The following is a 42,393-nucleotide window of genomic DNA, read 5'->3' on the forward strand; positions in this document are numbered from 1 at the left end:
TTGCTGCAATAGGCCTAAGACCAACAATGGTCAAACATGCAATCGCAAATGCCCCAGCAAATACAGTATTAGATATTACTTCCATTAAATATCCCTGTTGTGTTCTAAACATATGTTGAGTGAATATACATTACGAAGCAACGTATATTGTTATCGTTGTATTATAACAACTTCTTAAAGCAAAACTGCAACAATTTCCGCTTCTTTGATATTTCCCTAAATCTGTAGGCACTTTTAGTCAGAAACCGAAGTAAGGTAAAAGGTATTACGAGTAAAAATATCCCGATGAATTTAAACAAAAAGCAGTTCGCCAAGTGGTTGAAAAAGACTATTCCGTACCTGATATTTCTAAGCGTTTAGGTATATCCGATAAGTCTCATTATTATGTTGAGCTTGCCTCGTGTCTTATTGCTGAAGATAAACAGCGCATCGCTTAAGTAACGTCCAGACAGCCATTATGAGTGATAAGCACTATGTCCATCATTTTCGCTAGCTTTGGTATTACAGGTACATATTGGGACTTTCCTGAATGGGTAATGTTAAGTCTTTTTACTGTGTGTTTTGTCGGATATTCATATGCGTTATAACATGTTTGGCGACTTACTACGTTTAATAAAATAGAGCACTGTTAAAAATGGTTTAAAAATCTAACAAACCAACCGTAACTATTCGACAGCTGTTTTTACAGCTGTTAAAATCGGTTCAAACTAATCACATTCAAGATATTATGCGTAAAAACACTGGTTTCACGATGATCGAATTACTCATCGTTATCGTCATTTTGGGATTAATGGCATCATTGGTAGCACCGAAGTTTTTTGATCAATTAGGCACGGCAGAGCGTGGCATAGCATCAGCACAAATGCATGCATTTGAAACCGCACTTGATACTTACCGATTAGACATGGGTTCTTACCCCGCCAACTTAGAAGAACTGCGTAAAAGCGATAAACCCCGATGGGACGGACCTTATTTACCTAAAGCCGTACCCATGGATCCTTGGGGAAATACTTATATTTATTCTATTCCAGGGGAAAACAACTCCCCATACAAAGTAATGTCTTTCGGCGCAGACGGTCAAGCAGGCGGTACTGAAAATAATGCAGACATAGTGCACAAATAATGCAATTAAGTCAGTTATTACTCGAAAAATTCAATATATCGCCTGATGATTTAAAACGAGCTGAAAGTTATCAAAGTCGTTTCGGTGGTCGCCTTGATCAGGTGCTAGTTAATATGGGCAGCTTGCCTGACGACCAGGTGTCTGTGCTATACAGTAAATATCTCGATTTACCGTTGCTCGATGTTACTCATTGGCAAGACGTTGAACCAGTAGATATTGAAGCTAGTACATTAACTATGCTACTTGAACAACAATGGGTTCCGCTGGCTGTGAGTGGAAATTCATGGACCTTTACTTGTCGTTTTCCTCTAGATTTAACGGTTAATGAATGGCTGACCCAGCACAACATTACGGCTGAAATATTTATTGCTGACGAATCTGCTATTCAAATACTCAGTAGTAAATTTGAACAGCAAGATTCACTGGTAAACGAACAAGAATTTCTTGGCGATGAAGAAGAACGCTTAAGAGAATTAGCCACCGAAGCCCCCACCGTTAACTTACTCAACTCATTAATCTCACGAGCCTTAAGGCAAGGGGCTTCAGACATGCATCTGGAACCCTATAACGGTCGTTATCGCGCACGTTTTCGTGTTGACGGCGTGTTGCATGAAGCAGAAATGCTTTCCCCACGCATGCAACTGCCCTTAGTGACCCGGATAAAAATATTATCAGGCATGGACATCGCAGAAAAACGTCGTCCCCAAGACGGCAAAATAGAATTAAAAATTGCCAATCAAGAACTTGATATTCGTGTGTCAGCATTACCTCTGAATAATGGGGAATCAATGGTCATGCGTTTTCTACGTAAAGACAATGTGCAGTACAACATGTCAGTGCTGGGTTTATCTAGCGATATTGAAGCAATGATCCGTAAAGACATTAAAACCACTGCAGGTGTTGTTTTACTAACGGGACCTACGGGATCAGGTAAAACCACCACGCTCTACACTTTTCTTAATGCGCTTAATAACGACGACGTAAAAATAATTACTCTAGAGGACCCCGTTGAATACCAATTACCCGGTATTAACCAAGTGCAGGTTAACAGCGAAATTGGTTTTGGATTCTCTGCAGGTTTACGCAGTATTGTGCGCCAAGATCCCGATATAATCATGCTGGGTGAAATACGAGATAAAGAAACTGCACAAATTGCCTTACAATCAGCCTTAACAGGTCACTTAGTTTTTTCCACAGTACATACCAACGACGCAGCGAGTGCTTACACGCGTTTGTTAGACTTAGGGGTAGAAGAGTTTTTACTTAACGCTGCACTTGTTTCAATTGTTGCCCAGCGTTTGGCTCGCAAAATTTGTAGTGAATGTGCCCAGCCACACCCCAACGCAGATGAATTAATTGAAAAGTATCAGTTAAAAACATTAGCAGATAAATTCCAATTACCCCAAATCAATCTTATACAGGGCAAAGGTTGCGATCATTGCTCACATTCAGGTTACAAAGGACGTATGGCGGTTATTGAATATTTACGTTGTGATGATGATATTAAAGCGATGCCCAAAGATGCTGATTTTATTCCCAAGGCAAAAGAGCATAATGCCAACTTACAAAGACGAACGTTATTAGAAGATGGTTTTTATAAAGCGATTTGTGGCTTAACCACCATTGATGAAGTGATCAGAGTAGCAGGCTAATGGCATTATTTACCTACAAAGCTTACGATAAATCGGGTGCTAAACTAGACGGTCAGCTTGAAGCAAGTGACAAAACACGTGCAATATTAGACTTAAAGCAGCAAGGTTTATTACCAACCGAAGTCAAAGAATTTATTGAGGCCGGGAAAAGTGTATTTAGTTTTAGTCAAAAAATATCCTTATCAGATCTCGAGTTTTTAACGGCTGAATTAAGTTTGTTACTAGAGTCAGGTGTCCGTATTGACCGAGGGATAGATATCATCAAACGGACTAAAGCTAAACCCGCTTTAGCTAAGCTATTAACTGACATCAGTGCCAACTTAAAAAAGGGTGGGAGTCTTTCTGAAGCGTTTAAAGCCCACGATGATATTTTTGACCCACTGTATTGTAATTTAATTGAACTGGGTGAAGCGTCGGGAAACCTAAGTGAAATATTTGACGGTCTGGCAAAAGACTTAAAGTTTCGTCGACAATTACAACGAAAAATTATCAGCTCACTTGCTTATCCTACCGTCATATTCTTTGTTTGTATTTTGAGTGTCTTTTTTATTTTTAATTTTATTATTCCCAAAATGTCAGCAATGTTTAGCGAAGTTGACTCGTTACCTTGGTATACCAGCGCAATGCTTGCTACCAGTGAATGGATGCTCCAATACCAAGGATTATTATTTATCGGGATCATAGCCAGCATTTTTGGTTTAGTCGCCGCGAGTAAACAACCTGCCTTTATACAATGGTGGCAAACGTTCAGTTTAAAATTACCTATCATAAAAAAAGCCGTGATCACCGTGGAACGCATTCGCTTTAATAGTGGTCTTGCCATGATGATTAAAGCAGGGGTACAAATTGACCGAGCCATTGGTCTTTCCGCCGGTAATATCAAAAACCAAGTGTTGAAACGTGAATTAGACATAGCCAAAACGAAAGTAAAAAATGGGAGTTTGTTAACACCCGCCTTAAAACAAACGTCACTTTATCCTGACTTTTATATTTCATTGCTAGAAGTTGGGGAAGAGTCGGGCAACCTAGAACGTGTTTTTGACGAAATAGCTAACCGCTCACGTCAAGAATTTGAAAGCTGGACCGAACGTATGACCACATTATTAGAACCTTTGATGATCTTGTTTATGGGAGGTTTTGTTGGTGGTGTGGTAGTGGTTATGTTGATGAGTATGGTTTCCATTAACGAAATGGGAATTTAAGCTACCTTCATGAAAAATCTATCGTCGAAAGCCACGGGCTTCACCCTTATTGAACTCATGATCGTGATGTCGATTGTCGCTATTTTAATGGGGCTAGTAGGGCCATTAGCCATCAATAGTTTAGAGAAAGCCCAGGCCAAACAAGAAATGCTCACAGTAAAAAATTGGCTTCGCAAAGTGAGTTACCGCGCTTTTTCTACAGGGCAACACCATATTGTTAAATTCTCAGGCAAAAACATTACGCTTTTCATCAAAAATCAAGAAGATAACCTGATTGAAAATAAAAACTTAGAGTCGTTATTCTTTCAACCGCAACAGCTAGTGTATAATATCAAAGGTTTTGTTTCTCCTACTTTGCTCGAAGGAACCTATAGAGGAAAGCCTCTCACGGTGGATCTAAAGAAATGGGTGAATCATGAAGACGATATTAAGGGCAGTTCTCTCATTAAATAGTACCGTTATCTTTCGAAACATAGCCTAAACTATTGAGTGCTTACACGCAGAAAATCAAGCTAAAGTAAAAGTTGAAAATAAAATTAAAAAACGCTCCTTACAACAAAAAATAAATTATCAAGGCTTCACGCTGATCGAAGTATTGGTGGCTGCCGTCATCCTTTTTTCCTCTATAGCAACGGTATCTATGATTTATAGTGGCGCTTTTCTCAGTAGTGAAAAAGCCAATAAACATATAAAAATAGCGGCGGTATTACCCTCAGTGTTAGCCGCGGTTAAGTCTGAAATTCAACAACAAGGTAATGGTAACGAATTAGCCTTGAGTCAAACCAATAATGCGTGGGACGTTACCTATGAATGGCAGGCATCATTGTTAAAACATAAAGCAGCACAGCCAATATTTGATACCGACACAGGGAAAATGACTGACCCCCCTCAGAAATTTAAGCTTTGGATGGTTGAATTAACACTAGAATACAGTGGATTAACTAAAAATTATCACTTTAACGAATTAAGTTGGAATGATGATTAATTTACCTTTTAAAAATCAAAGAGCTAATCAAAAAAAACAACTATCGAAATATACTAGAGGCTTTACCCTAATAGAACTGATGATATCGATCACTATTTTGTCTTTATTACTTTTTACAGGGAGCTATAGTTATAGTTTAATGTCGGAACGTTGGAGTCAAGAATTAGGCCAATTTGCCAGCTCAGCTCATACAGCCAAAAACTTAGAAAATTTTCAACGCTTACTCGAAGGAGTTCATTCTTTTGTGGTGGTTGATGACAATAAAAAACCCTCTTTCTTTTTTATTGGTAGCCCAGACAGCCTGCTAGCGGTTAGTCGAAATGGCTTATTTAGCCATGGTTTCCCGGAAATATTTCGTTTAACAACCCGAAAAAAAGCTAACGACTTAGTGGATTTAGTTTATCAATCAACCTCAACAGAACAGTTATTATTGACAGGTACCCAGCAAGAAATTAATTTCACCCATGAACTGACTTTATTTATGGATTTAGACCAAGTGCAATTTCAATATTTTGGCTGGCAATCTCTTCCCTATAAGCGAAATGATGCTGATCTTGCTATCGTACAACAATGGTATAGTGACTATTCAGGCATTGATAAACAACTTATGCCTCAGCAAATAGAAGTGGTGTTAACGAAAGAAAATAAAAAATTAAGCTTTCCCATCCATCTTGAGCAAAGGCCTGAAAAATGGTTAGGTTATTATACCAAGGATATTCAATGAAGCAGCACCAAGGGATAGCGTTAATTCAAGTATTACTGATCACCGCTATTTTATCAGTATTTGCCTTGTATTTAACACAAACAGCTAAAGAGCAAGTCACCATTGCTCAATGGGGAGATGAAAAAGCATTAGCCCTAGTCGCCTTACATAGTGCAGAAGCAGAGCTGTTATTTACCTTATTAACTGAACAAAAAAAATATCCTATTGAAAATAGTTCTCAAGACAATGAAATTGTTAAAACATGGAATTTTCACAATCAAGCTTTTTCTATGCAGGATCAAGTAACTGTTAAAATGCAAGATCAGTCAGGTTTGATGTATGCCTACCAACCAGATAACAAACTACTGACAACAATGTTAACCACCATAGGTGCAACCACTGACGAAGCTAACAACCTAGTGGCCCGCTTGATAGATTGGCAAGATCTTGATAATATCCCTCGCCTCAATGGAAGTGAGTCGGCCGGTCAAAACATGCCTCCCCGAAATGCTAAAGTCGCTGACATACATGAGTTTTCTTTTATTGAGGGAATAACGTCTGAGCAATTAAACTTATTATTAGCAACCACATCATTATATAAACAAGCGAGTTTCAACCCCATGGTTGCGCCCGAAAGTATTTTAGCCGCATTGTTTGCTCAGTTAGCGCTAGGTAGTGACACACTGAACCAAGTGATTGAACTGCGGAAAAAAGGACAGTTATCAACCGAACTGTTTGAGCAGCTTACTGAGATATCAGAAAATAATGAACAAGAAATACTTTTTTATATAACCAATAATACTCACATAAAACTGACCAGTACCGTGGGCGAGTCGAGTGTTAGTAAAAGCATAATCTTAAATGTAAACCCTTACGCCACTAGAAATATTCATCCTATCAATCTTTATTCAAATCGTGGTTAATGCGAAGTGGGAAATCAGCAGTTGCAAACAAAAACAACCCTATTAAAACTTAAGGCGTTAAAAAAATTACTGGTAAAGTTTGGTGGTTATTTTGACGGCAATATGTATCGTTTCCTATTAGATGAAAAGGGGCAGTTGTCGTTATCCACTACCGCAGAAAAAGCGTCTTTAATAAATGACGAAGCTGATGTTACCTCAAATGGTTTTTCTCCGAGCATTATTATTGTTGCGCGCAAGCATTATCAAGAAAAAGTCAGCAGTTATCCCGTAGAGAATAAAAGAGAGTTAACTAAATTATTAACTTTACAATATAATGAACAAGAGAATGTTTATTATCACATTAACCCAACAGCTGAGGGTAAAAGTACTGTAAATAGTTGGCATTTTGAACATCAGGTGCCTAGTGCTTATATTATTATTCCTGAAACCGTTTTATTAACAGCGGATAGCGAAAATAACCAAATTGTTATTTTATCCCGAGAAAAGCGATTGTTTGCGGTACGCTCCAATGGATTAGTGCAATCGTCACAACAAACCGCGGTTATTAACGCGAGTCAACGATTTGCCGAATCGACAGGTTTGCCTTTTAATCATGCTAAAATAATTAAAGACAAAATCATTAAACCCGATGATTTTGTCTCACAATTGTTAATAGGCACACAGCAACTAGCGTTCACACGATTAATCGCATGTTTTCGACCGCTAAAAATTAAGCAGCCATCGCTGTTGGCTAAAAAAATAATGATCCCATTTTTTAGTTTGACAACTCTTTATATAGTGCTGTCGAGTAGTTATTTGTTATACCAAGATAATACGTTACAAAGTCAATTGGCCGCGCAAAAATCACAAGTGAGTGAGTCGCTTAATCAACAACAACTATTTGATAATAACATTGAGTATTATTTAGCCTTAACTGACTTTCTAAAAGAAAAACAGAGTCGAAGCCCTATTTGGCTAGTCTTAATGGATATTTTCCCACAAGCGCAGTTTACCAATATTCAATTACAAAAAAATCGTTACATATTAAGGGGGAAAACCGCAAAAGCTACTGACTTGCTGGAAACTATCAGTAATAATGTCAATGTTGTGGAAGCTAAATTTGACAGTCCAAGCCGCTCAACAAAAGACCATGATCTTTTTGTTATTAGTTTTTTATTAACCCCTGACTTGAGCTTCCCAGATACAAACACCAACAAAAAGCAATCCCAAGCCAACGAGTTATCTGTTATAAAAAAACAAAATAATACTCCGCAGGATAAAAAGTCATGAATGAATTAAAACAACATGCGCTTTTATTGTCTGTGGTTGCCCTGTTAGTGATTATAAAATTCATTTATTTACCTATTTCCGACTGGCAAAGTGCCTTATATATGGAAATACAACAGCAGCAAAAGAAATTATCCCAAGTGGGTGTCGTCTTAAGTGAAAACGATGAATTATTATCACAAAAGGTCAAATTAACGCAAGCCTTGACCGTCGCAGAACAAGTGTTCTTTCCTTATCAAGTCGAAGCTGATTTTCAACTGAAACAACAAATAATGCTGGAGAAAATACTAGAACAGCATAAACTGAAGTTAACGCGATTTGGCTGGGAAAACAGCCGCAATTTACCTGCTTTATCGGTAACACATTATCAACTACAAGTGTTTTTAAGTGGTAATACCCTTAATTTTATCAAATTGATGACGGCCTTAGAATTACAGTCACCTTATATTGAAGTAGGTGATTTTATCTTAAAGGTGCAACGGCAAAAAGCACAAGATTTAGGCCAAGTCAGTGGTAATTTAACCTTGCATTTATATGCTAATAATAAAATTGAACGGTAAAGAGGTTGGCAACAGTCAGTGATTTTAATACCAAAAAAAAACAGGCTTCATTATTTTTCCAGTAAATTAGGACTGATGGTAAGCATAATAACCCTACTATTTATCGTGAGCGATATCGGTGTTCGTTTTGCAGAAAAAGCGGGTAAAATAAATAAAACGACTCCCCAGTTTGTGATTGAACCTTTAGCAATGCCGCAAATAGCACAATCAACAATCAGTCAACTCCAAGATAGTTACCAAAAATATCAAACTCCAGAAAAACCAGCGGCTGAAATTAATAACAATGTAATCAGCGCTGAAGCACAAGCTAAGCAACAAGGCAGATTACAAAAATTTTATATTAATGATCATAGCTTGCAATTGAAATCAATCATTAAAAATGATGAAAAACAAGCCATCGCATTGATTTTAGTCACTAATGTTAAAAGTAATTCCACAAAACTAGAAAAATTTGAAAATAATCAGCCTGCGTATGGGTATAGATTAACAATTGCTAATAACACTCAAGTAAAGTTGACTCAATTGGCAATAGCGCCATTGCCAACGCAGCCACAAACGTTAAATCAAACCTTGCAGCAAGTCACTTTAACTATGTATAAATAAAAACATACCCAATTAATGTAGACCCCATAAATAAGTTTAGCTATTACGGCTAAGTGAGTATAAATAAAAGTGTGTCAATCCATGAAAAAAAAAGATGTAAGAAGTAAAGTAAATAATTTTAACCTGAGTTTATTTATCGTTATCACACTGAGTGCTTGTAGCAGTGCGCTAAAACCTAAAAATGCGGTTAATGATTCATATCTAAATAAGAGTGATAACAGCGCTGTAACCAGTAATGACACCCGAGATCAGAAGCAGCAAGCAGAGAGTCTGCTCGATAATAGTATGCAATACTTATCGGCTTATGAAGAAGAGCAAGAAAGTGATAAACCCACTACAGATCTTACCAAACAGTTTAGCACCAGTAAAATGGTTGCAATCACAACGGATGAATTACCGTTAGAAGACTACCTACATTATGTGTTTGGCGAATTATTAGCGGTTAATTATATTTTGGGTGACAAAGTTAAGTCAAACAGTCAAAAAATCACCTTGAATTTACAAGAAAAAATAAGTCAGCAAAAATTGTTTACCATCACTGAAACCTTGTTAGCAGAGCGGGGTTATATTATTCGTTTTAATGAAGGTATTTATTATATTCATGACAGCGAAAGCCAAGGCACTAAAGCTGATATGGTTTATGGCTATGGTAATAAGCTTGAAGATGTACCTAATAGTTCATTAGAAATAATGCAAATGATACCCTTTGATTATGGGGTACAAACCCAATTAACGCTTATTTTAAAAAGTTTAGCCAAGGTCAATGTTATTTCCGCAGCTAAGAAAAATGCCTTGTTAGTGCAAGGCAAACGACCAGAAATTATAAAAGCACTCGAATTTATTCAATTAATGGACCAACCCGCCTATCGAAATAGAGAAATAGGGTTATATAAAGCCACCTTTGTTTCGCTTATCGACCTTAAACTTAAGTTAGGTGAACTACTAGAACAAGAAGGGTTAACTGTTGCTGGCGAAAACCAAATTGACAAAGCCATTTCTATCATTTCATTAGATCGTACCGGCAGGTTAGTATTTTTTGTGCCTAATAAGAAAATATTACAACGGATAAATTTCTGGTTAACGCAAATAGATCAACCGTTAAGTGGTGACGTTTTACAGTATTTTCTTTATTCTCCCCAATTTTCACGCGCCACTGATTTAGGGGAGAGTTTAAAAAACTTAATTAGCGGAGGAACGGCTAATATATCTTCGTCAACGTCTGCTAATAGTCAAAATGATCAAAATAAACAAACAAATAAAAATAGTAGCAGTAAGAGTCTTAATGCCAGTAATGAAAATATGAAAATGGTAGTAGACCAACGGGCCAATGCGCTAATTTTTCATACCACGGGTGAGCACTATAGGCAATTGATGCCTTTGATAAAACAACTTGATGTGTTGCCCAAGCAAGTGTTACTTGAAGTGGTTATTGCGGAGGTGACTTTATCTGACAGTTTTCAAAGTGGTGTTGATTTTACCCTAACGAATCAAGGGGTGGCCTCTTCGCAAGGCGGTTTTAATTTAGGTAGTGGGGCTGCTGGACTAAGTTATGCCCTTACTGGCGCCCAAGGTAATTTAAATATTACGCTATTTCAGCAAAACGATCATGTTGAGGTGTTGTCTCGACCGTCATTATTAGTACGAGATGGGGTGTCAGCCACCATTACTGTGGGTAATGACATTCCCACCATAGGGGATACCATAGTAGATGATGGGGTAGTCACCTCGTCGGTAGTCTACCGAAAAACAGGGGTAGACTTAACGGTAAAGCCCACTATTAATGCGCGTGGTATTATTATTATGGAAATCAAACAAAAAATCAGTAATCAGCCTTCAGGCGGTGATGCCGTAGAAGGTGCGCCCATTATTTTTGAACGTAGCATCGAAACCGAAGTGATTGCGGGCAGTGGCCAGACAATTATTTTAGGTGGCCTTATCAGTGAAAATACTGATTTTTCAGATACTCAAGTGCCATTTTTTTCCAGTATCCCCCTGATAGGTCACTTATTTAATAGCAGAAATGACGCGACCGTAAAAACTGAATTAGTGGTGCTAGTGACACCTCGCATTATCGAGTCAACTGATGAGTGGGATGAAATAAAAGCCAAATTTTCAAATAAATTAACCGAGCTAAGCCTTAAATAGTCTCCCCCGACCATGATGAAATGACCGCGGGCATGTGGGTGATTTTCGGTGTTTGGGCGTAAGTGTTGGATCTAACTTTTGTGGGCATTTTCATTTGAATTTTTTTATATTTTTTATAGGGTTAGATGTGATCTTTAGGGTGCACTTTTACTTTTTATTTGCTTTTTAGGAAACAAGTTTGTTAGAGTCAAATGGCTAACCTGCAAGTTAAAGAGGGAAGCTGGCAAGTTAAAGAGGGAAGCTGGCAAGTTAAAGAAGAAGAAGAAGGAAGGTTTTTTTACTATTTTTGAATGAAAATCAACCAAGTGTTTGTTTGAATTTAAATAATTTAAAACTTAGTCTACTCAGTTACACATACAACGCTTGACAAGATAAATTCACTGGGTAGACTTATCCATGTTAAAAGTCGCTTTGGCGACGGCCTAAGTGTTATTATTTTAACTTAATACTAAATTTGAGTTGTACTACACAAATAGTGAGATAACTCTGTTTCATGAAACAAAGGAAATTAAAAAATGTTTAAAAAAAGTTTATTAACTTTAGCTCTAGCCGCAGCTGCAACAAATGTAATGGCTGCTTCAGTAATCATATCTGGTGGCGCTGGTACAATTGCTAACCCAGAAGCATATACAATGTCTTCGGAAGGTTCTGCAAATGATACTGCAGTGGATCCAGGTGGGGTTTCTTTTGACTTAGATACCGCCGAAGCTGCTAACTATGTTGGTCTTCAATCCGTAACTATTGATATTACTGGTGCTACTTTAACGCCTGCTACATCAGGCGTTATTGCTTTAACAGGTAATGCTTCGGATGATGTTTCTGCATATACAGTAACTTATCCTACAACGACTCAGGCTGTGTTTACCTTTACTACACCAGCGGGTGATAACAATGATGCTGGCGTTGATGGTTTAACATTAGCAGGTACTCCTCAGCTTGATATCACTGGTTTAGTTCTTGAATATGCTGCTAGTGCGGTAGGTTCTACTGTTTCTTATACTATTACTACACGTTCAGATGTTGGTGGCGCATTAATTGAAACTGCATCTGCAGTTATTTTAGAATCTGTAACACAATTTTCTACTGCTACCAGTAATTTTGGTTTAGTAGGCCTAATTGATGTGAACGATGGTCGTTTAAATTTTGTTGATGATTCATCTTCAGAAACTGCTACAGTGACTATTTCTAGTGCTTCTGCAGATCTTTTAAATGCAGTACCTGTAGCGACTCCTGTTGAAGTAACGTTGAATGGTCAATTTTCTTTCTTGGATACTGATGCTGATGGCGCTGTGGATGCTGGTTTTACATTGTCAGGTACTAATGCTACAGATTTAACCAGTACAGTTGTTACTGGTGTTGCTGCAGGTGCTCCTGCAAGTTTCACAGTCGCAACTGATGGTACTATTGTCTTGAAAGATCAAGCATATGATTATGTTGCTACTCTTGAATACAATACTGCTTCTGCAGGTGCTTCAACAAGTTCTTATAGCAGTGCGGCTAGTTTAGGTTCTTGGGCGTTAAATGGTTCAAGTTTTACTGTTCCTTATATGCCTTTCGGCCCAAATACTTTCCCAATTCTATCTGTAACTCATGAAGGTACAGTTGCCGGGGCGATTTTTGTTGAATACATGCTTGAAGGCAAAGCTACAGCAACTACACTTGATATGAACGGTTTAATGGTTCAACCAGGTATAACAGATCTTAGAGCTGTTGTGATGGACGCTATTGCGGCTGATGTTTTAGCTGACTCTGGTGATACTTTTGGTAAAGTTTCTGTAGATATTACGATTAACGCACCTGAAGACCAAATCTCAGCATTTGCTGGTTTCAAGGTTAAGCACCCAACTACTTTGTCTGAAAGCCGTGTTGCTATTGGTACATTCGGTGCAAATGGTGACTTGAAATTAACTGATAATTAATTTAGTAATTACCTATTAGTTAAAAAACGAGCTTCGGCTCGTTTTTTTTGTTTAAAAAATAATGATTCTTTTTGATAAACAAATAATTAAAGTACGCTAGGTGTGAAGCAATTTCTGTAGTTGGGCGCTAATGATGATTAATGTGCAGGTTTACTGGCTGTTACGCGAGTGTTATTTGTAAGCTTATATTTTAAGTCTTAATATAAAGTGTATTTTTTACAGCTTATGTAGTGTTGTCAAATAGTCAGAGTCATTGAAATATAACTAGTAGAGGTACTTAAACCATTAATCATGAAACTTGCATTTTTTGTTAGTCAATTCCCTATTCGCTCACAAACCTTTGTATTAAATCAAATAACGGGGTTAATTGATGCGGGTATTGATGTCAGCATTATCTCGCTAAGTGTAGGTGATAAAATGTTATTTACGCAAGGAGATCACCTTGCTTACCAGTTAGCTGATCGAACTCATTATTTAACCCCCCCTGCCCTTATGGCCCCTTTGGTTAAGTTTAAGCATAGGCTGATAAAGACCCTATTTGGGTTGGTCCATCCTAAAACAAGTAAAAGAACCGTTAAGGCTTTAACTACCAAGGCGTTGGGTAAACCAGCTCAAAGGTTATTGTTAGCGGCTATTGCGGCACAAACAAAAAATACCTATCAGTTTGATGTGATCTTGGCTCACTTTGGCGATAACGGTATTACCGCCAATAACCTACGCACGTTAAACGTACTACAAGGCAAACTAGTCACTGTGTTTCATGGTTACGAGCTGTCAGTGAAGCAAACCTTGTTGGCTAATAGAGCAAATTATCAGCGTTTATTTGCGCAAGGCGAATTAATGCTACCTATTAGTGAGATATGGCAAGAAAAATTAATCAAAATAGGCTGTTCAAGCGATAAAGTGCGGGTGCACCGTATGGGTGTCGATTTAACACACTTTCCTTATCAGCGTGCTCTTGACACCGTGCTTAGGTCAATTGAATTAACAAAAACACCGCCAGTATTGACGCTTTTTACCGTGGCGCGTTTCACCCAAAAGAAAGGCATAATATACGCGTTAGAGGCATTGGCTTTGGTGCTGGGTTTAACAAAAACAAAGGCTAAAACACAGCAATTCCCCCTAAATAGCCCACAAAAAGCTGATTCAGCTGAACAGCCCATCCTATGCCATTACCGTTTAGCGGGTTTTGGTGAAGAGTTAGGGGCGATTAAACAGGCTATTGATGACTTAGGCTTAAGCCCTTTTGTCACCTTATTAGGCCCATTAAATTCTGCACAGGTACAAGAAGAATTAATTCATGCCGATGTTTTTTTGCAACCTAGCATAACTGCAAATAATGGAGACATGGAAGGCATACCGGTATCCATTATGGAAGCGATGGCCGTAGGCACGGTCGTGTTATCAACTTACCACAGTGGTATACCTGAGTTGATAACCCACGGTGAACAGGGCTTGCTGGCACCAGAAAAATCAAGTCTTAGTTTAGCTGACAATATTCGTTTGCTTTATCACGATATTCCTTTACGTGAAAAGCTAACCGCCAACGCGCGTCAAAAAATTGCACAAGTAGGTGATGTTAAAACCCTTAACAAGCAACTCCTTGATATACTTAACGTGGTGCTTTCTCAGACAGATAAAAAGCACTGATGCTCGTCATGTAGATGACTCGTTATTTAAATAACAACACCCTGAAATATCTATTTAAAGGCTAAAGAGTGTCAACTTTGCTCAGAGAGTACATTAGGCTTAAATTCTGGGGGTTAAGCATGAGGAATAGTTATTTAGAACAGGGGCCAGCTAGATTCTCAGCCATAAAACTATTATGTTAGCACCTCATTTACTACTAAGCTTGGTCGTTTTTATATGATTTCTCATCCCGATAAATGTATATTTGTGCATATTCCCAAAGCGGCAGGTCAAAGCATTGAAGCAGTTTTTGTTCAGCGTATGGGATTAACTTGGTCTCAACGAGAAGCTTTACTTCTCAGGCCGAATAATCAACCTGAGTTGGGGCCACCAAGGCTAGCGCATTTATTGGCCAGAGAATATGTAGATAAGGGCTATATTACCCCGGGATTATTCGAGCAATATTTTAAATTTACCTTTGTCCGTAATCCTTGGTCACGGTTAGTTTCTGAGTACAACTACAGGCGTTCTTTAGGCGCAAAAAATTATCAAAAAAGCTTTCGGCATTTTGTGTTAACACATTTTCCAACGCCACAAGACGATGATCATTGTCAAGCCAAAGATTTTTACCGTCATGTTGTCCCACAAAGCCAATTTTTATATGATGAAAAGGGCAAGTGTTTAGTTGATTTTGTTGGTAAATTTGAGCATTTACAAGAGGATTTTAACACGGTTTGCCAGCAGTTAGCGATAAACACCATCACCTTGACACATAAAAATAAAACGCCACAAAAAAATCGTTTATTCGCTCTATTGCCGTTATTATTACAACCCAAGGTAGTTAAACACAAACATTACAGTGAGTATTATGACGATGATACTTATGCTTTGGTTGAACGCTTTTACCAAGAGGATATTGATAATTTTCATTATCAATTTGATCAAGCTTAAGTGGGTATTTACCGGCACTAAAGAGGAAATAAAGCCAGGTGTTTAAAAAGTTACTGAAAAGTATTAAATATTATTTTGCTATGTATAAAAGGTTTGCAGATGAAAATAATGTATTAATTTATCAAATGGGTAAGGTGGGTTCCACCTCGCTAGAGCATGCTATTGAGAATGCTATTCATATTCATACTTTATATTTAGATAACCACACTTGCAAACCCAGGCAGGCGGCTTTGTTTGGCTGCGGATTTCGCTATTATTATCATAAATTGAAACAAGCTTTTATTAACCATTTACGCCGAAAAGCCATTAAAAGTAGAGACGATATTAAGGTGGTGACTTTAGTCAGAAAACCAATGAAACGTAATATATCTATGTATTTTCATGATTTAGACGCTTATATTTTTAATAGTCAGAGTGATTTATTATCACTTTCTCCGGCGTTGATGACACGTCTTCCCAGTGAAAATTTATTAATCACTTTGTTTGAACAACAATTTGATCATCATTATCCCCTTACTTGGTTTGATAAAGAAATTAAACGTTTTTTGGGTATTGATGTGTATAAAGCCCATTTTGATAAAAATCGGGGTTATATGAATATTAAACACAAAAATATCCAAATACTGTGTATTGATGCAGAGCGTTTAACTGAACACTTGCCCATAGTTGAAGATTTTATAGGCAAAAAAATTATTTTATGCAATAAAAACAAAGCTGAAAATAAATGGTATGCCCCCTTGTATCAACAATTTAATACCACCTATCAACCGAGTGATAATCTAGTTAACTTATTGGAAAATAGTAAATTTAATGAATTCTTTTTTGTGGATAACAGGCAGTAATTAACATGGCTAATGATGATTGGTTGGCGCCTAAAAAGATTAAAATACCTGATTTTATTATTTGTGGGGCAATGAAGTCTGGCACCACGACGCTGCATGGCATGTTGAATCAACATCCTGATGTATTTATTCCTGAAAAAGAACTCCACTTTTTTGACCGTGATAATATTATTCAGCATCCTGATTTTAATCAGTTTTCGGGGGGGCAATGGTCTAGTCATCAACCAAAAGACTATTGGGCTTGGTATAACCAACAATTCTCTTTAGCAAACCCTCAACAGCTAGTAGGGGAAGACTCTACTACTTACTTGGCTTCGCCTTTGGCGGCTAAACGCATTGCTTTGCAACACAAAGCCATAAAACTGGTTATTATGTTAAGGCAACCTAGCAGAAGAGCCTTTTCACAATATTGGCATTTGGTACGGAGTAATCGTATGCCATATCGTTTTGAAGACTGCATTAAGCTCAATCCTCATAGTGTATTAAATCGCAGCTTATATACCCTGCAAATACAGCAATACTTAAAATATATTCCGAGGGAAAATATTCATTTCGTCATTTTTGAAGAGTTTATCGCTGATAAAGCGAAAGTCCTTAAAGGTGTTTGTGAACATATTGGTGTTGATGATAAAAAGCTACCCGCTACTGCTATTAACTTACATGAAAATGCGACCACTTATCCTAAATTTTATGCCTTACAATTATTAAAAAACAGTCTGTTTCCCCAAGCAGGCAATATCAACTATGATCAGCATTTTGAACACTCTCTAAGTCATAAAATAAAATTTCGTAATACTATTTATCGGCTTATTAATGGGGTACATCGAAAAATAAACCCTCTAGTAACAAAGAAGCCAAAAGAAATGGAGGTGGCGACTAAAGAGTTTTTAGATAAATATTTTATTAATGAATTAGAAGGGCTCAACGAGTTAATTGGTCGTGATGTACTGTCACTCTGGTTTGACTGATCCCATGTTAACCTCTGCTATTGCGCCACATCAGTTATTAAAAAAAAGTGCGTTTTTGTTAGTTGTAAAAGTATTGGCGTCATTGTTGGCGTTAATTTTTCATTATTTGCTAGCAAAACAACTTTCACCATCACAATTTGGTTTATTTTCTTTGGCAATGACCTGTTTAATGTTTAGTTCGGTATTTGCTAAACAAGGATTAGATCAAGTTATGCTGCGATTTATGGCAAAAAGCACTGTTGATGAAATGGGCAAACTCTATTGGATTATTGTAATCTATGCGTTGTTAAGTGCATGTGTGGTTGCCTTATTAATAGTGTTTGGTTTTACCTTTATGCGGGACTATAGCCCCCCCGATGAACAGTTGGCCTTATTAGTACCGTTGATTGCGGTGTTAACCATTATACAAACTTTCTTAGGCATCAACAGCAGCGCATTAAATGGTAAAGAGCACGCCATAAGTGCGCTCTTGTTTAGTGGTTTAATTACCTTTGTGGTGGCCATTTTTTTACTCTGGTATGCTCCCGTAAATTCAGCGTATCAAGCGCTAATGTATTTTACGTATGCAGCTGTAATCGCTGTGGTGTTGAGTTTTATTTTTGTGTCCGCTAAATTGTCGCCTGAAATATGGCAAATTAAAAATGGTGATCGCTACGACATTGGCAAAAATTTTTTCCAAATATTTACGGTGAGTCGTCAGGTACTAATCATATCGTTAGCGGCATTAGCAACACAGCAATTAAGTATTTTGATCTTAGCTAATTATGTTTCTTTGGCAGAATTAGCCGTTTTTAGTTTAGCGCTGAAATTGTCATTGTTAATGAGTTACCCTTTAATGGTGATTAATATGATAACAGCACCAAAGTATGCCAAGCTTTATCACAATAAAAAATATAATGAATTTAACCATCTGGCGAAAAGTTCCACTCAGTTACTATTTTTAATCGCTAGTTTAGGTGTCTTTTTACTGTATTTAACCTTGGATGACATTTTAAGTTATTTTGGTCCTGTGTACCTTGGATCCGCAGTGTTAGTGAAAATATTATTGATTGGGCAATGGTTTAATTTGGCCACCGGCTCTAGCGTCTCAATCTTGCTTATGTCGGGCCATGAAAAACTTCACCGCCGTAATACCTTGTATTTAACGAGCGTAAATATAATGGCCTTATTTATTTTTATTCCTGTTTATGGCCTTATGGCCGCAGCCATTATCACTATGGTGGCAATGGCGATCAAAAATTTGGTTTCGTTATATTTTGTGAACAAATTAATTTATTCAAAAACAGAATGCTTAGAATGCGTTAATAAATAAATTTTAAGAATAGCGGGTCTATGTGTACCTTATACAATATTTTGGAGAGAGTAGATGTGTGGAATTGCTGGAATTATTAACCTTAACGGGGGGGCAATTCAAGCTTCAACTTTGCAAACAATGTCTGCATTATTAGCTCATAGAGGCCCTGATGATTCTGGTATATACCTAGATGAAAATATGGGTTTTTTGCATACCCGTTTAAGCATTCAAGATTTATCTTTAGCGGCGCATCAACCTATGCAGGATGAATATTCAAAAAGTTGTTTGGTATTCAATGGCGAAATATATAACTTTAAACAATTAAAGGGAGAGTTAGAAACTCAAGGAGTGCACTTTACCTCAACGGGTGATACCGAAGTTTTACTTAAATGTTGTTTACACTATGGTGTTGAAAAAACCTTAACTAAGCTCAACGGCATGTTTAGTTTTCTTTTTTGGGACGGCGCTAAAAAAGAGTTATGGTTAGCCCGTGATCGAATGGGCATTAAACCGCTATATTATTGTAAGGTTGGCGATTTATTGTATTTTGCCTCTGAAATTAAGGCATTGTTGCCTTTTATTGGCAAAGTTGAGGTAAATAATATCGCTTTGTTAAATACGCTTTGTGGTGGGGCAACTTATGAGCCTAATACTTTATTTAAAGGAATACATGCTTTAAACCCCGGTCATTTTGCTGTTATCACACCTTCGAGTAAACAGTGTATTGCACAAGTTTATTTTTCTTGTTTATCTTGTGTTGACGAGTCACTTTATCGTAGTTATGAAAAAACATCGATGACTGAGATGACAAAAGAATTTAGTCGTTTAATGACTAATAGTGTCGATTTACATTCTATTTCAGATGCGCCAATTGCGTCATTATTAAGTGGCGGAATAGATTCATCGTTAATTTCTGCATTAGCACAAAAAAACACCCCTGATCTTGCGCTATACCATGCGGATGTTATAGGCAGTCGTAGTGAAAAAACACACGCCCTAGCGGTAGCAAAACATTTAAACTTACCTTTTGTGAGTGAAGCTATTGATAAAGTTGCGTATGCTGAAAACTTAGTGTCGACCACTTATTACCATGAATTTCCCTCTTCTTATCATGCTAACGATGTGCCTTTTCAACTAATAGCCAAACGGGCCAGTGAAGATGGCATCAAAGTATTATTAACTGGGGAAGGGGCTGATGAGCTGTTTTTAGGCTATGGCAAAATATCAAAAGATATTTTTGTTGATCGTTTAGCCTCTAGTTTAGAGAGAATGCCGGGGGTGAAACGCTTTAAAAGTAAATTTGATAACATATTTGCTGCCAATTTTGAAAGTACTGTATTGAAGAGTTTAGCAACCGGTGGTGATGTGAATGCTTTACGTCTTAAGGCTGAGCAGGCCTACGACTTTGTTCAAGATCCGGTGGAAAAAAATGCCTTGGTACAAAGCCAAGTATATTTGAAAGCACATCTTAATTCGTTATTACAACGAAATGATCGTATGGGCATGATGCATGGCTTAGAAAGTCGCATTCCTTTTCTTGAAAACGAACTGGTCAATTTTGCTTTAAATTTACCCGTGAAATTTAAACGTCCTCACTCATTATTTCAGCTATTAAAAAGTGATCGCCAGCGTAACAATAAACTGGTAGTGCGCAATGCGGCTTATGGGCGGGTACCTAAACATATTATTACCAGAAAAAAAGTAGGTTTTCCGGTATCGCCAAGCACTTATATTGATTTACCTGCTGAGTTTTTTAAAAATGGATTTTTGCAACAACAACTGGACTTGTCCTTGAATGAAATAGAGTCTATTTTAAGTGGCTTGCCAGCCAAACTGCGCTGGAATTTCTTTTCTACTGAGTTATTTGGACGAATTTTTTTCTTAGGTGAATCGCAACAACAATTGAATGCTAAAATTTATTCTTATTTAAAGTAACCTGTTTTATTTCACTTTACTTTATTTTTTTATGTTGATGCGCAAACCGTCAAGTTGGTTTTATTGTAGGGCGGCTGAACCTTGTCATTTTAAGTCGCATATTAAGAAAACCGCTACCGCCAATCAAACGTTTTGTTTAGGCCTGCAAAGAGCGCTTGATTGGGAATACGGTAGTACTGACTTAATTGCTGATAAACTTCCGCGGAAACATTACTCACTTTGTCGCCGACATTTTTAACGCTTAGATCACTGATGTTGTGATTTTCATCTACTTCTAAAAACTCAAAAACTTGTTTTAATGTTTGAGCCGTATCATTAAAAAAATCATCGCTGTTAATGAATAACAGTTGTTCCTCGCTAAAATAGTGTAAATAATTTTTAATCTGTTGCCAATATAACCCTCTGGCTTGATAAGAATGCACGCGATAGGCCCGTTCTTTATAATCTTTATTAGCAAGTGCATTTTTAAGGCGTTCACCTTCTTTTGCCAATGCAACTTCTATGGGCAAATTTTCCTGCCCCATTTTCTTACTATGAAAATAATGCGAAATGGCTCTGTCGACAGGGTCTCTTAGTAAGATGATTATCTTACAGTTTGGGTTACACCGATAGATTCGGCCTGCTGCCAACGGATTAAATAAGTAAAGTGGCGTGGCATCAACACAAATATCATTTTCTTTTAGGTTTCTTGTCAATGGAAAATGCGCTCGATACCAAATATCTCCCTTGGCATAGGTATCTAAATTTTCAATAATACTGCCGGTAAAATAGTGAAGTTCTTTACCAAACGTTGGTTTAACTTGGGGATGCTGGTTTAAATAATAATATAAGCTTGAGCTACCCGCTTTTTGTGCGCCAACTATTGCACAATTAGCTATTCCTCTAAAGCGAGCGGTACTATGGCGGAATAACCACTCGGACATAAATACAGGGAGGTGTTTACTTTGTGCGCGCGCGTTGAGTTGTAACCATTTAAATTCAGCTATTATTTTGTTATATCTGTTTATGCTTAGCATTTAATTGTCTCTACAAGTAAAGAGGAGCAAACATTCGTTTTGATCACTTGAGTCGAGTTGCAATGACATTACGAAGATATTTTATTTTGGGAAATCTATTATATAGCCAATAGTCTTCACTGCCATTAAAAAGTAAGTTGAGTAAATTTTTGTCATTTATTTTAATAATACTTTTGGTTAAATTATGTGGAGGCAAACGATCTTTCATGTTTACAGCTAAAGAAATCTCCATATATTCGCGATTATTCATGGGGGGTATTTGCTCTAATACCCCTTCTCGAAAAGTTAAGCCGCAAGAAGCCCAAATACCAAGACGGTGCTCCCAATAGAGTAAATCAAGAATTTCATACGGGAGATTAACGGGCAGGTTATTTAACCAGCGACTAAATCCTTCTTCAGCATAAGGATTGCCTTTAAAACCGGCATATTTTGCAATACGTTTTCCGGTAGGCTTTAATAGTTTTAGGCCATAAGGATAATAATAGCACCGAGCAATTTCTGAAACAGAGCCGGGTAAATGGGTGTTTTCTTTGATAGCCGCTGAAAATGCAAAAATGTTTGGCATTGAACGATCATAATACATGTCACCGACGTTTTTGGATAAAATATCGAGGCTATTCTGCTCTGGATTATTATCAATATTACGTTGGGTAAATTGATGATTTAAGTTATAACGTTTACTTAATTTTTCTGGGGTTTTTTGGTCGTATTCCGGCGTAAAATTTGAAATTGTAGTGAAAAAATTTATTTTATCTGAATCGTTAAGAGCGCACGAAAATAGCATTCGAGAGTCGTAACCGCCCGTTAGCGACATAGTGCAGTTATTTCTTAAGGTGAGTGCTTTTATTGACCCTTGTAATATTGTTGATAATTTTTTTGCTGCCACATTGACATCAGTAATACTTAATTTCGATTTTGGCCAATATCGACTAGTTTCACGCGTGTTGAGATCTAAATAATGATTCGGGATTAATTGTTTTACATTGGTATAAGGAATGATCCCCAACGGCCAACTTTTGGAGTTTCGATATCTTTTAAAATCATTAAAAACGTCCTCTTGTTTATGACATACCCCTATTGCTTCCAATAAAGCAGGCTGTGAGGCTATGTTAATGTTTTTATCTTTGTCATAACTAAAAAATACGGGTTTTAAACCTGCAGCATCATGATAAATGCGTTTACCGTCTTTTGAATTTACAATTAATACCCAACGGCCACCCATGCTATAAATGGATTTTTCAAAAGTGTCAAAATAAGCAGTATTCTCAAGTATCTTATCTAAGATATTTTTATTTGTATCCGTTGGTATATAAGGATTTATAATATGACCAAGGCAAACAATATGCGTATTTTTATTTTCAACTTTTGTGACTTCAAGTGCCGGATGACTATAGAGAACTGAATCGCTTTTAAGTGGGGATTTACACCATTGACTAAACAACAGAGGGAGTTCTTGTTTTTTAGTTATGAAAAATTGTTTTGCAAATTGATATTGAAAGGAATGCATTGGTTGGCAAACTAAGCTGAGATTTTACATTAAATTATCATACTTGAAGTCATTGCTTCAGGTATACCCTTTATGTTTATAAATTCATAAATTAATTTGAAGCAATATCACACAAAAGGCATCTACCTGAGAGGGTCTTTAAAATTATTTATAATGTTTGTAGCCTCGTAAAAACCCTTTAATTAAAGACATTCCATACCCTAAGTTTTTGTGAAGAATACTAAAGCGAAAAAACCAGCGACATAATAATAAAACGCCTAGAAAGTTAAACCTTGATGCTGTAGCACCCTTAATTTCGAAGATTTTATCACTCGCTAATATTCGGTCGTCAAAAATACAAGTATGACGAATTAATACTTTATCTACGAAAGTAAATTTTGCACCTGAATCCCAGGCATCAATTAAAAAATTATTTTCTTCATTACATGGGTATACAGTACCCAACCCCATGTTTTCATTAAATAATAATTGTGTTTTTTTTACGTAATCTAAATTGGCAATAATTTCTATGGAACTAACTTGTAATAAATTTATTTTTCTAACTTTTTCTAACTTTTTATATTTCTTAAAAAGTTTATTTTTCCATTCAATACAACCAACTTTTACTCGATAAAACTCTGTAACACCGGTTTGAATAATATTTAATACATCATCTATATCTTTGTTTTCCAATGCTACATCATCATCTAAAAACCAAATGTAATTTGTGTTTGCATGTCTGATAGCAGTATTTCGGCTTCGGCTGAGTCCTATATTATCTAAATATACTAAGTCTATTTTTTTAGATTGTTGTTCAGGTTGTTTAGCCTCCCATTTTTGCACAATAACTAATATTTTTAAGTTTTCTCTAGCTGTTATTAATTCTAAATTATTTAATAACGAAGTTAAGGTATTGCCAAGACATGAAAATGCTAAGGTTAGCGATATATTTTTATTCACAAGCTTATCTCAAAATATTAATAACGGGTATTTGTAATGACTGCAAATATAAGTAATTTTTCAACTTATATTTTATTTGTGACAATAATCTGAGTATATTAACAATGGATCATTATATTACTCTTTTATAACTTTTGAATTTTTACATAAACTTTCAAGCAGAGTGCTGTAATACAATGTCGCTAACGGTAAGACCATTAGTATTAAAGGAAACCTATGCCTAACAGCGCCTCCAATATAAAATTCCCACATAGAAAATAGAGTGATAGAAAAAACAAACATTTTTATATACATAAGGCTTACGCGTAACTTAATCGATAATACGCCAAACAATACAAAGATAACAAAAATCAAATCGAGTACTAGTGTGAACATACTGAAAGGGTTTACTGAATGAAGAATAGGTAATGGTGATAATAAAAATTGTAGAGCTAATTGTGGCAAATCTAATAATATGTCTAAATAGGTTTCCCATTCAACGGCACCATAGGTCATGCCAGAGTCGCCGAAATTTTTTACGCCTGCGTTTCTAAGGTAGGCAAACCAAGAGACTCTAAATTTAAAGCCAACCAATTGAAATAAAAGTAAAGTTAAGGGAAATATAATAACACTATACATCAATAATTTTAAGACGTTTTTTTGTTTGGCAACCAGTATTAAAAATGGATAAAATATAATCATTTGAGGTCTAACAAAAATGGTAATTACGGCACCAATTATCATCCATGAAATTTGCCCTTTATTAATATAAAGAGCCAGACCATATAAAAAAATAGAGAATCCGAAAATTTGAAAAAATTCTCGCAAAGGAATTGTTATAAATAATAATGTTGAAGGATATAAAACAGCTAATATGATAAAAATCTCATATAATCCGGATTTTATTTTCTGGTGGACACAGTGAATGAGCCAACTTTTCCAAAGGAATATCATGGCTAATATAAAAATAAATTGTTGGAATAATAAGTAAACTTCAAGCTGGTATGCACTAAGAAACATGAAAGGTAGGCCAATTAAATAATATAATATAACCCCTTTCGATTGTGAGTCATGTACCCCATTTTCAACAATTTCAGCGAATAGATTGGTATCAGGATAATATGGGGTTAAACTAGTAAAGGCAGCAACCCAAATAAAAAGTCCTAAAAAAATAAACGCTAAACAAGATGTTAGTTGATCTTGTCTATTTTTCAGCATTACTCCAGAGAAAATCCAGATTAGGACTATAAAAAAAAGACCATATATACCGAATAGCAAGGTACCAAACCAGTCAAAATATTCAGAATATGGTTTCACTTAATCGGCCTGATAATGTATTTAATGATACTTTTTAGGCCTCTATATACTCCAGTGATAAGAATGTTAATGGGGACATATTTTGCGTTTTTAACTAATATGTTAAATGCTGAAGAGAAATTTCCTGTTTCAATGGCTATAGGGAAAAGCACTTTAATTAAATAGGAACTTTTAGCTTGTGCACTGAAATATTGCTCCATTTCAGTGAGCCAAAATTGACAAAATTCAAATGTAGCTCCTTTTTTAATTGTCGACTCTCCACCATATATCGCCCAATTTGACAAAGGTTTATTGATAAATTGAAATGTCATAGCTAAAGCTTCTGCACGTAAACAAAAATCATAGTCCTGATGGCGTCTATACCTTTCATCAAAACCTACTTTTAATGCGACTTCCCGTGAACAGGTTATGGTTGACGTTTGCAATAAACCATTATGAACAAATAAATAATCAGCGACTTTATTACTGCCTATTGGGTCTAAAGGGCTCAGAGTTCCTTTGGTTTTTTTGTCCGGATACTCATAACAAACCTGCCCGTAAAAAATGGTGCTGTTGGGGTGTTTGGATCGTTCTATTGATTCTTTAACAATTGCCAGTCTATTCAAAGGCCAAGTGTCATCAGAGTCGAGAAAACAAATGTATTGTCCTTCAGCTGCTTTTATTCCTGTATTGCGCGCTGCCGCTCCATTTTTATTTTCACCATGTTCAATTAAAGTGATTTTGTCATCTGAAATATGTTCAATAAGCTGTTTTAATTCTTCAATATCGTTCGAATAGTCATCAACAAGGATAATCTCGAAGTCGTTGTAACTTTGTTTTAAAACGCTCTCAAGTACAGCTTTTATTAAATTAGAGCGATTATAAACAGGGATTACCACGGAAAAATATGGGCATGACTGAATTGAATGCATAATTAAGCTCTATTAAACTGTCTAATCAGTATGATGAAAACACCTATAAAGCCACCGAGTATGGCGCCAGCAACACAAATCAAAGCTCTTTTCGGCGAATCTCGTTTTTCAGCGGCTACAGAGGGATCAATTACTTTAAACACATATTCTTCTGATACTTGGGCTAACATTATTTTTTTTTGTTCTTCTTCAAGTAAACTGAAAAACACTAGTTTCATATTCGAGTTATTAACGCTCTCAGCCTTATTCTCTAAATATTCAATGTTTTTTTGACTGGTATGTAAATCTTCTGCACGAATATATTGATTGTAGTCTTTTATCAATAGAGTCAACCATTTATTGGCAAGGTCAGCTGATATAAAAGTTATTTGTGCATGTATAAGGGTTGTTGCTTGATCAACTGCAACAGAAAATATGTTTTTAAACGCCTCCACTGCCTCTTGTTTCGATGGTTTAGCTTTTAAAGGAGGTTTTGTTTTTCGTAACCACTTCCCTGTTTTTTCGTCAAAGACATCTGGATTTATCAATAATTTACCACTTACCACGTCCCAACTTTCACTGGCAAAAAGAGGAACAAGTAATTGGTGTTTATCTATAAATTGTGAAATAAACTTTCTTGAGCTAAGTATTGCAAGATTAATAGCTTTTTGATTTTCGCCACTACCTCCTAGTGATAAACCAGCGAAACTCGCTAACTGTCCAATTTCAGATGCCGAGGATGAAAGTTTGTTTTCGCTTTCCTTAACATATTCAAGGGCGACTTCTGATTTATATAAATTAGGCGCTGTTATGGCTATAATTACAGACAGTATTGAGGCAATCACAGTACTAAGCAGAATGGTAAGTTTACCTTGCCAGCATAAAGTGAAAAATGCTTTCACTCCATAAACTCGAACAGCACTATTTGTCATATTGTCACATTCCCCACTTAGATAGAGTTATTTAATTAATTGATTTAGAGCGGATTTAAAATTACCTAAATTCATCAAAAGAAAAACTTTTAAGAAATTTGGCTTTTCTTTACTGATTGATAGCTTGAGCAATTTCATCGAATCTAGATGTTTCGTATTCATTAAGTTTTTATGCTTAGCAATAAAAATTTCATAACCTGCAATTACTTTGGCTGAGTTATTTGAAATACGTTCACTATTATGAGAATTATCACATACATAGAGTGGTGTACTTAATTTATAACAAGAACCGAACTTAGCTATTAAACGAACCCACATGTCATAGTCTTGAAAGGCAGGCAGCTTTTCATCAAACCCACCGAGCTCTAGTAATCGTTTTGTTTCAATAAAAACTTGATTACCAATTCTGTTGTAATGCAAAATGGCATTTAAATTGATCTCTCCAGAAGCCTCTTTCAAAAAAAACTTTTCTTTTTGATCATTTCTAAAATAACTGGAACACAAAAAAGAATACTTCTTATCATAATTTTTTATAAAAGCTTCTAAACGATTTGGTAGGAAATAATCATCATCATCTAACCCCGTAATAAACTCACCTTTTGCTTTATGGATAGCAATATTTCTTTGTACACAGGCTCCCTGAAGCTGAGTAGAAGAATAGAAAGAGAAGTTATCGTGCTTAGTTTGATAGTCATGCAGTAGTTCGTCGGTAGTATCCATAGAAGCATCATTACAAACAATCAATTCAAAATTTTGGTAAGACTGGCTATAGACTGAATCAATGGCTCTTTTTAGTAAATCACAACGATCTTTAGTGGTGATATATACCGTAATTAAGGGAGGTTGATTCATAGAGGGTCTATTTTATGAGCTTATTGATTTTTATATAAAAAAACTGATAAATTATGATATCAGTTTTTTATTGAATGTAACGAACTATACAATAAGCAGTCCATTAATAACTGGACAGAATTCTACCACAAGAGGTAAGCGCCTGAAAAGAAACTCTATAATTTATTTAATTCACTCAAAATAAATTATGCTAATTTACCTTTAGTATATTAAGTACTTTGCTCGCAAAACCTAACATAACTTAAGGTAAGTTGAGTAAACTAATCTAAAAGCTTTTTAAGCAAAAATCAGATGTTCTGAGCGTAATGCGTTTATTTTTAACGCTAGGCTTTAAATGACGTTTGTAAAGTCATTATTTAGATATTAAATTACAAGTTATCGTTGCAGTAGAGATAAGTGATATGATTTATAGTGTAATGATTTTACTGAATAATAAAGGGTATTGAGGTTAGTAAGTGATATATCAAGATCATGTTTTTTTAGTTAATTTTTTGAGTTCAGGTACTATTGTCGCTAAAATTTGTTTAAAACTAAATTTTCCATGTTTAGTTAAAAACAAAAAGTATTTAACTAAAACTATCCTGTATTTAAATGGTGTCATTCCCTTAAAAGCCAAGGCAACAAACGATATCACATTGTTATAATAGAGCTGCAAAAATAACAATTTAGTCTTAGACATTTTCCCTTCACTGATGTGTTCAAATACTTTAATAGCAGCGAGGGCATTTTTTTCTTGAATGGCAGTCGTCATGGTTGAGTTCGGCCTAACTCGGCGATGAAAAAGCACTTCATTTAACACGTAGAAACTCAATTTATTATCTAACGTTAAATTGACATAAAAGGCTAAATCTTCATAGATAATGCCTTCTATAAACCTTAAGTCTGCAACGGCTTCCTTCCTAAAAGAGTATAAACAAGGAGAGGGCGTGAACGTTTGCTCTAATAATGTCAAATCTATATATTTTGAAAGTTCAACTTCACAGTGATTCGCTGCTCTGGTATATGTAAAATTATTACTTGAAGACTCACCAAAAACATCTCCATCAAACATAACAATATCTACAGCGTGTTTTTGGTGTATTTCATTAAGTTTTTCAAGGGTGTTTGTAGCAAGCTTATCATCACTGTCGTAAAAATAGATATATTGGCCTTCTGCCAAAGAAAGGCCAATATTTCTCGCCGCACCTTGGCCTTGGTTTTTTGTTGTTGTTAACGAAAATCGAGCATCTTTTTCGGTGTACTCTTTGCAAATCACTTCACTATTATCTGAGGAGCCATCATTTATTAATAGCACTTCAAAACTCTTAAACGATTGGCTTGTTAAGCAATCTAAACAGTCCCGTAAATAGGCTTCAACATTATATATTGGAATAATAACTGAAAATACAGGGTTCATTATTTACAGCTCTTTAAAACAGACTTACTAAATTTCATGAGCATTTCGTCAAGCCCGTCGTATACGTTTTTATCGATTTCTCTGTGGGTTATGCTATTGATTACTGATGCGAATGTTGATTCTTCATTTAACTGACTTGGAGTTGTGTCATGATTTATAGATGTATCATGCTCATTAAATTTTAAGCCATCGCTAATCATTTTATTTTCATTGAATTTTGTATACATAGTCATTAATCCATAGGTCTTCAGAAATTCAACGGTGAATTGCTCGCCAAAAATTGGCTTTGTATTCCACCAATAAGCTTCAATTCCATTGTTCTTTAAAAAGCCCGCTACTTTGTTTAATTGCTTTGATAATTTGTTTTTTATTTTGTGTTTCAAGTGTTCAGACCTTCTATTTAAATTACATATTCAGTGCAAACGGATTAAATTTATACAGGTGTCATTCCTACTGTTAGGACTTTCATCACGTAAATGCTCTTCCAGTCCGCTTTTATCCGTTTAGTTTTTATTCCAACCTTGACGCTTTTTTCACTCTTTAACAAAAAAAGCGCTATTTTATTTATTAATGAAATATTTTCAGCGGCAAAACCACTCCTTAACCAATTTTGTTCTTCATTAAAGATAACATCTAATTGCCAGTGTAATTTATTCTCCACATGCCAGTGAGTTCGAATAGCATTTGCTATAAATTTGGCATACTTATCGTGAGCTACGGGAGCATAGCGTGACTTAGGCAAAAAGCCTAACTCAGCGTATTCTATATAAGTTATGACGGATCAGCTGGCTTGCAGATAATTCCAGGGCAGGTAACGTTCTGGGTTAGCTTTCACCTTGTCTTGCGCGTGCTGCAGCAACGTAAAATACTCAAAGACATTAATCCCGGCTTCACTGCCTGTGGCTATCATTGATGTGATCACATCCCCTATCGTCGCACCCAGTAATATTTTGTGAAACATAGCATTTTTTCGGTCTCGCACCACTATTTTCAACATCGCTTCGATAGCATTATTGTCGAGTTTGACGCCTTCTATTCTGCAGAAACAGCTGAGACCGTCATAATGTTTGTTAAAGTAGCGTATGGCTTTACCCAGTCCGCTGTTTTCTTCAACCGAGTCCTCGCGCAAATGGCTTTCCCCCCATTGCTTGACTTCAAACATTATCGGTAACGAGTGCTGTTGGTGATAAGCCAGGCGTTGTGTCGGGTTGAGTTGTTCCTCTGCAAGCATATGGTCATTCGTCCAAATTTCACCATAGCGCTCCAGAATGTGCTCAACCTCGTCGGGGAAATGGCTTATCACGTCCACAAACTGTCGCCTTGCATGGCTGTTGCATAACGATAGAATGGCCTCTCTTTCGGTGGGCCGATTACTGGCTAAGGCATCGCTCATGATAATGGGCTTAGCACCCGCAAGCGCTCGTTTATGTAAAATGCTGTCGATGAATTCGCCAGCATGACCAATGTTGGTTTCGAACAATACGATAGACTGTGCCGCCGTGGTGGTGGCGATGACGCCTGAGGTATATACCCCTGTGCGTCGTTAGGTTTTATCGCTGTTGCGGACTTTTTTCTCTATCGGCTTGGCATCGAGTATGCGGTGGGTGGTGTCATCCAGATAATAATGCTGTGCATCCGCCGCCAGCGTATGCAGGTGTAGGTAAACGGGGTAAATCGCATCACACACTCGTTCAACCTGGTCAAACACGGTGGAGGCGGTAAGGTTGACGCCCAGTAGTTTTTGAATACTGCTCTGACGGTAAAAAGGCAATCCGGCGAAGTACTTGTAAATCGCCATTAACGCGCGGGCAGAGTAGCCATATTTCTGGGTGGCTGAGCCATCGGCCAGTACCGTCTCGGGTAAGTCAGCGGTAAAATAGGCACCACAGGTATTGCAACGGTAACGCTCCATGACGTGTTGCTCGGGTGTGAAAGGACTGTGCCCGGTGATACGTAAGAAACTGCCAGGGTCGGTTTTATAGACTTTACCGGTTACACATTCCGGACAATCATCGCCTTTATTCAAATCGTTTAAGGGGTGAATGACCACCTTCGCTTTGGCCAGCGTAAAGCCCTCATCGTTATGCCGTTTAGATCGGCGACTTTGCGTCGGCTTTTTCGGATTTTTAATCACATCCCTTTGTTTTTCAGATGGCTTCTCAATACCCAGCAATTTGCGTAACTTATGGACGGTTACGTCATGGCTAGCCAGACGGTCCTGCATACTGGCCAGCGTCACTAACGCATCCAGCAACAGCTGGCAATCTTCCCCACTCAAGGCTAATTGATTGTCTCTCGCTTCACTGACACGCGCAATCAATGCATCTAAGGCCTAACCATCTATGTCAGTAAACGCTTTGCTCACGGGTAACTTCTCAGTGGGTATAGGATAATTTGGCGGGCAGTATGATCTCATGCCCACGAATATCAAGCTGTCATTCCGCACATAATTTAGAAATAAAATACCGGGTGTTTATTGAACAATATGTTCACTCATTGATCACTTGAACCCAATTCTTCAAAAATAAATTGACGGCGATCCCCATTCTTGATCTATTCCAAATGTCTTGGAAATTAGTAGCCTTAATCTGATCAGGAAAAACTTTAAACCCCACGGCTTGACATTTTTTATCCTGTTTATTGAAAATAACATTTTCTAAAAAACGACTATTTTCCTTATTCCTTAATTTTAGCAATGGCAAAGAATAATTATCGTAACCATGATTATTAAACGTAATATAATTAGGAGTAAATAACTCAGAAAAGGATTTAATGTTCGGATGAGCTTTTAGCGCTGAAATTAATAAAGATGAGCCGCATCGTTGGTGACCAAATATTACATATTTTTTAAACTTTTCAGAGCTGCCTTCTCTAGGGGTTAAACCAGATAATGCTTTCCCATTTGGGACTTTAACAAATGGATAAATTAGTTTTGTTTTGATTGCATTAGTATTCATATCTGTTAATTGCTCTCCAATGATTTGGATAAATATTCTAACGAGTCACAACGCAATTCTTCCAAAATACTGTTTACGTGATTATAATTAATTTTTTTATTAAAAATCCCAGAAGATTTTATATATTCAGAATCTTTACAAATTCTATCTTCTAAACTAACCAAACCTAATAAACTTTCTAATCTAGACATCCCTCTATTATCATTTGGGTAATACAAAAAAGGTTTTTCAAACAGTAATGCAAAACAGACACAATGAAACGAGTCAGTGACAACTAATTTACTTTTTTTTATTTTATTTAACCAATCCGCCACTGAGTTATAAAAAAACAACCCGCTTTCTTCTTTCATATAAATGTTTTCAGCGGCACAATTTAAGTGTTGGCCTAATTCAGCCATATCAGCGATAAAAGCATCATTAATATCTAATTTATAGTAAACAACATTTGCATCAGCAGTTTGAGCGGCGTCTTTTTCAATTATAGTTTCGAAGTAACTTCTGCCAATGAGTAAAGTAGGATCTAAAACATGACAAGCGGTTACACCGAATGTATCCTTGCAAATATCAACACCTTTTGACTCTCTGACTGAAATAGCGCTAAATTGAGTTATTTCAGACTTTATTTTTTGGGTTAGTTTTGGCTTGTTGTTATCAAACCAAACGTCGACTCCAAAACTGGCGGCATAAGAAATTCGTTTGGTTTTATTTGCCACAAAAGCTAAAAAATAAACAAGTGCATTCTTACTGGTATATTGTGGGCGCCAAACTTGGTCACTACCAACGACCACAGCTTGGTATGCATTTCCAAGTACTTTTAACTCAGTAATATTTGTATAAACTGCAGCCGTACGTGTTATCCATTTTTGTCGAAAGAGCTCAAATACTGCAGGGTTTTCTACCTTAGCCCTAACACTAATTGTGGGTTTTACAATAAGCTTTTTTATTGATTTTTTAACTGAATTAAGAGTCTGACTTACCCCTTTCGATTTAGGAATGAAATTAATGTGTTCCGCTTCGTAACCTAACTGGCTAATTTGATATTCAAGTGCTGCTGCCTGTAACACAGCACCATAATTATGGGTTGAATATTGAAAATTTAGTATTCCAACTTTTTTCTTACTATTGGGCACTCTTTACTACTCCCCTATAAAAATCTACCAAACTTCTCGTTGCCATCGATAAACTGTATTTAATACTTTTTTCTAAATAGGTTCAATATATTAGCAATACATTTTTTTATATTAAACTTAATAGCTTTCAGCAAGCCTAAATTTATCAAATCATATTTCAATAAAATGGGCAGCATGAGTATCCTAAAAATAATTATTGAATTGTATTTTTTAGCAATAATAAAGTTATGGGTACTTTTTTCTGATAAATAACTACGATATAAATACAAGTTTTCTCTTTCTTTATTAACCTCTTGTGCTGATAAATTTAATCGCTTAGTTGGGGTCCATGTACGTGAGTTCTTGACTCTTACAGGCAGACCATCGCGCCTATGTCGATAATTACCAGCCTGTGTATTGTAAAAATCGTCAATAGTTACTTTATCTAAAGTAACTTCTTCGCTAAAATCCTTAATATATTGATCAAAGACTTTACTTCTTGATATCACAATATTGGTTCCTAGATAATCACTCGTATACTGACTCAACCAAGCGTCACCAAAAGTTACATCTGCTAGTTCCCCAGCTAAATCATCACAGAAATCACAGGATTTATGTTTAAAAAAGCCATGTCCCCAATTAGCTCCTAATAACGACTGGTTTTTTTTCACGATGTTTTTTTGAGTTATTTTTGATTGAACGGATATGAAATAATCGCTTGCTTTATAATTTGGTTTTTTAACTCTAAAATCAATTGCCTGCAAATTCTTGGGGGAAATACCTAGTTGCCAAGCCAAACTCTCAGCAAAATATTTAGACTTCATATGTCCGCATAACAAAGCAACTACATATTTTATATTCGTTAAATCATACTCTTTCTGTAATAGTCGTATAGATTTAACAATGCAAGGAATGCCTATAAATAAGAGTCTATCTTTTGTAGTAACAATATATTCAGTCAAATGTGAGTATGTTACTGGGTAGTATCTAGATTTTTTGTTTGCTTTATCTTTTAGTTCAGTAATGGCTTTGGATACTTTGTATTCAAAAATATTATCTGTTTGACCTACATGAATAATACTATCGATTTCATCATTTTCTAAAAGCTTTTCTGCAAACCAAGTAGTTAGCCCTCCGGAACTAGAGTTAAGTCTATCTTCTTTTAAATTTCTATAACCTGCATATAGATTATCGTAAAACCCAATTTTGTCATCGTGCTTTTTATCCTTAAATAAATGAGAACCAAGCTCATCTTCATTTTTTGCGGCACTCGAAAATGGGCAAAGTTTATTAACACTATTAATTTGGTCTTCACTTAAATCATTTGCAACTTTAGCTTGATAAAAACCATTTTCTCTAACGTCTATATTTACAGGCACGTCGGGTACCGCAGCACATGCTCCGCAACCTACACAAAAGTTATTTTCAATTACTTTTTTAAATGTCATATTTTACAACTTTGTTCTAGAATTAATTCGATAATACATTTTCAATATTTTAAACAAGCGATTAATAACTTGTCCTATTATCTTTCGACTAATATCGCGCCCATCTTCTATCATAAGTTCTTTTTGTATTACATTTTTGATTTTTTCATTTTCAGCGCGGTCAGTAGATTCGGCAATAACAATCCTTTTAGCTTTATTTTTCATAGCAAAAATTCCTTTAAATAAATCGTGCCGAAATATAGCATGGGGAATATAGACAATTATATCTTTCGATGCATAGGTTAACCTATATCCCAATTCTTGGCCTTCATGACCAAATATTTTTGGGTTATAGCCGCCGACTTTTTCATAGCTAACTCTGCGAATGCATGTCGCTCCTTCAATATTTAAACTGGTTTTAACAATTTGATCTCCCAGGTCATAATGCTTTGCTGCACAAGTAAGTATTGGGTGATTAAGTGCTACAATTTTTCCTCTGGCTGCAACAGTATTTTCATTGTCATTAAAATACTGGCACATCACACGTATAAAAGAATACTGAAACCAGAACAACTCGAGATTGCCCTACCAATAGGTTCATAAGAAACTTTCCTAAACTGATGCAGAATTATTTGAACTAAAAAACACACTGGCATTAAAATAAAGAGTAAGTATTCATACAATTGACAACGTATGCAAGTCCGCTTTTGAATAGTTATGCAAAAAATAGTGAGAAGTGTCTAGAATTTTAGTGGCAATTTAAATATTTCTCACAGGGAGAAACAATTAACAGCCAATGACCTGCTTTAGGATGGTGGCATATGGTAGTTGATTTATGTGATTAACAACTTTGCAATATGTATCACCAAGGCAATCACTTGTACGTGTGCGTCGTTAGAACCACACTAGCCTAGTTTGACGTTCCAAGGCAATAGTTGTTCAATCACCTTACATAATTTTTTCCATCACGTGCACTAAGTAATCATAGGGAACGAGGCCGTTAGCTTTCGCTGTTTCCACAATAGAATATAACGTGGCACTGGCGTTAGCACCGTTGGCAGTTTGACTAAATAACCATGCCTTCCTGCCCATCACGAAGGGTTTTATCGCTCGCTCTGAGCGATTATTGTCGATGTCTAATCGACCATCATCGCAATACCTAATGGTTTTATCCCATTGGTTGAGCGCATAGTTAAGCGTTTTACCCAATAAGCTTTCAGGTAATACATTGGGCGCTGACTTATCTAACCATGTTTTGAATTGGTTGAGTAATGGCATGGATTTTTCTTGTCTTATGCGGCAGCGCTCCTCAATGGGTAAGCCTTTAATTTGTCTTTCAATCCGATACAGTTTCTGAATTTGACTAAGTGCCCAATCCGCTTTACCCGTTTTTTGGCTGCTTTTACTTTGTGCTTTTTTCGCTTCATCGAATTTACGACGGATGTGCGCCATGCAGACCACAAGGTTACAATGCAGTTTATGATAACCGGCATAACCGTCTACTTGTAAGTAGCCGGTGTAATGCTGTTTGTCGTCGTTTTGTAAAAAGTCCACTGCACACTTACCTGCGCGCGTCGGCGGGTAGTCGTATAAGACGATATTGGGCGCAGTTAATATTACTCGCCGGCGAGTCAGCCCCACTGCTGTATACCCACATATAGGATTTAATGTTGTCATCCTTAATGACCTTTAGCGGAGTTTCATCGGCCTTGATCATATCTTGTTGCAGCAGTATTTTATGCCAGTATTCATACAATACCGGGTGTAACACGTTGGCGATTTTAATCAGCCAATCGGACATGGTTTGGCGGGATAATTCGATACCCAGTTGTCTAAATATCACCTCTTGACGATATAGCGGCAAGCCATGTTGATATTTGGCAGCTATTAACTGCGCGATTAAGCTCGGAGTGGCGTAACTTTTAGGTAAGATGCTCGGTACTGGCGGCGCTTGTTTAATCGGTGTCTTAGTGTCGTTTTTATAACACCCTCTACAAGCATACTTTAAGCGGTGATGCTCTTCAATTTTAGTCAACGCTGGCACAAACACTAACTTTTCATTTACGTCTTTGCCCATGCAGTGCATTTCACCTTGGCAGCATGCACAGACTTTATCGGCATCATCAATATCATGGACAATGACTTCACGCGTAATATGAGCAGCAAAAGGCTTGGTGTTGCGTGTGCGTTTCTTTTTCTGTGTGGGCTGCTCTTCTTCGCTATCCGCTTGTTCGCACTCAAGCTCGGCAATTTCTTCAACCTCGTTGAACAAGTCATCCTGCCCAGGATGCGCTTCGTTTTGACTCGCAAAGCGTTTGTGCTGGGCTAGGCGAAACTGCTCCTCTAAAAAATCAAGGCGCTGCGACAATTTCGTAATAAGCGTGTCTTTTTCTTCACCCGACAAGCCTTGCTTCGCTTGTTTTTGCTGAAGCAATTCTATTTCGATATCACGCTTATTTGGCTTTGTTTTCATGGCTTGCATTTTACCGCAAACCACACCTAAGATGTTGTTTTCACTTAGACTAAATCGTGATCGATAATCCCTACTTATGATCGGATGTTATAAGCCAGCAGAGGCATAAAACAAGGGCTGATGACCATGAATATCAAACCCGCCTAGTAGGCTGTTGAGTTGCTGTTCGCTTAAACTCATTGAAGTTTGCGTGCTGCTAGGCCACTTAAATACGTCTTTTTCCAAACGCTTACTCCACATGGCTAAATCGGTATTGTCCCAATATAATATGCGCAAGCGTTTGCGGGTACGATTGGTAAAGATAAATAAGGCGCCAGACATTAACGGCACATCAAATTGCTGCTCGACAATCAATGCAAGTCCATTAAATTGCATTCTGAAGTCTACTGTTTTGGGGTATAAATAAACGGCGCTTGGGTCGACAAACATTCTCATGCGGCGAGACCTTTTAATACTTTAGCAACCCACAGTGGGTCACACTGACTAGAAAATGATAATTGGGCTTCACGCGTTTGCATGACAATACTGCAATTGGGAGTGACTATTTGAGCTTGTACAAACTGACCAACAGGTTTAGCTGGCGTTACTTTAGGTTTGTTATGTCTTGGCTTCGCCAAGCCTAAGGCATGGCGGCGCGAGTAGAAGGTTTGCAAATGAATATTGTGTTGCTCACAAAATGCTCTCGTGCTGAGAGTAGATTGAGCATGTTGCTCTACAATACTTTGCCATTGCGCTTTGGTTCGCCTAGTCATCTTCGGTTTCCTCAAGTGAAAACCTGATTATCAGATAGCTGCCACTAGTAGACTAGGTGTGGTTGTTTTGACGGACACGAAGAGTCACTGGAACTTAAAGGCCAATATATTAAAGATTTATATGCCGACATACTCGTTATGGGTGACGATTGGAAAGGAAAATTCGATAATTACAAAAACATTTGCGAGGTTGCATATTTAGTGATAACTCCTTCTATTTCAACTACCTAAATTATTGAAATTGTTAAAAAAATATAGAGCCTTCTAATAATATCTCGCTTATCACATTAAAACGTTGAAAAGAAAAACAAGTGGCTGTATCCATTTAAAGGTATCGCTGCTTTTTGAGGGGCAATCTAAACAACAGAATTGAAGTATTTTTTAACTTGGAGAAAACTCAAAAGGTTGCTAACTAACATGGATATCGTGATAGCCCATGCACCCCCAATTGCACCCCATCGATAGGTTGAAACGACGCCTATACTCACTAATACAGCAAAGCCAATAGATACATTGTTTTTATATGTTTTTTCGTTCCCAGACATTACTAACAGCTGACCAGCTGGCCCTACAGCTAAATTTACTAATTTCCCCAAAAGTAGCACTCGCAATACAGGCGTTGCTGATTCGAACCCATCGCCAAAAAAAGACAACAAGAGCTCTGCTGCTACTATTAATCCAATAACAATAGGCCCACAACTAATTATCATTAACTTTCTGGCCTTCAAGAAACTTTGCTGTAGCCCAACGAAGTCTTTTTGCGAAAATGAATTGGAAAAGTCGGGGGAAATTGCATGACTTACAGACATTACAATAAAACCAACCATCATAGTTAATTGATAGCTTACAGCAAAATAAGATACCTCTGATAACTGACCCAAGTTACCAAGAATAAATGGCACCATTTGAATAGACAGTACTGTTAATATCGAAGCAATCCAGAGAGAACTTTTAGTTTTAGCCATTTCGGTGACAAGTTGGGAGTTTAGTTGTGCAGTGTCTTTTTTGAAACTCCCTTCCCACTTCACAAAAACAAACAATAAAGCGACTAAGTTAGCCAGTAAAAAACTTACAAGGGCCATTTCTACGCCCAAATTAGCAGTAAACAACATTACGATTAGCATCGTCACATGGGACAATCTCACCGAAAGAGAAGAAAAAGAAAAATTGAAATAATTTTTCTGTCCCAAGTGCGCTTGATTGATGACGGCATAAAGTGGCACTAATATTAATGCAACTGAGCCATAAGTTAACGCATAGAGCCATTGAGTACTCAGTTCTCTTTTTAGAGAGAATAATACCACTACCATCACAGCGATGACTGCTAAACTCATAGAAAAAACAGGCTTCAACCAACTCTTGAGGATTAGGGACTTAGTTTTAACATCATTTGCACTTGCAACGAAGCGAGTGACGGCTTGTTCACTGCCTTGTTTAACAAATACGGCTACTATTGCAATAAATGATAAAGTGAAAAAGTAATGTCCTGCTACTTCTGCTCCCAATTGCCGCGTAATTATTGCAGAAATCAAAAATCCTGCTGCTGCGATTAAAACTTTAAAAAACAAAATAAGGGCAGAACTTCTAATCAATTCGTTATGTCGGAGTTGTAAAAAGCGATGTAGCATCAGTTACTTCTTTAAAAATAATTTAATCAAGGCGTGTTTTGTTTACGGCTACAGAAAGACAAAATCTAACGAGTCTCCAAAGGTAAAGGAATTATGAACCGCTAATTTATCCGTAATATGTTACATGTTACATTTTACATGAAACTCGTGAAATAGTTTACTCTGTTTATGCCTCTTTTTTTTCAGGGGAACATTACCCAAGAAGGATCGTGTTTTATCCTGTATAACTGAAAAGTCCCTCGCAGATCGCTCGATGTGCAAAAGTCGCTGCCTTGTCTTACTGACGTGGTCAACCTAAAACGACCACCCCATTTCATGGCGTATCGGGAATTACCTACAAGAATACTAAGATGTGTTTTGTTATCGCTTCGATCGGCGATTTTTCGAAAAACAGATACCTAACAGGTTGTTAAACTTAGCAATAATTCATGCACCTGTGAAATCGGACTGAGCCAAGTGCATAGGCATGTAATAAAATTGATTGTTGTATCTAACACATACTTCAAATTATTCAGATTAAGGATAAAATAAATGTCGCAAAAAAAAATTTTTTACATGTATGTAACGGTGATTGAAATCTATAGTCTTCATCTGTATTCACCTATGTTATAATGAATTTATAACACGAATATGTTGCTGAAAAGTGCAGAGGTAATTCTTATTGATTTATCTGGCATTTTAGTTGTTAGGAGAAATTTAGATACTTGTATTTCTAACCTATTAGTTATTATCATTCGTTGTTTTTCATTTGAGCGCTTAAATTTTTTCGAGTGCATGTCGGTAATAAAGTCCTAAGTTTACGTCTCAAGTAGTCAATTTTATATGTTAGTTTCAATTATCACCCCGTCTTATAACAGCGAAAAGTTCTTAGTTGAAACCTATCAAAGTATTATCTCTCAAACTTATCAAGATTGGGAATGGTTAATTACTGATGATTGTTCAACGGACAACTCTTGGACGCTTATTGGCGAGTTAGCAAAAAATGATAACCGTATAAAACCACAACAAAATAGTGTTAATGCGGGGGCGCCAACAACCAGAAATAATGCTATTGCCCGTGCAAAAGGCGAATATATTGCTTTTTTAGACAGTGACGATATATGGTTGCCAAAAAAGCTGGCGCAGCATCTTGAGTTTATGATTGAAAAAAACTCGGTGATTTCTTTTACACCTTATTATTTAATGTCTGAACAATCGGCCCACTTAAATCTTGTGATTGATGCAAGATTAACTGGCAGTTTTAATTATCAAGCGATGTTACGCAAAAAGGCTACTATGGGTTGTTGTACCGTTATGGTAAAAAAAATCGCTTTTACCGATTTAACTATGCCGTTAGTTCAAGCAGGACAAGACTATGCTTTATGGTTGAAACTTTTAAAAACAGGCGTGAGCGCCGATATTTATACGGTGCCATTAAGTAACTATCGCTTGGTCAAGGGTTCGTTATCAAACAACAAAATCAATAAAGCGAAAAAAACATGGTTTATTTATCGTGAAATTGAGCAGTTAAATCTTTTAAAAGCAAGTATCGTATTTTGTCATTATGCCGTTAGTGCGTTATTCAAATGGAACCAAAGCAAGTTATAGTCTATGTGAATTCATATTTAATATTATCAGTATTCTTAGAGATGAATATTATGGCTATCTAAAAAAATCAGATTCAATAATTAAAAAAACTAACACAAACCAGTACCTAAAAGTCTCATTTTTGATAGAACCGCGGCAATTTCTACCTAAGGGGTATTTAAAGTGAATATTCAAGCATATTCAAGGGTCAGGTCTTGCCTTTTGCCACAACACGGCTCAATCTTGAATAAAGGAGATCAAAGTATTCTCCAATCTCTTTCAATGTATAACCGTCAGACTTATATGTGATGGTTATTGCCTCATCACGAGATGTTGATTGCGTTTGGTATTGTTGCAAAGTAAACGGGCTACTTCGGCGCTGATTAAGTGGTATCTCTTCTAATTCACCTAATCGTTCATTTTGTAATGGTTGATACTTCTCGACAAAGTCGTCATCACCTAAAAATACTTGAATGAGTTTTGTTATCGGTATAATCGTCGTTTTGTGGAAAAACAAATACCTAACAGGTTGTTAAACTTAGCAATTATTCATGCTCCGATAAAATCAACCTGAGTTACATGGAGAAGCATGTTTTTTTGATTTCATACTTACGACTTTCTCTTTTAATTTACTGTATTTTATAAGCTACCAATAGCCGCCACTGCTACCGCCAACTGATAAATAATTTGAGTAGCGCTAGACCATAATGTCAAGTTATCAATATTCTCAGAGTCAAAGGGCACAACTATTGTATCCCCAGGTAATACCCCGACGTTTTCACCTGTACCGGCAAACCAAAAATCATTGCCTCTGCCTGGCAACTCAACCGAACCGTTGGATCGAATAATATAAATTCTGTCTTCATCAGCTAAAGACTTCTTACCACCGCTTTTAGAAATATAATCTTCAAAAGATAAACTGGCGTTGTACAAATGAGAGGTAGGCACGTATA

At 36.6% G+C, this 42,393-nt stretch carries 36 protein-coding genes and 8 pseudogenes; 24 read left to right on the plus strand and 20 right to left on the minus strand.

All coding sequences use genetic code 11. From position 1 onward, the window contains the following. Nucleotides 1-287 precede the first annotated feature (287 nt). The 20 genes and pseudogenes from ACJAT7_RS06425 to asnB form a co-directional block, all read left to right on the plus strand. Nucleotides 288-437, plus strand: a pseudogene (locus tag ACJAT7_RS06425) (hypothetical protein); the annotation flags it as partial. 290 nt (nt 438-727) lie between these two features. Next, entirely contained in the window at nt 728-1,123 is a 396-nt protein-coding gene (gene gspG, locus ACJAT7_RS06430) for a type II secretion system major pseudopilin GspG (protein ID WP_415225979.1), read from the plus strand. After that, on the plus strand, nt 1,123-2,775 hold the full coding sequence (locus ACJAT7_RS06435) for a GspE/PulE family protein (RefSeq protein ID WP_415225980.1): 1,653 nt from the start codon (nt 1,123-1,125) through the stop codon (nt 2,773-2,775). The genes gspG and ACJAT7_RS06435 overlap by 1 nt, the downstream gene beginning before the upstream one ends. Beyond that, on the plus strand, nt 2,775-3,977 hold the full coding sequence (locus ACJAT7_RS06440) for a type II secretion system F family protein (protein WP_415225981.1): 1,203 nt from the start codon (nt 2,775-2,777) through the stop codon (nt 3,975-3,977). The genes ACJAT7_RS06435 and ACJAT7_RS06440 overlap by 1 nt, the downstream gene beginning before the upstream one ends. Before the next feature lie 9 nt (nt 3,978-3,986). Further along, nucleotides 3,987-4,430: a Tfp pilus assembly protein FimT/FimU gene (locus tag ACJAT7_RS06445; protein ID WP_415225982.1), complete on the plus strand. Its 444-nt coding sequence runs from the start codon at nt 3,987-3,989 to the stop codon at nt 4,428-4,430. Nucleotides 4,431-4,539: 109 nt separating this feature from the next. Further along, nucleotides 4,540-4,593: pseudogene (locus ACJAT7_RS06450) on the plus strand (prepilin-type N-terminal cleavage/methylation domain-containing protein); the annotation flags it as partial. Nucleotides 4,594-4,617: 24 nt separating this feature from the next. Beyond that, complete coding sequence (locus ACJAT7_RS06455; RefSeq protein ID WP_415225983.1) at nt 4,618-4,962, plus strand: hypothetical protein; 345 nt, start codon at nt 4,618-4,620, stop codon at nt 4,960-4,962. Next, the gene (locus ACJAT7_RS06460) at nt 4,952-5,686 is read left to right on the plus strand and encodes a Tfp pilus assembly protein FimT/FimU (RefSeq protein ID WP_415225984.1); all 735 of its coding nucleotides are present in this window, start codon (nt 4,952-4,954) and stop codon (nt 5,684-5,686) included. Before ACJAT7_RS06455 ends, ACJAT7_RS06460 begins: the two co-directional genes overlap by 11 nt. Beyond that, on the plus strand, nt 5,683-6,588 hold the full coding sequence (locus tag ACJAT7_RS06465; RefSeq protein ID WP_415225985.1) for a hypothetical protein: 906 nt from the start codon (nt 5,683-5,685) through the stop codon (nt 6,586-6,588). The genes ACJAT7_RS06460 and ACJAT7_RS06465 overlap by 4 nt, the downstream gene beginning before the upstream one ends. 21 nt (nt 6,589-6,609) lie before the next feature. Continuing rightward, on the plus strand, nt 6,610-7,857 hold the full coding sequence (locus ACJAT7_RS06470; protein WP_415225986.1) for a hypothetical protein: 1,248 nt from the start codon (nt 6,610-6,612) through the stop codon (nt 7,855-7,857). Next, on the plus strand, nt 7,854-8,414 hold the full coding sequence (locus ACJAT7_RS06475; RefSeq protein ID WP_415225987.1) for a hypothetical protein: 561 nt from the start codon (nt 7,854-7,856) through the stop codon (nt 8,412-8,414). The genes ACJAT7_RS06470 and ACJAT7_RS06475 overlap by 4 nt, the downstream gene beginning before the upstream one ends. Before the next feature lie 18 nt (nt 8,415-8,432). Further along, the gene (locus ACJAT7_RS06480) at nt 8,433-9,017 is read left to right on the plus strand and encodes a hypothetical protein (RefSeq protein WP_415225988.1); all 585 of its coding nucleotides are present in this window, start codon (nt 8,433-8,435) and stop codon (nt 9,015-9,017) included. 81 nt (nt 9,018-9,098) lie between these two features. Continuing rightward, nucleotides 9,099-11,162, plus strand: coding sequence for a type II secretion system protein GspD (locus tag ACJAT7_RS06485; protein ID WP_415225989.1), 2,064 nt, complete (start codon nt 9,099-9,101; stop codon nt 11,160-11,162). Between the two features lie 515 nt (nt 11,163-11,677). Continuing rightward, the gene (locus tag ACJAT7_RS06490; protein WP_415225990.1) at nt 11,678-13,081 is read left to right on the plus strand and encodes a hypothetical protein; all 1,404 of its coding nucleotides are present in this window, start codon (nt 11,678-11,680) and stop codon (nt 13,079-13,081) included. A 291-nt stretch (nt 13,082-13,372) separates the two neighbouring features. Beyond that, nucleotides 13,373-14,731, plus strand: a complete 1,359-nt coding sequence (locus ACJAT7_RS06495; protein ID WP_415225991.1) for a glycosyltransferase — start codon at nt 13,373-13,375, stop codon at nt 14,729-14,731. 216 nt (nt 14,732-14,947) lie between these two features. After that, nucleotides 14,948-15,661 (plus strand): sulfotransferase family protein, encoded by a 714-nt coding sequence (locus ACJAT7_RS06500; RefSeq protein WP_415225992.1) that lies wholly within the window; start codon nt 14,948-14,950, stop codon nt 15,659-15,661. A 38-nt stretch (nt 15,662-15,699) separates the two neighbouring features. Then, on the plus strand, nt 15,700-16,503 hold the full coding sequence (locus ACJAT7_RS06505) for a putative capsular polysaccharide synthesis family protein (protein ID WP_415225993.1): 804 nt from the start codon (nt 15,700-15,702) through the stop codon (nt 16,501-16,503). Nucleotides 16,504-16,508: 5 nt separating this feature from the next. After that, entirely contained in the window at nt 16,509-17,471 is a 963-nt protein-coding gene (locus ACJAT7_RS06510) for a sulfotransferase family protein (RefSeq protein WP_415225994.1), read from the plus strand. A 4-nt stretch (nt 17,472-17,475) separates the two neighbouring features. Further along, on the plus strand, nt 17,476-18,783 hold the full coding sequence (locus ACJAT7_RS06515; protein ID WP_415226014.1) for an oligosaccharide flippase family protein: 1,308 nt from the start codon (nt 17,476-17,478) through the stop codon (nt 18,781-18,783). A 54-nt stretch (nt 18,784-18,837) separates the two neighbouring features. Further along, nucleotides 18,838-20,700 (plus strand): asparagine synthase (glutamine-hydrolyzing), encoded by a 1,863-nt coding sequence (gene asnB, locus ACJAT7_RS06520; RefSeq protein WP_415225995.1) that lies wholly within the window; start codon nt 18,838-18,840, stop codon nt 20,698-20,700. 113 nt (nt 20,701-20,813) lie between these two features. On the opposite strand, the gene ACJAT7_RS06525 is transcribed toward asnB, so the two are convergent. From ACJAT7_RS06525 to tnpA, 18 genes and pseudogenes are all read right to left on the minus strand, one after another. Continuing rightward, on the minus strand, nt 20,814-21,716 hold the full coding sequence (locus ACJAT7_RS06525) for a sulfotransferase domain-containing protein (protein ID WP_415225996.1): 903 nt from the start codon (nt 21,714-21,716) through the stop codon (nt 20,814-20,816). A 43-nt stretch (nt 21,717-21,759) separates the two neighbouring features. Next, complete coding sequence (locus tag ACJAT7_RS06530) at nt 21,760-23,223, minus strand: hypothetical protein (protein ID WP_415225997.1); 1,464 nt, start codon at nt 23,221-23,223, stop codon at nt 21,760-21,762. Between the two features lie 144 nt (nt 23,224-23,367). After that, nucleotides 23,368-24,162: a glycosyltransferase family 2 protein gene (locus tag ACJAT7_RS06535; RefSeq protein WP_415225998.1), complete on the minus strand. Its 795-nt coding sequence runs from the start codon at nt 24,160-24,162 to the stop codon at nt 23,368-23,370. A gap of 117 nt (nt 24,163-24,279) precedes the next feature. Next, complete coding sequence (locus tag ACJAT7_RS06540; RefSeq protein ID WP_415225999.1) at nt 24,280-25,458, minus strand: hypothetical protein; 1,179 nt, start codon at nt 25,456-25,458, stop codon at nt 24,280-24,282. Further along, entirely contained in the window at nt 25,455-26,369 is a 915-nt protein-coding gene (locus ACJAT7_RS06545) for a glycosyltransferase family 2 protein (RefSeq protein WP_415226000.1), read from the minus strand. The genes ACJAT7_RS06540 and ACJAT7_RS06545 overlap by 4 nt, the downstream gene beginning before the upstream one ends. Before the next feature lie 2 nt (nt 26,370-26,371). Further along, nucleotides 26,372-27,280 carry a GNVR domain-containing protein gene (locus ACJAT7_RS06550; protein ID WP_415226001.1) on the minus strand — a complete coding sequence of 303 codons (909 nt, stop codon included), beginning with the start codon at nt 27,278-27,280 and terminating at the stop codon, nt 26,372-26,374. 27 nt (nt 27,281-27,307) lie between these two features. Continuing rightward, nucleotides 27,308-28,132, minus strand: coding sequence for a glycosyltransferase (locus tag ACJAT7_RS06555; RefSeq protein WP_415226002.1), 825 nt, complete (start codon nt 28,130-28,132; stop codon nt 27,308-27,310). A 469-nt stretch (nt 28,133-28,601) separates the two neighbouring features. Beyond that, complete coding sequence (locus ACJAT7_RS06560; protein ID WP_415226003.1) at nt 28,602-29,528, minus strand: glycosyltransferase family 2 protein; 927 nt, start codon at nt 29,526-29,528, stop codon at nt 28,602-28,604. Beyond that, nucleotides 29,528-29,911 (minus strand): hypothetical protein, encoded by a 384-nt coding sequence (locus ACJAT7_RS06565; protein WP_415226004.1) that lies wholly within the window; start codon nt 29,909-29,911, stop codon nt 29,528-29,530. Before ACJAT7_RS06565 ends, ACJAT7_RS06560 begins: the two co-directional genes overlap by 1 nt. Nucleotides 29,912-29,961: 50 nt before the next feature. Next, nucleotides 29,962-30,270, minus strand: coding sequence for a transposase (locus ACJAT7_RS06570; protein WP_415226005.1), 309 nt, complete (start codon nt 30,268-30,270; stop codon nt 29,962-29,964). Between the two features lie 39 nt (nt 30,271-30,309). Continuing rightward, a pseudogene (gene tnpC / locus ACJAT7_RS06575) lies at nt 30,310-31,752 on the minus strand (IS66 family transposase). A 265-nt stretch (nt 31,753-32,017) separates the two neighbouring features. Then, nucleotides 32,018-32,485 carry a hypothetical protein gene (locus ACJAT7_RS06580; RefSeq protein ID WP_415226006.1) on the minus strand — a complete coding sequence of 156 codons (468 nt, stop codon included), beginning with the start codon at nt 32,483-32,485 and terminating at the stop codon, nt 32,018-32,020. Nucleotides 32,486-32,490: 5 nt separating this feature from the next. After that, nucleotides 32,491-33,615, minus strand: a complete 1,125-nt coding sequence (locus tag ACJAT7_RS06585) for a polysaccharide pyruvyl transferase family protein (RefSeq protein WP_415226007.1) — start codon at nt 33,613-33,615, stop codon at nt 32,491-32,493. A gap of 59 nt (nt 33,616-33,674) precedes the next feature. Beyond that, nucleotides 33,675-35,042: a Coenzyme F420 hydrogenase/dehydrogenase, beta subunit C-terminal domain gene (locus ACJAT7_RS06590; protein WP_415226008.1), complete on the minus strand. Its 1,368-nt coding sequence runs from the start codon at nt 35,040-35,042 to the stop codon at nt 33,675-33,677. 3 nt (nt 35,043-35,045) lie between these two features. Further along, on the minus strand, nt 35,046-35,594 hold the full coding sequence (locus ACJAT7_RS06595; protein WP_415226009.1) for a hypothetical protein: 549 nt from the start codon (nt 35,592-35,594) through the stop codon (nt 35,046-35,048). A gap of 332 nt (nt 35,595-35,926) precedes the next feature. Next, nucleotides 35,927-37,494, minus strand: a pseudogene (gene tnpC, locus ACJAT7_RS06600) (IS66 family transposase). 87 nt (nt 37,495-37,581) lie between these two features. Further along, nucleotides 37,582-37,929, minus strand: a complete 348-nt coding sequence (tnpB, locus tag ACJAT7_RS06605) for an IS66 family insertion sequence element accessory protein TnpB (RefSeq protein ID WP_415226010.1) — start codon at nt 37,927-37,929, stop codon at nt 37,582-37,584. Further along, a complete protein-coding gene (gene tnpA / locus ACJAT7_RS06610; protein WP_415226011.1) occupies nt 37,926-38,246 on the minus strand; it encodes an IS66 family insertion sequence element accessory protein TnpA in 321 nt (106 codons plus the stop codon). The genes tnpB and tnpA overlap by 4 nt, the downstream gene beginning before the upstream one ends. Nucleotides 38,247-38,324: 78 nt before the next feature. Here tnpA and ACJAT7_RS06615 point away from each other — a divergent pair. Further along, a pseudogene (locus ACJAT7_RS06615) lies at nt 38,325-38,477 on the plus strand (glycerol-3-phosphate cytidylyltransferase); the annotation flags it as partial. A gap of 125 nt (nt 38,478-38,602) precedes the next feature. Here the strand turns inward: ACJAT7_RS06615 and ACJAT7_RS06620 are convergent. Continuing rightward, complete coding sequence (locus ACJAT7_RS06620; protein WP_415226012.1) at nt 38,603-39,874, minus strand: lipopolysaccharide biosynthesis protein; 1,272 nt, start codon at nt 39,872-39,874, stop codon at nt 38,603-38,605. 311 nt (nt 39,875-40,185) lie between these two features. On the opposite strand from ACJAT7_RS06620, the pseudogene ACJAT7_RS06625 reads away from it, so the two are divergent. The 3 genes and pseudogenes from ACJAT7_RS06625 to ACJAT7_RS06635 form a co-directional block, all read left to right on the plus strand. Next, nucleotides 40,186-40,325: pseudogene (locus ACJAT7_RS06625) on the plus strand (IS1595 family transposase); the annotation flags it as partial. 371 nt (nt 40,326-40,696) lie between these two features. Further along, on the plus strand, nt 40,697-41,461 hold the full coding sequence (locus ACJAT7_RS06630; RefSeq protein ID WP_415226013.1) for a glycosyltransferase family 2 protein: 765 nt from the start codon (nt 40,697-40,699) through the stop codon (nt 41,459-41,461). Nucleotides 41,462-41,903: 442 nt separating this feature from the next. Then, nucleotides 41,904-42,014 (plus strand): annotated as a pseudogene (locus ACJAT7_RS06635) (IS1595 family transposase); the annotation flags it as partial. A gap of 65 nt (nt 42,015-42,079) precedes the next feature. Here ACJAT7_RS06635 and ACJAT7_RS06640 read toward each other — a convergent pair. Further along, nucleotides 42,080-42,393 (minus strand): annotated as a pseudogene (locus ACJAT7_RS06640) (polysaccharide biosynthesis protein); the annotation flags it as partial.

Origin of the sequence: Psychromonas sp., from assembly GCF_047632995.1 — a bacterium.
Taxonomy (GTDB): domain Bacteria; phylum Pseudomonadota; class Gammaproteobacteria; order Enterobacterales; family Psychromonadaceae; genus Psychromonas.

Bases quoted from the DNA above. Each gene is read 5' to 3' on its own strand.
- ACJAT7_RS06500 (WP_415225992.1), top strand. From the start codon at position 14,948: ATGATTTCTCATCCCGATAAATGTATATTTGTGCATATTCCCAAAGCG.
- gspG (WP_415225979.1), top strand. From the start codon at position 728: ATGCGTAAAAACACTGGTTTCACGATGATCGAATTACTCATCGTTATC.
- ACJAT7_RS06465 (WP_415225985.1), top strand. From the start codon at position 5,683: ATGAAGCAGCACCAAGGGATAGCGTTAATTCAAGTATTACTGATCACC.
- ACJAT7_RS06475 (WP_415225987.1), top strand. From the start codon at position 7,854: ATGAATGAATTAAAACAACATGCGCTTTTATTGTCTGTGGTTGCCCTG.
- ACJAT7_RS06530 (WP_415225997.1), bottom strand. From the start codon at position 23,223: ATGCATTCCTTTCAATATCAATTTGCAAAACAATTTTTCATAACTAAA.
- ACJAT7_RS06510 (WP_415225994.1), top strand. From the start codon at position 16,509: ATGGCTAATGATGATTGGTTGGCGCCTAAAAAGATTAAAATACCTGAT.
- tnpB (WP_415226010.1), bottom strand. From the start codon at position 37,929: ATGAGAATGTTTGTCGACCCAAGCGCCGTTTATTTATACCCCAAAACA.
- tnpA (WP_415226011.1), bottom strand. From the start codon at position 38,246: ATGACTAGGCGAACCAAAGCGCAATGGCAAAGTATTGTAGAGCAACAT.
- ACJAT7_RS06620 (WP_415226012.1), bottom strand. From the start codon at position 39,874: ATGCTACATCGCTTTTTACAACTCCGACATAACGAATTGATTAGAAGT.
- asnB (WP_415225995.1), top strand. From the start codon at position 18,838: ATGTGTGGAATTGCTGGAATTATTAACCTTAACGGGGGGGCAATTCAA.
- ACJAT7_RS06455 (WP_415225983.1), top strand. From the start codon at position 4,618: ATGATTTATAGTGGCGCTTTTCTCAGTAGTGAAAAAGCCAATAAACAT.
- ACJAT7_RS06550 (WP_415226001.1), bottom strand. From the start codon at position 27,280: ATGACAAATAGTGCTGTTCGAGTTTATGGAGTGAAAGCATTTTTCACT.
- ACJAT7_RS06545 (WP_415226000.1), bottom strand. From the start codon at position 26,369: ATGCATTCAATTCAGTCATGCCCATATTTTTCCGTGGTAATCCCTGTT.
- ACJAT7_RS06435 (WP_415225980.1), top strand. From the start codon at position 1,123: ATGCAATTAAGTCAGTTATTACTCGAAAAATTCAATATATCGCCTGAT.
- ACJAT7_RS06525 (WP_415225996.1), bottom strand. From the start codon at position 21,716: ATGCTAAGCATAAACAGATATAACAAAATAATAGCTGAATTTAAATGG.
- ACJAT7_RS06590 (WP_415226008.1), bottom strand. From the start codon at position 35,042: ATGACATTTAAAAAAGTAATTGAAAATAACTTTTGTGTAGGTTGCGGA.
- ACJAT7_RS06580 (WP_415226006.1), bottom strand. From the start codon at position 32,485: ATGAATACTAATGCAATCAAAACAAAACTAATTTATCCATTTGTTAAA.
- ACJAT7_RS06515 (WP_415226014.1), top strand. From the start codon at position 17,476: ATGTTAACCTCTGCTATTGCGCCACATCAGTTATTAAAAAAAAGTGCG.
- ACJAT7_RS06445 (WP_415225982.1), top strand. From the start codon at position 3,987: ATGAAAAATCTATCGTCGAAAGCCACGGGCTTCACCCTTATTGAACTC.
- ACJAT7_RS06490 (WP_415225990.1), top strand. From the start codon at position 11,678: ATGTTTAAAAAAAGTTTATTAACTTTAGCTCTAGCCGCAGCTGCAACA.
- ACJAT7_RS06485 (WP_415225989.1), top strand. From the start codon at position 9,099: ATGAAAAAAAAAGATGTAAGAAGTAAAGTAAATAATTTTAACCTGAGT.
- ACJAT7_RS06440 (WP_415225981.1), top strand. From the start codon at position 2,775: ATGGCATTATTTACCTACAAAGCTTACGATAAATCGGGTGCTAAACTA.
- ACJAT7_RS06555 (WP_415226002.1), bottom strand. From the start codon at position 28,132: ATGAATCAACCTCCCTTAATTACGGTATATATCACCACTAAAGATCGT.
- ACJAT7_RS06630 (WP_415226013.1), top strand. From the start codon at position 40,697: ATGTTAGTTTCAATTATCACCCCGTCTTATAACAGCGAAAAGTTCTTA.
- ACJAT7_RS06495 (WP_415225991.1), top strand. From the start codon at position 13,373: ATGAAACTTGCATTTTTTGTTAGTCAATTCCCTATTCGCTCACAAACC.
- ACJAT7_RS06560 (WP_415226003.1), bottom strand. From the start codon at position 29,528: ATGAACCCTGTATTTTCAGTTATTATTCCAATATATAATGTTGAAGCC.
- ACJAT7_RS06460 (WP_415225984.1), top strand. From the start codon at position 4,952: ATGATGATTAATTTACCTTTTAAAAATCAAAGAGCTAATCAAAAAAAA.